The organism is Butyricicoccus faecihominis (genome assembly GCF_024462775.1).
GTDB classification, from domain to species: domain Bacteria; phylum Bacillota; class Clostridia; order Oscillospirales; family Butyricicoccaceae; genus Agathobaculum; species Agathobaculum faecihominis_A.
This window is the reverse complement of the sequence record NZ_JANGCE010000013.1, coordinates 1-57139: the sequence shown is the minus strand read 5'-3', so window position 1 is coordinate 57139 and position 57139 is coordinate 1. Positions and strand designations below refer to the sequence as shown.

Sequence of the window (57139 nt, the reverse complement as noted above, 5' to 3'; positions counted from 1 at the left end):
CCGGCTCGGCTTTTTGCTTCAAATAGTCGATTTCCATTGCCGTCAATTCCTCGGGCGCGCCAAGGCGCAGCCATTCATCGTAGGCGCTGCCGCTCTCCCTTCCGAGACGAACAGTCTCGCAGCGAAAGCCGCCGCCCGCGAGCCCCTCCACCGAGATATGATATTCCACCGGCCCGCCCTGCCGAAACGCGCTGTACCGGTCGCTCGGGTCCTGAAACGCGGAAAGCATGCGGTACATCGTATTATAGTGGCAGTAGTTATACAGCAGAATTTGAACGCCGCCTTTGCCGCGGGTGATATACCAACCGTCCCCGCTCGCAAGCAGCCGGTCTCCCATGCGGCTGAGAAGCTGATAGGCGTAAAATACCGGCTTGGGTATGCCGTTGCAGGTGAACATGCCGTGTCCGCCGTGGAACAGCGTATCCGCCAGCTTCCAGTCGTTGATCAGGTCGCTGACCGTCCAATACGCCTTGCCCGCCGTTCGCCCCATGTTTTCCACCAGATTTTTGACGACGTGCACCGCCTTATAGCAGGTATCGCTGCATAGGTCGCGCTGCCAGATGGTGGCGTTCCATTCATCGATCAGCACCGGCAATTCATCTAAGCAAAGCGCCCGCAGCGTTTTGTCCATGGCGGCGATACAGTCGCCCATGAAGCGCTCGTTCTCGCTCAGCTTGAACGTGGCGCTGCTATCGCTCCGGTGCACCATGCGGTTAAAATCCATCGCGATCTCGCGGAACGAATGCGGGAAAGAATGCATGGTCACAAAATCCGGCAAGCAAGCTTGCCGGCGGCAATCCTCCAAAAAACCGGTCAGGATAGATTCTTCCCCATCCAGCAGCAGGCTGCCTTCGATGCCCGGCCCGCCGAACCGTAAGCCTGCGTCCACCCGCTTGACCGTGCGCTGCGTTTCCCGATACAGCGTACCGTATTCCTCGGCCGACAGAAAACCGTATAATGAGAAACTGATGCTGAACAGGGTAAACCGCCACGTGCATACGGCCGACCGTCCGTAACGGCGGATGCAATGGCGCAGGAATGCTTCAACAAGCCGCGTCCATTTATGCAGATCCGAAGGAAAGCCGATATAGCTTTGGTTTTGATACACCGGCTTTTGCCTGCCCGCCAAAAGCCGGGGCAAAAAACCAAATTCAATATAAGGCTTGAGCCCCATGGCGAGCAGCCGGTCCAGCAGCAAGTCCACGCAGGTGAAGCGCGGCGCGGGGTTGCCGCCGGCGTCCTCCTGATACACATGCATGGTATCGCTGAAGATGCCGTGAAAGCGTACATAGGTAAAGCCAACCGCGCGCTGCAACACGGCAAGCTGCTGCTGCACCTCGGCGGTAAAGCAATCATCCGCATAGCCCGCGTTCACGATCGTGCGCCAATCCTGCACGACCGGCGCGCCCCCGCCGCCCGCCTCCACCATGAGCCGCCGCTTTTGCAGCGGCTTTTCCGTTACGGTCTCCTGCGCGGTCGCGGCCGCGTAGCGCAGCAGCGGCTCGAAGCGTTTTTCCAGCGCGGACTGCGGCACCAGTTTGGGATCGGTGCAGTCGATGTTCTGTAAGCCCTTGCGGAATTTGCCCGGCGTGATCTCATACTTGCGCCGGAAGTGCTCGATAAACGTATCGACCCGGCCAAAGCCGTTGTCAAGCGCGATTTCCGTCACAGTTTTGGATGAACTGCACAGTTCAAAAAAGCAGTGGTCCAACCGAATTTCATTTAAGTATTGGGTAAAGGTGGTGCCCAGCTTATTGCGAAAAAACTGGGAAAGATAGTTTGGGGTCAGGTATTCCCGCTGCGCAAGATCACGAAGCGTTATTTCCTCCGTGTAGTGCGTGTGCAAGTACTGCATGATGCGCGACACGCGCGACTGATCCACGCCGCCTTCGCTGTCGGTATCGCTGCGGAAGCCGGTCAAAAGCAAATGAAACAGCGAATAGGCGTGACTCAGCAGCTCCAGCTCCCGTTCTTCCTGTTCGCTGTAGTAGTGCTGGAACAGCGCGGCAAGCTCGGCGCGAAGCAGCGTGAACTTCGCTTGCTCCCACTTGGTATGCAAGCAAGAAACGCAGTCGAACCGCGCCCCCTTGAGCCGCGACAGCAGCGGCTGCGCAAAGCAAAAGGACAATGCGGCGGAAGAGCCGAGCAGTTCGACATTATGCAGCTCATACGGATTGACCACAAGGAGATCCGCTTCGTGCAGCACGTATTGCCGCCCCCGCAGGACCACACGGGATTTACCCGAAAGCTGATAGACGATCTGTAGCGTATCGTGCCAGTGTATCTTGCGGGAAGGTTCGGTTTCATAGGTTACGCGAACGCCCGCGCAGTATAGTAATTCCTGCATTTCAATTGCCTTCATTTCATTTTATATATATAATATATATTGTAATATATAAAACTCCTTTTTACAAGAGAAACTCCCTATACGACGGCAGGCCGGATCATTTTATCCCGCATTTCTTCGTTTTTTATCGCGTGTTGATCAGGCAGCGTCGGCAGAGCCGTATCACACGCCCATCGTTATGCGGGATAAATCCCGCAGTTATGCGCGAGCGGGCGCTGTTACGATCCGTTATACTGATGATAGCAAAACCGGCAAGGAACACGAAGCGTTCCTGCATCAGACAAAAAAACAACGTAGGAAAGGAACCTGAATGATGAAAAGAAGAATTCTGAACGAACGGCTCGCCGCTATCGTCGCCAGCATCCGCCACGGAGAAATGCTTTTTATTGCCGATTCCGGCAGCGGCACTTGCTCCAAAGCCCTGTACCCGCTCGACCCGAGCGTGGAGTATCTGGATGTGGAGGTCGTGACCGGCTCGCCCACCTTTGAAGACATCGTCCGCACACTTGCCGAGGCCGGCGATTTTGAAGGCGCGATCATCACCGAGGATATGCCCGACCAAAACGCTAAGGATTACGGCACCCTTGTGGAGCTGTTCGGTGAAAACAAGGTGCGCCAGATCAACTACGCCCCGGAATACTACGAGCTGCGCGACCGCTGCAAGGCGGTCATTCAGACAGGCGACACCGGCATCCACGCGCAGGCCGTGCTGATCGCGGGTTATCCGAGCGCGGATATCGAACTTGACGTGGTGCTCGGCAAAAAGAAGTTCACCACCGTGCCGAAAAAGGACCGCGGCTGAGGCCGCCCATTCCCAACATCATACACAGGAAGGAGCGCATGGTGGCGCGGACCCGGCGCCGCCATGCCATCGCGGGATATGAATCCACCCCAGAATAAACTCACCCTGCGCGCACGCGCCGGTTATATGTGCGGCGGTGCGGCGCAGACGACGATCGTTACCCTGATCAACGTAGTCCTTACTTATTTCTACACCAACGTTATGGGCATCAACATTGCCAAGGTTGCCTTGATCATGCTGATCAGCCGTCTTTTCGACGGCGCGAGCGATATTATCGCGGGCGTTATCATCGACCGCACGCATTCTAAGTACGGCAAGGCGCGCCCTTGGCTGCTGCGCATGGCGCTGCCGCATTTTGTCGGCCTGATCGCGATGTTCGCGGTGCCGCCCGTGTCCGAGTTCGCACAGCTGATCTATATCTTTGTCGCCTATAACTTTGCCAATACCATTGTCAACACAATGGCGGGCCTTGCGCTCAGCTCGCTCAACTCTCTGATGACGCGCGATCCCGTGGAACGCAGCCAGCTCAACGCGCTGCGCCAATTCGGCGCGCCGGTCATGGAGCTTGCCATCTCCGCGCTCACCATTCCGGTCGCCAACCGCTTAGGCGGCGACCAAAGAGCGTGGCTCCTCGTCATCCTCTGTTTTTCCGCCATTGCGACGCTGTGCTATCTCCTGTGTTTTTTCTGGGCCAAGGAGACCGCGCCGGAGGAACGCGGCGAAAGCACGGAAGCCGTTCCCGTCGGCAAGGCGTTCCGCGCGCTTTTGCGCAATAAGTACTGGTTCATCTGCCTGATCGTGTGGATCATGGCGACCTTTTACCTGACGATCTCCGGCACCAATCTATCCTACTATTGCCAGTACCTGATGCACAACGTCAACTATATGAGCGTGCTCACCACCGCGGAAAAGCTATCCACCATCGTACTGACCGCAATCGCGGTGCCGTTTATGATCCCCCGGCTTGGCAAGCGCAATATGATGCTGGCCGGCGCGTGCGTCGTCACAGTCGGACATCTGATCACGCTGGCGGCGCCGCTCAACCTGACAGTCGCCACGGTGGCGGCCGTGCTGCGCGGCGCGGGCATCGCCCCCTGCTTTGCCGTGCTGTTCGCCATGATCGCGGATTGTGTGGAATATGGGCATTGGAAAAGCAGCCTGCGCACCGAGGGCGTTATTTTTTGCGCGGCCACGGTCGGGCAGAAATTCGGTCAGGGCGTGGCCAGCGCGATTGTGGGCGGGCTGCTCGACTCCGCGGGCTACGACGGCTTGGCCGCCGTGCAGACCGCAACCGCCAACACCATGATCTCCCGTATTTATCTGCTCACCCCCGCGCTTTGCTTTGGCGTTATCGCTCTTTTAATGCTGTTTTACAAGCTCGATAAAGAAATGCCGCAGATCATGCTTGATCTGGAGGCGCGCAAACAAAAGGAGGCCCTACGATGAATCCTACGTTACCCGTACCGACGCACCGAGACTGGCACGCGCATACCCAGTCCGCCGCGCTGCGCACCGGCATCACCATGCATTACATGGAAGCCGGCGTAAAGGACGCGGAGCCGCTGCTGCTCATTCACGGCTTTACCGATTCCAGCCGCATCTGGCGGCAAACGATCTGCGCGCTGGGCGATCGCTTCCATATCTTCGCGGTAGACCTGCGCGGCTTTGGCCAGACCGACCAGCCGAAAGACTTTCTGTACACCCCCAAGGAGCATGCGGATGATCTCGCCGCGTTTTTGGATGCCGTGGGCGTCCCATCCGCTTACGTGTTGGCGCACTCGATGGGCACCATGATCGCGCAAACGTTCGCATTCCTGCACCCCAGCCGCGTCAAAAAGCTCCTGCTGGCTGCCGCCATGCTGCGCGGACACGATACCGCGGCGTCGCTGGCCGAGCAATACGATCTGTATGCGACCATGGATCTTGCCGCCATGCCGCCCGCCGAGATGCAGGAGCGTTTTCTCCCGTATCCCGAAAACTGCCGCGACGCCGGTTTCCCGATGGGCTACTTCACAACGCTGCGCGGCTTAAGCGCAACGTCGCTGCGCGCCGCTTGGTTCGGCGTTCATCAAGCCGATAACCGCGGCTTCGTGCAGTTTATCAAAGCGCCTCTCCTCATCCTGTGGGGCGATCGGGACGACGTGCTCGCCGCCGACTATCAGGACGAGGTGCGGCAGGCGCTGCCAGATGCCCCCTATGTGGTCCTGCCCGGCATCTCGCACGAGGTGCCAAACGAAATGCCGGAAAAGCTGGCGCAGATCGCCGCGGACTTTTTCCTAGAGGATCTAGTACCGGAAACCGTATAAGCATAAAAGTGGCTGCGACGATTTGCGTTTCGTCGCAGCCACTTTTTTTGTTATTACAGCTCGGGCCAAGTCGGATCGTTTTCCTGTTCCTCCCGCAGCTGCACGGCCTTAATATAGCGCCAAAGCAGCACCAGTATCGCAATCTGGAAGCCAATCGATACAAAGTAATAGAGGAAGGAACCATAGCTTATCTGCTGCACCACAAAGGTTACGCCCACACTGATGATGGCCAGATAAAAGCACCAGCGGATGCGTCCGTCCGGATAATCATAGCCGTTTGCATCCCGCAGTTCGTCCAGCGCCCAATAGAAGTGATACGAGGAAAGCAGGGCGAACACCGCCGACGCGACCAGCACGGCCAGCAGCAGCACGACCCACGCGCCGCTCCCCGTCGTCATCGTTGAAATGCCGAGCAACGCCGCCAGCAGCGTTACGATCATCAGAACCAGACAAATGATCGTATAGGTAAAGGACTTCTGTATGCGTTCATGGAATGGGCGCAGCTTTGCCAGCGCATAGAGCTGTACAACCGAAGCGGCCAGCGAGAAAATCATGAGCACCGTTTGATCGAACAGGCCAAGCACCATGCTTGCCACCATCGCGACCCAGTACCAAAGCAGCCATTTATATAGTTTCATGATACGCCACTCCTTTTCATACGCCTTATAGCAACGGCGGCCGCTGTTCCCATGCTCGCAGTGCGGTGATGTATTGCCACAGCAGCACCAGCGCCGGGATAGCGAACAGCGACGCGATCAGCTCAGTCGGAAACGTCGTCCCGACCAAATTCAACAGGAACGCCGAACCGGCGCCGATGAGCGAAAGATAAAAGCACCAGCGGATGCGTCCATTCGGATAGCCGTACTGTTTTTCATTGTTCAGTGCATCGAGCGCCCAGTAGAGATTGAAGTCATACAGCACATCTAGCACGATCCCGCAGAGCAGCAACATAAACGCGAGCGCTGCCGCGCCCATCGCCTCGCCGCCTACGACCCCAATCACTGCAAGCAGCACCGCAAAGACGGTAACGATCAATTCGGCGATCAAGAAGCCGTATGCCTTGCCCAGCCGCATGTGCGCCCGCCGCATGCGGGATACAGCATTGATCTGCACGATCAGCGCGATCAACACGGCAATGCTTGCGAGTGCACCCTGCGCAATGCCGGTCAGCGCGAGCAGATTGATTACCAGCGAGAAAACACTGGCATACAAAAATAGCGAAAGCGGTTTGGACAGATTTTCATTCATCTGTACCTCCTCCCGGCATTACGCCTCCGGTAGGTCCTGCTCCTCCTGCTGGGTCGGCGCTGTGTCCACGGCCACGATCGTTTCCGCCTCCGGTTTGCTCTCGGTTCCCAGATAGCTCGGCATGTCGAGACCGGCCTGCTTGAACAGTTCATGCAGCGGCGGGATCGAAGCCATCAGGCCGGACACAAAGTTTGCGGTGGACGATTTTCCCTCGCCCTTGCCGCCCGCGCCCGAATCCCAGACCGTGACCTTGTCGATCTTGAGGTTCTTGATCGCTTCGACCTGAATCTTGACCAGTTCTTCCAGCTTGTCGGCGATCATCAGCTGTACCGCGGCCTTCGGGTCGCCCGCGGCCGCTTCGACCAGCGCGCGGATACCTTCCGCCTGCCGCTCCAAGATCTCCTTGGCGCCGCGCGCCTGCGCTTCCATCTTGGCGTAGATCGCGTCCGCTTCGCCGCGCGCCTTACGACGCATGACCTCGGCTTCGGCTTCGGCCTGAATCTCGGCTTGTTCCTTATCGATTTCCGCCTTTACAATAACGTCTGCTTCCTGCGTTGCCTTTTCCAGCTCCGCGCGGGTTTTTTCCGCCAACTGCTGGGCAACGTAGGCTTCCTGCTTGGCCTTGGCCGCCTGCACGGCTTCCGCCGCCGTAGCCAGACGCAGCGATTCCGCTTCCTTTTCGCGGCGGTTGGCTTCCGACTGGGCCACATCGATCTTGGCCGCGTTTTCGCCGTCAATCGCGGTGGCGTTCGCCGCCGCGACCTGCACGCGCTGATCGCGCTGTGCGTTGGCCTGACCGATCTCACCGTCGCGGTTCTTTTCGGCGACCGACTTCTTCGCGTCGTTGATCGCCTTGGCGGCGGCTTCCTTACCAAGCGCGTCGATATAGCCGGATTCATCATTAATATCGGTCACGTTGACGTTGATAAGCCGCAGGCCGATTTTCTTCAGTTCGATCTCCACGTTGTTCGACACGGAGGCGAGGAACTTGTCGCGGTCGGTGTTGATCTCCTCGATGTCCATCGTCGCGACGACCAGACGCAGCTGACCGAAGATGATATCCTTGGCCAGTTCCTGAATTTCAGAAAGCTTTAGGCCGAGGAGTCGCTCGGCCGCGTTCTGCATGATGCCCGGCTCGGTCGAGATACCGACGGTAAAACGGCTGGGCACATCGATACGGATATTCTGCTTGGACAGCGCGTTTTTCAAATCCGCGCTGATCGAGATCGGCGTCAGATCTAAGTACTGATAGGACTGGATGACCGGCACGATGAACGCCGCGCCGCCATGGATACACTTGGCCGTGCGGGCCGTGCCGTCCTTATTGGAGCCCACCTTACCGTAAACCACTAGGATCTTGTCCGCGGGACATTTACGGTAGCGCCCCAGAATGGCGAGCAGCGCCGCAAACAGTACGACCACGATGATGCATACCGTAATGAGCATTTGTAATGGCATATTTTTATCCTCCCTTAAATAAATTGCTTACTGTTCGGGCTCTACGACAAGCGTTTCGCCGCGCAGATCGGTCACCCGCACCATAGAGCCGGTTTTCAGCGTGACCGACCCAAGCGTGACCGCTTCAAATTCGTGCAGCTGCCCCTGTACCTCGAGCATGACCTTGCCCTCGCCCTGACCGTTCGGCGGGATGGGCAAATAGACCTTGCCGCTCTCCCCGATCGCGTTGCGCGGGTTGAGCGTGCCGTTTTCCGCGAGCCTCCGCGATACCTGTACCAGCTTCGCCACCAAAAACATAGCCAGCAGGCCGAGCGCCAGACCGACGATCAGGCTGATCGCCTCGTCCGAACCCGAGCTGATCGCCACGATGGAGGACCAGCCGAACACGGTCAGGAATGCGACGACGGTTTGCAGCGACAACAGCCGCAGCGTTGAAGCATCGTGAACGCCGCTGCCGTCGGTATGGTGCGCGGCGGCCAGATCGTCGAAATCCGCGTCGCTCAGATCGGCAAGATCGGTTCCGCCGTCTCCCCCATCCGGCAAATCAAGCCCGGATGTATCGCTGAAATTGACGCCTTCGCCGCCGTCTCCAAATCCGCCTACGACGGCTAAGATCGTTTGAATGAAAAAAAGCAGCGTTGCAGGCACCGCGATGCAGTACAGCGCGCGCAGCACGCTATCCAGACCGTTCCACCACTCCGCCATGGGTATCCCCTCCCCGGTTATTTATTATGTAAATTATATTTACACCACCATTATAGCATTCTGTTTAAACTTGTCAATCCGTCTATTAAAAATATTTTTCTCCGTACCGTATTGTAATTTCACACAGGGCCTGTTACAATGTAAGTAAATAATATTTACATTCCGGACATCACAACGAGGAAAGAGCAATGGATGCTAGCGAGCTAGGAAAAAAAATAAAAGAGGCGCGCCTTGCCAAGAAAATGACGCAGGCCGAGGTCGTCGGGGATTTTATCACCCGCAATATGCTGAGCCAGATCGAAAGCGGCGCCGCCATGCCCTCGGTAAAGACCTTAAGCTATCTGGCGGGCGTGCTCGGCCTGTCGCCCGACCAGCTCATCGCGCCGGAACCCGTATTAGATGACGCATACCGCGTGCTTTGCGAGGCCAAGGCTGCGTTTCGCGCGGGAAAATATGCGGATGTACCGACCGAGGAAAGCCGTTTCCCCGCCTCGGTGGAGGATGAATTGTATGCGCTTTCCGCGCGCGCCTGCCTTTGTTTGGCCGAAGCCGACGCGGAAAAAGACGGCGCGCCAAACGACGTGACCGCGCTGATCCGCCGCGCGATCGACCACGCCGGCAAGGGACTGTATGCAAACGAAGCGCTGCGCAGCGAAGCGATTTTACTGCTCACCGCGCAAACCGCGCGCCTGAGCGAGTATTATCAGGCGCTGGCCGAGGAATAACGCGAACCCCTTGGCGGCCGGTTGCCATACCGGCCGCCAAGGGGTTTTTATGCCGCTTCATCCGTATCGCTTTGCGGCAGCAGTTGCGTGGGATGTGTCCGCTGAAAAATCAGCATACCGTCCCACGAATCCGCAAGGACCGCCGGATGGCGCGGATACATGCTGTTGGATTGATTCTTATCGGAATCAAGCGCCTTACTGTAAACCGCGCCGATATCCAAAAATGAATACGGCTTTTCCAAATAGGGGGCAAGTCGCGCGTCCGCTTTGGCGCGCGCTATATCAATATACCAGCTATCCCCGGGCAGGCCCTCGAACAGCCGGATGAACGGGTGCTTTTCCTTGACCGAAAACGTCCGTATCACGTTTTGCTCATAGTGCACCGCGGTGAGTGTTCCCTTGCAAAACGCCGTACCGATGGCAAAGTAAGCGTCCCCCAGACGGTCGGACAGGTAACTGCCCATCGTCCCTACCTGCGGTATCCCTTCGGTCTGCTGCACGCGGCGGGCTACATGCATATTATGCGCCGTTAAAAAGACAAGCTGCGCGCCGTCTATTTGGCGGATTGTTTCGACGCGGCCCGCCATAAAGGCGTCGCGCTGCTCACAGCTCGCGACAAGCAGCTTCATTTCATCCCCGGCGTACTCCTGTAGCAGCTGCAGCGACTGCACGTATTCCCGCAGAGCGTTCACGCACTCGCGTGCGATCATAAAATCATACGCCCCGCTAATCGCGGTATACGGCTCCCTTTGCAAATCCATTTCCTCTGCGAGCTGATCAATCGCGCGGACAATGGGTTCCAGCCGTTCCGCCTGCAATTCCGCTTCCGTGTAGTCGTAACCCTGTCCTCTCAGCGGCTTCAGCAGCCGCTCATAGGCCGCGGCTTGCTCAGGCGCCACCGACCTCAGATAGGTCAGCAGACGCTTCCTTGTGCTGTCGCCCTCTTGCATATCTACACCGTAAAAGCGGATCTTCTCCTGCTCCGGCGCGGTCTGGTTATAATCGTGCATCCACTCGAGAAGCTGCTCAAATTCGGCGGTCTGATACACCCAAAATCCCAACTCTTGTAACGCCTCGCCCGCCGTGATATCCGCCTTGCCCAGAATATAATCATTAACCGTTAGGCAGGCGCCGAACGCTGCTTCCAGTATAAACGTGTGACACCCGTATTGCTCCATCAGGTAAGCAAACACGTCCTTTCGCATGGTGTGGTATTCCTTCGTCCCATGCGAGGATTCACCCAGAGAAACCACCTGCACGCCTTCCGGGATCCGCACGCCTCCGATCGCAGACGTGTAGGACAAAAGCGCCGTTTGTTCCTCGCTCGATTCACTGTCACAAGCGGTAAGTAGTATCCCTGCCAAACACAACAGTGCGATAAGCCGTTTTTTCATTCGATCGTCCCTCGTTTTCTTGTCTCTACGCTTCGGGCCCTTTTGACTATTATATTCCATTGGGGAGTAATTGTAAACGCTCCTACCAATAACAAAAACCCCTTGAAACCGATTCGGCTTCAAGGGGTTTTGGCTGTTTCTTACTGGTTGGCTTCGATATACTTGACGATATCGCCGATGGTGCTCATCTGGGTGGCTTCCTCGTCGGAAATGGTGATGCCAAAGCTCTCTTCGAGGTCCATCATCAGTTCCACTACGTCGAGGGAATCGGCGTTCAGATCATCCTTGATCTTGGTGTCCATGGTCATGGTGGAAGCGTCGGCGTCGAACTTATCGGCCAGCAGCTCGCAAATCTTTTCAAACATTGGGGTTACTCTCCTTCGTTATTTTGATTTATTTCTCTGAAAACTCCGATCTTGCGGAATTTTTCATACCGTTTTTGGAGCATGACGTCCATATTGGGCTCGTTTCCGAGCTCGGTCAGCATTTCGCCAATGGTGCGCTTGACGCTCCGGAATATCTGACCGCCCCCCATGCCCTCGGGGATGATGCCTTCGATCATGCCGAAGCTGTAGAGATCCTCGGCGGTGATGCGCAGCTGGTCGGCCGCCTCGGCTTCGCGCGAAGCGTCCTTCCACAGGATGGAGGCGCAGCCGCGCGGTGAAATCACCGAATACAGCGCGTTTTCAAGCATCAGCACGCGGTCGGCCACGGCCAGCGCCAGCGCGCCGCCCGAACCGCCTTCGCCCGTGACAATGGAGATCACCGGGGTTTTCAGCTCAATAAACTCATATAGGCAGCGGGCGATCGCCTCGCCCTGCCCGCGTTCCTCCGCTCCGACGCCGCAGAACGCGCCCGGCGTATCGACAAAGCAGATGACCGGACGGTGGAACTTTTCCGCCTGATGGGCAAGCCGTAGCGCTTTGCGGTAGCCCTCCGGATGGGCCATGCCGAAATTCGCGGCAAGGTTCTCTTCGGTCGTTTTGCCCTTGCGCAGGCCGATCACCGTGACCGGTTTGCCGCAAAACAGGCCGACGCCCGCGCAGACCGCGTGATCCTCGGCGAAGTATCGGTCACCGTGCAGCTCGATAAAATCATCGAACAGCTCGGCGATATAATCGTCGATCACGGGACGCTTGGGATCATGGATAATACGCATTTTTTCCGATGCGGGTTTCACGCTCACTGCTTAAACACCTGCCTTTTCTTTGTTTTGGGCTGGCGGTGCATTTTCAGCAGCTTTTCCAGCGTTCCCTTCAGCATATTGCGCGGAACTATTTTATCACAGAATCCATGCGATAGCAAGAACTCCGACGACTGAAAATCATCGGGCAGGGTCTCGCCGATCGTGCCTTCGATCACGCGGCGTCCGGCAAAGCCGATCGTCGTGCGCGGCTCGGCGAGGATGATATCGCCCAGCATGGCAAACGAAGCGGTCACGCCGCCCGTGGTCGGATCGGTCAGCACGGTGATATACAACAGGCCCTTATCGGAATGCCGCCGGGCCGCGGCGGACACCTTGGCCATCTGCAAAAGGGAGAACATGCCCTCCTGCATACGCGCGCCGCCTGAGCACGTGAACAATACGACGGGCAGCATTTTTTCCGTCGCATACTCGAAAAGGCGCGTCAGCTTCTCGCCGACGACCGAGCCCATTGAAGCCATCAGAAAGTGGCTGTCCATCACGCCAAGGCAGGTCTCTACCCCGCCGATCTTGCAAACGCCGGTGGAAACAGCATCCGGCATGCCCACCTTTTCCGCGAGCACGGCGGTCTTTTCCGCGTAGCCGGGAAAATCGATCGGATCGCCGGGCGCGAGGTCGGCGAAGAGCGGCTGGAACGTATCCTTATCCGCGATCTGACGGATGCGGGTGCGCGCGAGCAGGCGGCCATACCGTCCGCAGTTCGGGCAGACGTACAGATTGCGGCCGTAGGTATAGGCCTTCAGTTCGGCCCCGCAGCCCTTACAAGTGACTACTTTCACGCCGCCCTCGTCCTTGGGCTTCATTTCGAGCGACGCTTCGCGCGTCTTTTGGAACAGATCGATCAGCATGTGCGTCCCCCCTTTTCGTTATCGGTCAAAGTCGCCGTCCGCGATCGAGTTGACGTGAAAAGCCGCGTCCTCGAACGCCTTTGAGCGCAGAATATGCATTTGATAGTCCGTACCGGTCACAACGCCTTCAAACAGCGTTTCGGTCAGCGCGCGGCGCATGCGGGCAATGGCCTGCCGCCGATCCGCGCCGTAAGCGATCAGCTTGCCGATCATCGAATCGTAATAAGGCGGGATGCGGTAGCCCTGATAGGCCGCCGTATCCATCCGCACGCCGGGCCCGCCCGGCAGGTGCATGGAAACGATGGCGCCCGGACAGGGCGCAAAATCGCGCGAGGGGTCCTCCGCGTTGATGCGGCATTCGATCGCGTGGCCGCGCAGGGTCAGCTCCTCCTGTGTGAAGGAAAGCGGCTCGCCCGCCGCGACCCGAATCTGCTCGCACACCAGATCGACCCCGGTCACCTGCTCGGTTACCGGATGCTCTACCTGAATGCGCGTGTTCATTTCGCAGAAGTAGAAATTCTTGTCGTTATCGACCAAGAATTCAATCGTGCCCGCGTTGCGGTAGCCGACGCGTTTGGCCAGATCGACCGCGGCCTTTGTCATGCGCGCGCGCAGCTCGTCGTCCACAAAGGCGGAGGGCGATTCCTCGATCAGCTTTTGGTGGCGGCGCTGTACCGAGCACTCGCGCTCAAACAGGTGCACAACGTTGCCGAACTGGTCGCCCAAGATCTGCACCTCGATATGGCGCGGGTTGTGGATATAGCGTTCCATGTACAGGCGGCCGTCGCCGAAATTGGCTTCCGCCTCGGAGGAGGCGTTATCATACGCCGCCTGCAGCTCGGACGGGTCCATCGCAATGCGAATTCCCTTGCCGCCGCCGCCGGACGCGGCCTTGAGCATGATCGGAAAGCCGATGCGCGCAGCTTCGCGCACGGCTTCGTCAAAATCGGCCACCGTGCCGTCCGTGCCAAGGGCGACGGGCACGCCCGCTTCGATCGCGTTGCGCTTGGCTTCGGCCTTGTCGCCCATCAGGCGGATGGTCGCGGCGGTAGGCCCGATGAAGGCCAGCCCCGCTTCGGTCGTCTTTTCCGCGAAATCCGGGTTTTCGGATAAAAAGCCAAAGCCCGGATGGATCGCCTGACAGCCGGAAGCAATGGCCGCCGATATGATGTTGTCCATATTCAGATAGCTACCCGCCGCGCCGGCCGGGCCAATGCACACGGCTTCGTCCGCGATCTGTGCGTGCAGCGCTTCACGGTCAGCCTCGGAATAGACCGCGACCGATACGATACCCAGATCGCGGCAGGCCTGAATGATGCGAACCGCGATCTCGCCGCGGTTCGCGATTAATACCTTTTGAAACATGTTTCCTCTTTCGCCTCAGTCTAGAATGACCGCGCATTTGATCTCAGCCTCGGCCGCCTTTTGATCGCCGACCCAGACCACGCCTTCGGCCACGGCCATCGGGCCGCGCCGTTTGACGAACTTGATCTCCATGCGCAGCGTATCCCCCGGAACGGCCATCGCGCGGAACTTCGCCTTGTCGATGCCGGTATACACCGCCGTTTTGCCCTTATACTCCGGGATGGAAAGCAACGCCACCGCGCCTACCTGCGCGAGCGCTTCCAGCCGGAAAACGGCGGGCATGATGGGGTTGCCGGGGAAGTGCCCCTGAAAGAAAAACTCTTCCCCCGTTAAATGGAGCGTGCCGGTAGCACCCTCTTCCGAAAGCTCTGTGATCTCATCGACCAGCAGCATCGGCGGGCGGTGCGGGATGATCTCCATAATCTGTTCTCTGTTCAGCATAGTATAAACCCTCTCCTGTCAAAACGCAACCCTTTTTTTGGCTTACTCCTCGATCACGACGACGACCTGCTTGTATTCCACCAAATCGCCGGGCTGCGCGAGGATGCGCACGACCGTGCCGTCGCACGGGGCCTTGATCTCGTTCATGGTCTTCATCGCTTCGATGATAAAGAGCGTGTCGCCCTTCTTCACCTTTTGCCCGACCAGCACGAACGGCGGCGCGTCCGGCGTGGGCGCGGAATAGAACACGCCGACAAGCGGCGCTTCCACCCGGGTGCCCGCGGGCAGGCCGTCGGACGACGCGGGGGCTGCTTCTTCCGTGGGAGCGGCGGTCGAAGCCGCCGGCGCGGAGGCCGCCGCCGCGGGGCCAGACACCGCCATGACCGGCGCGGGCTCCTTGGCGCAGATGCAGACGCGCACATCCTCCGCCTCTATCTCGACTTCGCCGAGGCCGCGCGCCTGCAAGGCGTCCATCAGCTCTACGGCGACGTCCTTCAGTTCCTTGATATCCATGCTTTACACCTTCCTGATCAGTATGCAGGCGTTGTGCCCGCCAAAGCCGAGCGAATTGGAGATCGCGACGTCCACCTTGCCCTCCACCGCCTCATTGGGCGTGATATCGAGGTCGCAATCCGGGTCGGGCTCCTTGTAGCCGATCGTCGGCGGGATGATCCCGTCGCGGATCGCCAAAACGCAGGCGATCGCTTCAATCGCGGCCGCGCCGCCCAGCAGGTGGCCGGTCATCGACTTGGTGGAGGATACCTTGACCTTATACGCCTCGTCGCCGAACGCCTTTTTGATCGCGATCGTTTCATACTTTTCGTTGATCGGGGTGGAGGTGCCGTGCGCGTTGATATAGTCGACATCCGCTGGGGCGAGGCCCGCGTCCGTGATCGCGCCGAGAATGGCGCGGGAAGCCGCTTCGCCCGAGGGGTCGGGGCTGGTGATGTGGTAAGCGTCGCCCGAAGCGCCGTAGCCGGCCACCTCGGCCAAGATCGTGGCGCCGCGCGCCTTGGCGTGCGACAGGCTTTCAAGCACGAGGCACCCCGCGCCCTCGCCCATGACAAAGCCCGAACGGCGCGCGTCAAACGGAACCGAAGCGCACGTCGGGTCTTCGCCCGTGTGCACGGCCTTCATGTTCTGGAAGCCCGCCATGGAGATCGGAATGATGCCGTTTTCCGTGCCGCCGCAAAGGACGATATCCTGATAGCCGTGACGGATGGCGCGCATGGCCTCGCCGATCGCGTGGTTGCCCGTCGCGCAAGCGGAGACCGGGCAGAAATTCTCGCCCTTGAAACCAAACCGCATGGAAATGTGCGCGGCCGCCATGTTGGCGATCATCTGCGGAATGCAGACCGGGGAAACGCGGCCCGGCCCCTTTTCGTTCATCTTGGTCACTTCATCTTCCGCGACCTTAAGACCGCCCACACCCGAGCCGAAGATCACGCCCGTGCGGAAGGGATCAAAGCTACCCTCGGTCAGACCGGCCTGATCGACCGCCTGCTGGGCCGCCGCGATCGCAAAGTGGCAGTTTAAATCCATGCGGCGCGCTTCGCGCTTATCGATATAATCCTCTACCTGAAAGTCCTTGACTTCGGCGGCCAGCTTTACTTTAAAATCAGCCGTATCAAACCGCGTGATCGGCCCAATGCCGCACTTACCGTTTTTAAGCGATTCCCAAAACGTTTCCACATCATTGCCTACGGGCGTGATCGCGCCCATACCAGTAATGACTACTCGTTCCATCCTAACAACTCCTTCACCTCAAATATACTGCGCCAATATCTTGATATGGTGCAGCGGAATGAAAAACCCCCGCGCCGCAGCGCGCAATCAAATGGAAACTTGAAGCGCTGCTTCAAGTTGACCAAAAACCGGGAGCATGTATCTCGGTTTTTGAACAAACCGGCGGCTAAGTGTGCCCGTAGGGCGCGCGCCAGTGCCGGAACGCTCGATCGAAATGGGGCTTTGTTTCGATCGAAATTTTTATATCATGCCGCCGTCCACCACGAGCACCTGACCCGTGACAAAGCTGGCCTTATCGGAAGCGAGGAAAGCCACCGCCTCCGCGATCTCCTCCGGCTTGCCGAAGCGGCCGAGCGAGATCTGCTTTTTCGCGTTTTCCTTGAGTGCGTCGGCCAGCCCCTCGGTCATATCGGTATCGATAAAGCCGGGCGCTACCGCGTTGACGGTCACGCCGCGCGGGCCGAGCTCCTTGGCCGCGGTCTTGGTCATGCCGATCAGACCGGCCTTGGCCGCGCAGTAGTTGATCTGACCCGCGTTGCCCACCATGCCGGAGATCGAAGATATGTTGACGATCCGCCCGGCCTTGGCGCGCATCATCATGGCGCCGCACACCTGCAGCATATTGTAAGCGCCCTTCAGGTTGATGCGGATGACCTCGTCGAACTGGTCTTCCTTCATGCGAACCATCAGGCCGTCGCGGGTGATGCCCGCGTTATTGACGAGGATGGACGGAACGCCAAGCTCCTCCTTGACCTCCTGCACGGCCTTTTCACAGGCCGCGTGGTCGGAAACGTCCCAAACCTTGACAAGGGCTTTTCCCCCATGGGCGCGGCACTTTTCCGCGACCGCCTCGGCTTTCGCCGCGTTTGACGCACAGTTTAGAACCACGTCATGGCCTTCCGCGGCCAGCTTTTCCGCGATCGCCGCGCCGATACCGCGCGACGCGCCGGTTACGATTGCAATTCCCATGCTGTATTCTCCTTATTCAAAGCGCTTGTAAGCGTTTTTGAGCAGTTCTTCCGCCTTAGCGGTCATACCCTTGATCACGTCCTCGCACGGCCGCAGCTCTTTCAGCATGCCCGCGATCTGTCCGGACATAAAGGTGCCCTCTTCATAGTTGCCGTCCTGCACGGCTTTGCGCAGCGAGCCCGCGGTCGCGGCCTCGAGCTCTTCCAGCGACTGCTCTGTATTGATCTTCTCCAGCTCCAAGCATTTGCGCGCCATCGGGGTCTTGAGCGAGCGCACCGGGTGTCCGGACGGGCGCCCGGTCACAACGGTCGAAATATCGGTCGCCTTGAGGACCAGTTCCTTATATTTATCGGAAATCTGGCATTCCGGCGTAGCAAGGAACACCGTGCCACACTGCACGCCTTCCGCGCCCAACAGCAGCAGCGCCGCCATGCCGCGGCCATCCGCAACGCCGCCCGCGCCGATGACCGGAATATCGACCGCGTCGATCACCTGCGGCAGCAGGCTCATCGTTGTGGCCTCGCCGATATGGCCGCCGCCTTCCATGCCTTCCGCGATGACCGCGTCCGCGCCCGCCCGCTCCATGCGCTTGGCCAGCGCCACGGAAGCGACGACCGGCATTACCTTGATGCCCGCGTTCTTCCAGCTTTCCATATACTTGCCCGGATTGCCCGCGCCGGTCGTCAGCACTTCGATCTTTTCGTCGATCGCGAGCTGCGCGAGGTCGTCCGCGTTGGGCGAAAGCAGCATGATGTTCATGCCAAGGGGCTTGTCCGTAATAGCGCGCGCCTTGCGTATCTCATCCCGGATATAGTCCACCGGCGCGGCGCCGCCCGCGATGATGCCAAGGCCGCCGGCCTTTGATACGGCCGCCGCCAGATGATGCTCGGCGATCCACGCCATCGCGCCCTGTACAATCGGATACTCAATGCCGAGCAGTTTTGTGATCTTGGTATTCATAACTATTTGTTCCCCTTTTACAGTTTTATGACAAACGCGCCGTAAGTAAGGCCGCCGCCAAACCCCGTGCACACAATGGTCTGTCCTTCGTGCAGCAGGCCCTTCTGCCGCATCTCGTCCAGCGCCAGCGGAATGCTGGCAGACGAGGTATTGCCGAACCGGTCAAGGTTGACGTAGATTTTTTCCTTCGGCAGGTTGTATTTCTTCGCAATCACGTCGAGGATGCGCAGGTTGGCCTGATGCGGCACCACCCAGTCAATATCCGCCGCGGAAACGCCCGCGCGCGTGAGCGCCTCGTCGATTGCCATTGGAACGGCCCACGCCGTAAAGCGCACAACCGGCGCGCCCGCCATTTTGAGAAAGCGCTTGGACTGATCGTAGCTTCGGTCAGCTTGCAGCGGATCTTCCTCCAGCGGCAGCGCCTCCATATAAAGGTGGTCCGCGCCCGATCCGTCGGATGCGAGGAACGAGGCCTGAATGCCCTTGCCCGCGTCATCGATCGCGCGATAGACGACCGCGCCCGCGCCGTCGCCCAGCAGCACGCACACGCCGCGGTCGGTGTAATCGGTCACGCGCGACAGCGTCTCGGCCGAAATAACCAGAACCGTTTTGGCTTTGCCGCACCTAATAAAACTATCGGCCACATCGGACGCATAGACAAAGCCCGAGCAGCAGGTGTTCAGATCCATGGCCGCGCATTTCGCGCCCAGCTTGTCCTGAATGACGCTTGCCTCGATCGGGGAAAAGAAATCCGGCGAGCAGGTGGTCACGATGATCATATCGAGCTCATCCGCGGTGATGCCGGCGTTTTCCAGCGCGCGCTCGGCGGCTTTCAGGCCGAGTTCCCACGTGCGCATGCCCTTTGCGATGCGGCGTTCACGGATGCCCGTGCGTTTGACGATCCATTCGTCGTTCGTGTCGACGAGCTGCTCCAAGATTTTATTGGTGAGCACAAAATCCGGAACATACGAGCCGGTGCCGATAATTTGACTATTGATGATTTCCACGCTCCTTGTAAAATCGAAATCGCCCTCCCAGATCCGTGGAAAAGCGACAATAGTTTGATTGACAAAGTAATCTCTGTCTATTATAATGAATGGCAGAGTAATTGTCAACCGTTTCCCGCGGAACGGACTAACATGGGAGGAAAAAAGATGGAATACGGCTTTGCATTTTTCCCCGGTCAGGGCGCGCAGGCGCCGGGTATGGGCAAGGATTTATTTGAGAGCAGCGCCGCTGCCAGAGCGGTTTTTGAGGAAGCGAGCGAGGGCGCCGGGCGCGACGTGGCAAAGCTTTGCTTTGACAGCGAAAAGGACGTGCTCTCCCGCACGGAAAACAGCCAGATCGCTATTTTTACGCATTCCATGGCGGCGCTTGCCGCGCTGCGGGAAGCAGGCGTATCTTTTAAGGCCGCCGCCGGTTTTTCGCTCGGCGAATACACCGCGCTGGCCGCGGCGGGCGTGGTATCGCTGGCGGACGGCATCAAGATTGTATCCATGCGCGGCAGGCTGATGCAGCAAGCGGCGGATTCGATCGACGGCGGCATGGCCGCCATCATGGGGCTGGACGATGAAAAGATCGAGCAGGCCTGCAATGCGGTCACCTGCGGTATCGTTCGCCCGGTCAACTACAACTGTCCCGGCCAGCTCGTCATAGCGGGCGAGCGCGGGGCGCTGGAACAGGCGATGGAGAACTGCAAAGCCGCGGGCGCGCGCCGCGCGGTGCCGCTTGCCGTTTCGGGCGCGTTCCACACGCCGCTGATGGCGGAGGCCGCAAAGGAGTTGCGCGCGTTTGTCGCCGATTTTACCTTCCACGCGCCCACAATGGATATCTACTCCAATTTAGACGGCAAGAAGCTTTCTTTAACCGACCTGCCCGCTCACCTAGAGCAGCACATGGTCTCCCCCGTTCGCTGGAAGACATTGGTTGCGAACGGCATGGCGGCGGGCCTGACGACCGCGTGCGAGGTCGGCCCCGGCAAGACCTTGACCGGCTTTGCCGGCAAGATCAGCAAAGAACTCGTCTGCAAGCCGGTCGCCGACATGGCGGGCGTGCAGGACGCAGCGGAATAACTCCCCGCGCCAACGAATAAAGCACATAAAAAGAGGAGGACGAAAAAGTCCTCCTCTTTTTATGCGTTTAGGCCGCCTGATCCAGTATCTGCGTCATCAAACGGTAAACCGTCATAAACGACTGCTGACGTGTATAGGTCTCCTTTGGCGAAAACTGATTGTTGCCGGTGCCCTTCATTACGTCGAGGGCAGCCATAACCTGAATCGCCTCCTTGGCGTAAGCGGAGAAAGCCGCGCCGTCCGCAAACTGTACGTTCGCCGCGGCGATCTTGTCGCCCCAGCCTTCCAGTGCGTCCGCCTTGATCGCGGTCGCCGCGCGCAGCAGCATGGTTGCCGCGTCCTGCCGGCTGATCGTATCGTACGGGCCAAATTTGCCGTCTCCGTAGCCATTTAAAATGCCAAGGGCGTTCGCCGCCACGACGGCCGCGCTGTTCGTATCGGTGAACGGCAGCGCCTTCACCAACGCGTCCAGCTCCTTGCCCGTCGTATCCCTGACCAGCGTTTCGATATCCTTTTCCGTGATCGTGCAGGCGACCTCGGTCAGCAGCAGCGCGAAATCGCCGCGCGTTATGTTCGAGCGGTACTGGTTTTGCAGCTCGTTCGGCACCAACCCCGCTTCGATCGCCTTGCATACCTCGTCGTACGCCCATGAATCCATCGCGTTTTCGTCGGGCAAATCAAGGTGGAAGGTCAACTTGGAGAAGCCCCACTTACCGTTTTCCTTAACCGCGATGATGTCGCCAAGCGTGGTAAGCCTGCCCAGATTATCCGATCCTGCATCGTACTCCGGAAAATACACTTCGCGCGCGAGGTTTTCCGTACCCGTCACTGCGGGCAGCACACCATTCTTGGGCACATTCTGCACGCAATATGCCTGTCCGTTCGCCGCAATGTAGACCGGGGAAATGCCACCGCTCATCAAGGACGCCGCGTCCACGCGGGAAGCTGCGCCGCCCGAAAGCGCGCCTATCGAATACTTTTTGCCTGTCACGTCAATGTAATAGAACGTGCCGTTCTGCTTGACGGCGCACATGCCTTCGCTGAACGAGGACATAAACTCATACTGTAGCGGAATGACGACCTTGCCGTTCCGATCGATCGCGCCGTACTTGCCGCTCGCGTCATTGACGACCATTAGGCCGTCGCAGAAAAACTGTCCCCGCATCATATAGCGGAATCCGTCATACACCGGCTGCACGGCCCAGTTGCCGTTCATATCCATTGCACCCCAGCCGCCGATCCAGTTGCCCTCCTCATCATATCTGCCCTTGGCGGCAACGATCCGATCCTGCTCCGGCGCGTAGACCACGGTGATATTACTTTCACTATAGCGTGGAAATTTGCGTGTAATCTTGCCGTTTTTGTCCATAAAAAACGCCTGACCGCCGCCTTCCACCGCACTGTCCCCATACATTGGAATCACGCCGCCGACACATGGGCCGGTCATCGTATAAAATTCAATATATTGGTCATCCAGCGTGCCGTTGACCTTTATCTCGTTTCCATTCGCGTCAAAGGGCGTGCCGTTGACATTGATCACACCGTTCTGACAAAACCATTCGTAGCCGTCCGACTCGATCGACCCGCCCTCGATTCCGTCGACATAGTACTGCATCGGTGTCGCGCCCTCTCCGAAGGGATCGCTCATCAGCTGCTTGGCCGAGCCGTTTTCACTGAGCAGATACAATTCGTAATAGTCCGCGGTGCTCTCGTAATCGGTACCCGCACCATAGGTTTCCGTAGCGAGCAGGCCAACAACCGCGACGCCTTCGCCGAACGGACCGGCCCAATCATATTTGGGCTGGATCACCATATCGCCGCTTTCATTGATATAGCCCCACTTGCCATTTTGCTTAACCGCAGCCCAACCGTCCGAAAAACTGGATACTTCCTCATACGTAGGTTTGACCAGTGCCTCAATCTCAAAACTGGCCGCAAGAGCCGCCGGCGACGTTGTCACCAGAAGCGCCGCTAAAAAAACGGACAAAAACTTTTTCATACTACCCTTCTCCTTTATATCGTGAATATAAAAGGTTACCGCTATTTATTAGTATAACCGCACATATCTCCCATGTCAATCATGATTTTTTTGTACAAATTTACAAAAAGGAGCTGTATCAAAGGTTTGATACAGCTCCTTGGTTTTACTTTTTTCTTTTAAAACGTGGGAACGACCGCGCCCTGATAGGTGTCCTCGATAAATTTCTTTACCGTATCGGAGTGCAGCGCGTCGGCGAGCGCCTTCATTTTATCCGAATCCTTATCTTCGGAGCGGCAAGCAACAACATTGACGTATACCTTGCCGTAATCCGGGGTTTCGGTAGCGATCGCGTTGTCGTTCGCGTTCAGTCCGGCCTGCAGCGCATAGTTGCCGTTAATGACCGCAATATCAACATCCTGCAGAGAGCGCGGCAACTGTTCGGCGGCGATCTCCGAAATCTTCAAATTCTTCGGATTCTCTACAATAGAAAGTACGGTAGCATCTTTGGAGGTCGGATCAATGCCGTCCTTCAGCTTGATCAGCCCAGCGTCCTGCAACAGCAGCAGCGCGCGCGCTTCGTTTGAGCCGTCGTTGGGAATAGCCACTGTCGCGCCATCCTTTAACTCATCCAGCGAAGCAGTCTTGCCGGGATACACGCCAAACGGCTCATAGTGCATCTCTACCGCCACAGCCAGATCTGCGCTGTTTTCCTGATTAAAGGTATTGAGGTACGGTGTATGCTGGAAGTAGTTCGCATCCAGCTCACCGTCTACCAATGCCGTGTTCGGAATGACGTAATCGGAAAATTCCTTCACGACCAGCGTATACCCCTGTTCGGCCAACACGTCCTTGGCGGCGTTTAGGATCTCCGCATGGGGTGTAGGCGAGGCACCGACGGTGATCGTCTTGTCTTCTTCGCCCTTAGCGTCATTGCCACCGCAGGCGGCAAGGGCCGACAGGCATAGCGTGCATGCCAGCAGGGCTGCAATTTTCTTCTTCATGATAAATCTCTCCTTCTAATGCTTCTATATTATTTTTTTGATATCTTTGTTAACGGTTGCGTTTATCCAGCTTTTTAGCCAGCCACAGTCCGCACTCCTGAAAAATTTGCACCACGATAACAATGATGACAACTGCGACGGTCATGATATCGAACTGATAGCGGTTGTAGCCATAGTTGATAGCAACCGTACCAAGACCGCCGCCCGCAACAAAACCGGCCATGGCGGAATAGCTTAAAATCGTGACGATCGAGATCGCCGCGCCGACCAGCAGCGACGGCTTGGCCTCGGGCACAAGAACTTTGGTTACGATCTGCCACGGGCTTGCTCCCATCGACTGTGCGGCTTCGATCACGCCAAAGCTGACTTCTTTGATCGAACTTTCGACCATACGCCCCACATAGGGAGCCGCGGCGATGACCAACGGCACGATGGTCGCCGTCGAACCTATCGAGGTGCCCACAATCGCGCGGGTCAACGGCTGAACATAAACCAGCAAAATCAAAAACGGTACCGAACGCAAAATATTGACCACAAAGCCCAGCACCTTATTAAACGCCGGCAGCGGGCGAATACCGTCCCGCTCGGTGGCAACGAGCGCAAGGCCGATTGGCAAGCCGATCAAATAGGAAAAAGCGGTAGCCAGAATGACCATATACAGGGTTTCCAGCAGGCTAGTGCCCATTAGGCCCCAGAGTTCAGGCGTAAGCATCGTTGTCCACCTCCTCCACATGCACATTCTGTGTTTCGAGGTACGCCAGCGCGCGCGACGCGGCGCGTTCGTCCTCGGGCAGCTGCAAGATCATTTGGCCGTAGGCCTTGCCGTCAATATCCTTGGTATCCGCAAACATGATATTGACCGCCGCCTTGCATTCGAGCACCATATTGGACACCACCGGCTCAAAGGACGAGTTGCCGTCGAACACGATGCGGCAATAGCGCTTGCCTGTCGCAAGGCGGTCCCGCTCGCCGTTCGGGTAGATCAGCTGCTTGGCCATGGCGGACTTCGGTCGGGTAAACACCTGCTCGACCGTGCCGATCTCCGCGATGCGGCTGGAATCGATAATGGCGACGCGCTGGCAGATTTCTTCAATAACCGCCATTTCGTGCGTGATGATGATCACGGTGATACCCAGATTTTTATTGATTTCTTTCAGCAGCGCGAGGATCGACCGGGTGGTCGTCGGGTCAAGCGCGGAGGTCGCCTCGTCGCAGAGCAGGATTTTGGGGTTCGTCGCAAGCGCTCTGGCGATCGCCACGCGCTGCTGTTGGCCGCCCGACATCTGCGCCGGATACGCCTCCGCCCGTTCGGTCAGACCGACGATCCCCAGCAGCTCTCTCGCCCGTTTTTCCGCTTCATCCTTTTTAACGCCCGCGATCTCCAACGGGAAACAGATGTTTTGCAGCGCCGTGCGCTGCTGCAATAGGTTGAACTGCTGAAAGATCATGCCCATCGAGCGTCTGGCTTCGAGCAGCTCCTTTTTGGAGAGCGCGCCCAACTCGCGCCCGTCCACTTCAACGGTACCGGCCGTCGGCGTTTCCAAAAAATTGATACAGCGCACAAGCGTCGACTTGCCCGCGCCGGAAAGGCCGATAATGCCGAATATTTCACCCCGCGTCACATCGAGGCTGACGCCGTCGAGCGCAACGACGGTGTTTGTTTTCGTCCGGAAGGTCTTGTTTAGATCCCGGATGCGGACGATCGCGTCCTGTTCCAAACCTCATTCCCCCTTGAATTCAAAATAAAAGCGGAAAGCCAATTTGCTTTCCGCTCGTTTTTCTAAGAAAACGCAAAACCGCATGGAAAGCGGCCCGCGTCTGTTACGAAAGGCACATTCGCCCCTTCGCGGCAGAAATACGAGCAAAACCGCTTGCCATGTACATTCGCAGTGCTGTCATAACGGTTTTCCTCCTTTTCCTACGGTTTCAATAGTGATTACTTTCGTGGTTTATAGTTTAGCCCCTTCATGGCCGTTTGTCAAGACTTTATTTTTCGCGTATCAGGGTATTCAGCTCGTCCATAAAGGAGCTGATATCCTTAAACTGACGATAGACCGAGGCAAAGCGCACGTACGCGATCTCGTCCACCAGCCGCAGCTGATCCATCACAAGCTCGCCGATGACCATGCTGGAAATTTCGTTTTCCAGCGAGCTGAACACCTTTTGCTCCACATTGTCTACGATCTGTTCGAGCTGCATCAGCGACACCGGACGCTTTTCGCACGCCTTGATCAGACCATTCAGCAATTTCTGCCGGTCATAAGCCTGACGCGTGCCATCCCGCTTGATGAGCATAAGCGGCATCCGCTCAACGGTCTCATAGGTGGTGAATCGCTTTAAGCATTGCAGACATTCACGGCGGCGGCGGATGCTCGTCCCCTCGTCGGTCGGTCTGGAATCGACCACTTTACTGTCCCCAAACCCGCAAAATGGACACTTCATCGAGGTATTCCCCTCTCTATAACAGCGATTCGATCGAAACCACGCTTTCGAAAGAACCCTTTTGTTTTATGCTATATTATACCACAGCGGCAAACAACCGAAAGGTGTCAGGGTTCCGATAGGCGCCGCTGATGGTATAATTAATTTAATCCGGGTATAATAGCTACTTTATAGCTATTATACCACGTCTCGTGTGCATCTGTCAAACAGCTTTGCTACACGGTGCCGTAACGGGAAAGCACGCGAAGGGATCTTGTGAACTCGGCCGGATCGTGGAAATTCGAGCGGTATACCTCGATCAGCGCGTGCCCATCGTAATGGACCGCGCGCATACGGCTGAAAAAGTCGCCGTAATCCATATTGCCCGCGCCAGGCAGCAGGCAGCTTTCGTTTGCATCAAAGTCGTTGATATGGATATTGACGATCCGCTCGCCCACCGCTTCGATAAATTCGCGCGGGTCGCGCCCCGCGCGCCGGGCCTGCTTGATATCGAGCGTGAAGTGCAATTCGGGCACGGCTTCATACAGATTGCGCAGAAAGGCAGGGTTCTTTGATTTGCACCACGCCACATTCTCCTGCGCAAGCGTCACACCGTGCGACGCGCCGAGCGCGCATAGGCGGCGGTATATCTCCGCCTTATGCGCAAACCGCGCGGGATCGTCCGGACCGCCCATGTCGCGTTCTCCATGAAAGGTGAGAAAGCGCGCGCCCAAGCTCTCGGCAAAGGTAAAATACCGTTCATACTGCCGCATGCCGTCGTCCGTGCGGCGGCTGTAATCGGAAAACAGCAATATCCCCTCCATCAGCGAGGTGAACGGGTGTACGGATACGATATCCAGCCCCAGCGAGCGCGCCTGCGCGCCAAAGCTCTGTGCGAACGCAGGCGAAAATTCGCTTTCTGTGTTGACGAACACCTCGATCGCGTGCACGCCGAGCCCGGCTATCACGGGCAGCGCCTCCTCGATCGGTTCAGGATAAAAGCATGCGGTCGAAATGCCGATGCGAACCATTGAATTCAGCTCCCTTCCGGTAATGGACAAAGGAGGATGCCGCGGCATCCTCCTTTGCAGTATATGCTTTTTACGCCTTCTTCTTGCGCATATGCTTGCGGAAGAAGTTCCACAGAGATGCGGACATGAAGATGGAAGAATAACCGCCCGCGATAATGCCGATGATCAGCGGCAGCGTGAACTGCTTGAGGCTCGGCACGCCGAGGATAAAGATCATACCGACGGTGAACAGCGTGGTCAGCGTGGTGTTGATCGTACGGCCCATTGTCTGCCAGACCGAACGCTCGGCCACGGACTCGAACGGCTCCTTACGCGCGGTGCGCAGATTTTCACGGATACGGTCGAACACGATGATCGACGCGTTGATAGAGTAACCGAGGATGGTGAGCGCCGCCGCGATGAAGTTTACGTTCAGCGGCAGCTGGAACACCACATAACAGGTGAGCATGATCAGCAGATCGTGCACCAGACAGCAGACCGCCGCGAGACCGGAGGTCAGTTCGAACCGGATGGTGATATAGATCATCATCAGAACGATGGCGACGATCGCGCACAGGAACGCGGCCTTTTGCAAATCGCTGCCGACCGAAGGGCTGACGTCGTCGTTCTTGTTGATATCGGTCTTTTCATCGAGGCTGTACTTTTCGAGCATCGCCTTGATCACGGCGGCGCGCTTCTCCGAATCGATGGAGGAGGAACGGATGGAGACCAGCTCGTCCTTATCGCCCGCCGAGGTGACGGAGGAAGCATCCGTGCCGGTGGCTTCCTTGAACAGGGCGGTCACCTCGTTCTGGATATCCTGCGTCACCGTTTGATGCATATTGAACTCCATTTCGGTGCCGCCGGCAAAATCGATGTCCAAATTGAACAGATTCTGTCCGAACGGCAGCGCCAGCAGGCCGACCAGACCGGTCGCGCACAGCAGGATGGAGATAATGCCGAAAATTTTGAAATTCTTTAAAATCGGGAACTTTGCTTTCATAAATTGATCTCCTCCTTTCTTATGCGCCGTAAGCCTTGGGGTTACGGATGTGGAAATCGACCATGCGGTTGAGCAGGAAGTGCGTGATGGTCAGCGCGGTGAACATCGAAACGATAACACCGAGGCCAAGCGTCGTCGCAAAGCCGACGATCGTGCCCGTGCCCAGCCAGAACAGCACCGCCGCCGCGATCAGCGTGGTGACGTTAGAGTCCAAAATTGCCGTAAAGGCGCGCTTAAAGCCGGAATCGATTGCGCTCTTGACCGTCTTGCCCGCGCGCAGTTCTTCCTTGATGCGCTCGAAAATGACGACGTTGGCGTCCACCGCCATGCCGATCGACAGAATAATGCCCGCGATGCCCGGCAGGGACAGGTTGACGCGGATCAGGCCGAAGATAACGGCCTCGATCACAATATAGAAGCCCAGCGCAAGGCACGCGACAAGGCCGGGAATACGGTACATAATCAGCATGAACAGGCACACCAGCGCCACGCCGATCGCACCGGCGAGCAGGCTGGTCTGCATTGCGTCCGCGCCGAGCTGCGGGCCGACCGAGCGAAGCTCGACCTGCTTTAAGCTGAACGGCATCTGACCGACGTTGATCAGGTCGGCCAGTTCCTTGGCGCTTTCCGCCGTAAAGGAACCGGAGATGACGCAGGAATCGCTGTCGATCTTCTGGTTGACGCCGGGGGTGGAAATCGCTTCGCCGTCCATGACAATGCCGAGGTAGTTCTTACCCTCCGCCGCCATACCGGCGATCGTTTCGGTCGCCTCGGCAAACTTCTTCGCGCCGTCCGTGGTGAACTCCACCTGAACGTAGTTGATCGCGATCGGTTCGTTGTTCGGCGTGCCGTACGCGGCGGTCGCCTTTTTGATATCCTGACCGGTCAGCCATTCCTTGCCGTCCATATCGACAAAGGTCAGCTGCGCGGTCGTGCCGAGCGTCTGCACCGCTTCTTCCGGGTTGGTGATCTGCGGGATCTCCACCGTGATGCGGTTGTCGCCCTTCAGCGCGACGGTCGCTTCGGTAAAGCCCTTACGCGTCAGACGTTCCCGGATCATCGTCTGCGCGATCTTCATATCATTTGCCAAATCGCCCGAGTAGCCCTCCGGCAAGATCGCCTCATAGGTGATGGACGAGCCGCCCACCAGATCGAGACCCAGCCGGATCCCGTTTTCCGTGTCGGTCACCTTTGGAATGATCACATGACCGGCAATCGTTAATCCCGATACCGCAAAGACCGCGAGAATCGCGATCACGAGCATGACTGCGATAAAGGAAATCACACTCTTCTTCAATGTTTTACAGCCTCCTTCGTTTCTTTACACAGCATAAAGTACAGTATAACTTTTTTGCCGCAAAAAGTCAAACACGATTGATTTGATCAAAACGCTCTGTTTTGATTTTCGATTCCATACGCGCTGCGGCGCGTGGAAATTATAAGTTGATCTCCGCGCGGATTTCTTCGCCGTCCAGATAGGGCGAGATCGCGGGGCGGACGCACTCAGCAAGGAACTCGTCCACCTGCGAGGGGCAGCGGCCGATATAATTCGCGGGATCGAGCTCGGCTTCAATTTCCTCGCGGGTCATGCCGAACATGGGATCGGCCGCGATCCGGTCAATCAGATCGTTGTCGAGACCTTCCTCCTTGATGCGCTTGCCGGCGGCCATCGAATGCTCGCGGATACGCTCGTGCAGCTCCTGCCGGTCGCCGCCGCGCTTGACCGCGCTCATCATGATGTTTTCGGTGGCCATAAAGGGCAGCTCGTTCATCACGCGTTGGTGAATAACCTTGGGGTAAACGACAAGGCCGGAAACGACGTTCAGCATGATGTTCAGGATCGCGTCGACCGCGAGGAACGCTTCGGGAACGGATACGCGCTTGTTCGCCGAATCGTCCAGCGTGCGCTCGAACCACTGGCCGTACGCGGTAAAGGCGGGGTTCAGGCTGTCGCAGATCACATAGCGCGCCAACGCGCAGATTCGTTCGCTTCTCATGGGGTTGCGCTTGTATGGCATGGCGGAGGAACCGATCTGGTGCGCCTCGAACGGCTCCTCGATCTCCTTCAGGTGCTGCAAAAGGCGCAGGTCGGTGGCAAACTTGCCCGCCGACTGGGCGATGCCCGACATCGTCGCAAGCGCCTGCGCGTCCACCTTGCGGGAATAGGTCTGGCCCGAAACAGGCTGCACGCCCGAAAAGCCGAAATCGTCCGCAATGCGCTTTTCCAGTTCCTTCACCTTGCTCTCATCACCGTCGAACAGCTCCATAAAGGAAGCCTGCGTGCCGGTCGTGCCCTTGGAGCCGAGCATTTTAAGGGTACTCAGGCGGTATTCGACCTCTTCAAGGTCCATCAGCAGTTCGTTCATCCACAGCGTCGCGCGCTTGCCGACAGTCGTCAGCTGCGCGGGCTGGAAGTGGGTGAAGCCCAGCGTCGGCTGCGCCTTATGCGCGTCCGCGAATACGGAAAGCTTGTCCAGTACGGCGGCCAGCTTTTTCCGCACGAGCAGCAGACCCTCGCGGATCTGGATGATATCGGTGTTATCGCCCACATAGGCGCTCGTCGCGCCCAGATGGATGATACCGGCGGCCTTCGGCGCGGCTTTGCCAAAGGTATATACATGGGCCATCACATCGTGCCGCACCTCTTTTTCACGGGCGCGGGCCATGTCGAAATCAATATCGTTTACGTGGGCCTCCATCTCCCGCACCTGTTCCTCGGTGATGGGCAGGCCGAGTGCCATTTCCGCTTTTGCCAGCGAGATCCACAGCCGCCGCCAAGTCGAAAACTTCATATCGGAGGAGAAAATATACAGCATCTCATCCGAGGCGTACCGCGCGGAAAACGGGCTTTCATACACGTTGCTCATGCTCTCTTTCCTTTCGTTTGCCATTTTTTATATCGCTTTTTTCTTTTTTAACGCAATAAGAGCGGACTTCGCAGTCCGCTCTTATTTTATCATTTTAAAACGCTGTTATCAAGGAAAACTTCGCGTTTTCGCCGGTTTCAGGCGTTTTTTATAAACTCTTCCAAACGATCGAGACCTTTGTCGATCTCCTGCATGGAAGTTGCATAACTCCAGCGCACAAAGCCCGGCGCGGCAAACGCGGTGCAGGGCACGGTAGCCACGAGTCCCTTTTCAAGGAAGAGCTGCGCGAAATCCTCCGCGCTTTCGACGCGCTTGCCATACATCGTTTTGCCCAAGAATTGCTTCATGTTCATCATGACGTAGAAGGCGCCCTCCGGTTTGATGCAGGATACGCCCGGCACCTTATTCATACGCTCGACCAGATGATCGCGGCGTTTTTCAAAAGCGCCGCGCATGGCGATCATATCCTCCTGCGGGCCGATCAGCGCCGTGATCGCCGCGTGCTGCGAGATCGTACACGGGGCCGAGGTGGAGTGGCTGAGGTAGTTTGCCATCATACGGGCCAAATAGCGGCTCGACGCGGAGTAACCGATGCGCCAGCCGGTCATGGCGTAAGATTTGGACACGCCGTTCACCAGTATGGTGCGCTCGCGGATATCCTCGGACAGCGAGGCAAAGGAAGTGAATTCGCGGTTGTCGTAAACAAGGTTGCAGTAGATCTCATCCGCGATCACATAAAGATTGCGGCGGGTGCAGACCTCGGCGATGGCGGCCAGTTCATCCTTCGTGTAGACCATGCCGGTCGGGTTGCAGGGCGAATTGAGCATAAAGCATTTGGTCTTATCGGTCACGGCGGCGTCCAGTTGGGCGGCGGTGATCTTAAAATCCTGCTCCTCGCTCGCGGTGACGACGACGGGGACGGCCCCGGCCTGCTGCACCATTTCGCTGTACGAGACCCAGTAGGGCGCGGCGATCACGACCTCGTCGCCCGCGTCGCACAGGGTTTGCAAGGCGATAAAGATCGAGTGCTTGGCGCCGGAGGCGACCACGATCTGGTCGGGCGCGTAATCAAGGCCGAAATCTTGGTCGAGCCGGTCGCTGGCCGCTTTACGCAGATCCATCAGCCCCGCCGCGGGCGTGTAGCGCGTCAGGTTGTTTTCAATCGCATCAATACCGGCCTGCTTGATATGCTCGGGCGTAGGGAAATCAGGCTCGCCCGCGCCGAAGCCGACCACATCCTTGCCCTCTGCTTTCATTTGTTTGAACAGCGCGTCGATCGTCAGCGTGGTAGACGGGTGCACCCCTGCCGCGATCTTGGAAATCGGTTTTAATTCCACTCCATTCACTCCTCACATCTCTCTACGGTTTATTATATGCCCTCGGCAGGCAGTTTGCAAGTCTGCGATTAAAAAATTGCAAAAACACCTTAGTAGAAAAAAGCCGCCAAGGGCGGCGGCCAAGGTGTCGAACTTTCACAAAAACTGGGGCTTAATCATGCGTAAAAACGATCAGCGCGCGACCCCGCGCGATGGTAATGGCGATTTCCGGCCCCAAAGCCTCGTTAGAGATAGTGATCATGCCCGCGCGGCGCACCAGCGCATCGCAAAGCGGATACTTGGCGTTTTCTATCGTCACGCCCCTAAGCGTTTCATCCAGCGGCACGATGGAGAAATAGCGATCCTCCGGCTCAATTTTGAATATCTGCCGCCCGCCTTCATGCAAAACCACACGGTTTTGCTTGTCCTGCACGGTCAGCCTGCCGCCAAGGGCGCGCGCTTCCTCCAAAAGCGAAAGGTTGGCGAGCATATGATCGAGCCGTCCGCCGGTGGCGCAAACGAGATACGCCTCGCGGCAGCCGCGGCGAAACACCTCGCGCAGGCAGGTCTGGGTATCGGTATCGTCCTTCTCCGGCGGCAGGCGGAGCACCTCCGCCCCCTCGGTCTCCGGCATGGAGTCGCAGTCCGATACCATAAAATCCGGCGTGAGCCCCAGCCTGCGCGCATGGCGCAGGCCGCCGTCCGCACAGGCGATCAACGCGTCCGGGTGCGCGCGCAGCAAGCCCTTAACATAACCGTACTCCGTTTCGGGCGCGGCCGCAAGGATCAGCGCGCACCGCCCTTTGAAATCTCCCATTCCTTCAAATCCTTTACGCTTTCATAAAGCCGCACATAGCTTGCGTGACGGCTTTCGGCGATGTGTCCGTCGGCGACGGCCTGCCGCACCGCGCAGCCCTTTTCCTTGACATGCGCGCAGCCTGTGAATTGACACCCGCCCAAATAAGGCTCAAATTCCGGGAAGGCATATTGCAGCTGATCCGCCATGACCAGATCCATCTGCTCGGTTTCAAACGAGGAAAAACCCGGCGTATCCGCGATATAGCCGCCGCCCGGCATGGGCCGCAGCTCGACGTGGCGCGTCGTGTGCCGCCCCCGGCCGATGCGGTCGGATATCTCGCCCACCTCGGCGAAAAAGCCGGGGTCCAGACAGTTGAGCACGCTCGACTTGCCCACGCCCGAATTGCCCGCGAACGCCGCCACCTTGCCCGCAATGCGCGCGCGCAGCAGCTCGATGCCCTCACCGGTCTCCGCGCTGACGCGCAACGTTTCCAGTCCGCTTTTTTTATAGATGCCGTACAGCTCGTCCCCCGGATCAAGGTCGGTCTTATTGATGACCACAAGCGGATCGATCCCCTTGTGCACCGCGATCGCCGTGACCTTGTCGATCAAGAAGGGATCGGTCTGCGGCGGCGCGGCGGAAGCGACCGCGACCAATAGGTCGAGGTTCGCGACCGCCGGCCGCACGAGCGAGTTCCGCCGCTCGCCGATCTCCTGCAGGTAGCCCGTGCCGTCCGGTTGAAGCTCCAGCGTGACGCGGTCGCCGATGATCGGCTTGCCCACGGTTTTGCGGAACCGACCGCGCGCCTTGCATTCAATAATTCCATCGGCGGTGCCCACATAGTAGAATCCGCCGATCCCTTTCAGGATGATTCCTGTTGTCAATGAAGTTTCCCCTGTTCCCGTTTTACGAATTGAACGTGGCTGTGTAGGGCTGGGGCGCTCCCCCGCCTACGCTTACCTGTACCTCGTGCGTGCCGGCCGGGCCGGTGACCGTTACCGCGACCGAGCCGCTTGCCGAGGAGACCGTTTGGTCATACAGCGTCTGACCGTCCAGCGTGATGGTCACCTGCGCGCTTTCGGTATCGGGCGGCATAACGACCGGGATGCGGGCGGTGCCGACAGTCGGCTCCGTGGGTTCCGGCTCAGGCTCGTCGCCGCCGGTCTCGCCGCCGTCCGGCTCGGGTTCATCCGGCGGTTCAGGCTCGTTAGTCTCCGGCGGCTTCACCGTTTTGCCCGAGGAGATCTGAATATCGACCGACTTTCCCTCCTCCAGCTTTTCGCCGGCCTTCGGCGATTGGCTGACCACAGTGCCCTGCGGCTGGTCGCTATCGATTTGGGTAATGCCGCCTAGGGCAAGGTTTACCGCGTTGAGCGTCTTTTCCGCCTTGCTCTGGCTCTGCCCATACAGACTCGGCACGTCGACCTGCTTGACTTCCTTGCCCAGACTGATGAAGACCGTCAGCGTTTCGCCCTCGGCCAGCTTTTGGCCCGCGGCCGGCTGGGTGCGGATGACCAAATCCTTTTCCTGCTCCTCCGAATATTCGGTTTCCGTTTTATAGCTGACGTTGTGCCGGTCCAGCACGGTTTGGACGTATTCCATCGTTTTGCCCTTGAATTCGGAAATCGTATAGCTGTTGTCCGCTTCCGGTCCGCCCGCGGACACGGTAAGCACAATATTGGTGCCGCGCGTCACCTTGCTGTAAGGGTCGACGCTCTGGTCCAGCACCATGCCCACGGGCTGGCTGGATTCCACCCGCTTTTCCGCTTCCTTGATCGTGAAGTTCTCCGTCCATTCGGCGTTCTTCATCACATCTTCATAATAGTAGCCGACAAACGCCGGCACGCTTATCTTTTCCCCCTTGTTGCCGGTCAGGATCAGCGCGCCCGCGACGACCAGCGCGATCACCGCGAACACGACGACCGCCACGGTCGCGGCCAGCGCGGGCCGCTCGCCGAGCCGCTCAAAAAAGGTTTCCGGTTCGCGGGTTTCGACCGCCGTTCGGCGGACCTGTACGGCGCGGTCGCGGTCGGCCGCCACCGGGGTACGGCGCGCGGCCTCCACCACATCGTGCCCAAGCACCTGCGTTTCTCCATCGCCGCAGCCCGCGTCGTAATGGAAGGCAGCATCCACGTCGCTTTTCAGGCGCTCCAAATCGGTATAAAGCTCCTCCGCCGAAGCGTAGCGCTTATTGATGTTCGCGCACATCGCGTGCATAATGATCTCATCAAAGCCGTGCGGCACCTCGGGCGCAAGCTCGCTGGGCGGCAGAGGCACGGCGTTTAAATGCTGCATGACCACCTGAATGGCAGTTTCCCCTTCAAAGGGCAGCTTTCCGGTCACCATCTCGTACATCACGACGCCGAGCGAATAAATATCCGTCCGGTAATCGATGGACGAGCCCTTGGCCTGCTCGGGCGAAATATAGTGCACCGAGCCGATGGCCTCCTGCACGACCTTGGTCTCCTGCGTGGTGGCAAAGGAGGCGATGCCGAAATCCGTCAGCTTGGCCGTCCCGTCCCGGAGGATGATCACATTTTGCGGCTTGATATCCTGATGGATGATGCCGCGCGAATGCGCGTGCACCAGCGCGCGCGCGATCTGCTGCGCGAAAAACAGCGATTCCTGCCAAGACAGGTGGCCCTTTTTCTGCAAATATTCTTTTAGCGTGACGCCCTCCATCAGCTCCATCACGATATAGTCCACGCCGTTGTCGTTGCCAACGTCGTACACGGAAACAATATTGTGATGCGAAAGCTTGGCGACCGCCTGCGATTCAATGGAAAAGCGGCGGCGGATATCGGGGTCCTTCGCGAATTCATCTTTTAAAATTTTAACGGCCACATAGCGGTTGAGCACATGGCAGCGCGCGCGGTATACCATGGCCATACCGCCAACGCCGACGACGTCGATAATCTCATACCGGCCGCCGAGCAGCTTGCCTATGTATTTGTCCATCAGGGTCAAGCCTCCTCTTTTGCCGGTTCCCCGCAGGGGCGGAACAATGCTACGGTAATGTTATCCCTTCCGCCGCCCGCCAGTGCCTGACTCAGCAGCTGATCGCCCATGAGCGGCAGCGATGCGGCACGGCGAAGCGTTTCGGCGATATCGCCGTCCTCCACCATGCCGGTCAGTCCGTCGGTACAGAGCAGCAAGATCTCGCCCGGCTTCAGGTTTACCTCAAACAGGTCGCCCTCCACGTCGATATCGACGCCAACCGCGCGCGTGATCAGGTTTTTTTGCGGATGGGTGCGTGCGTCGGCAGCGGTAATCCTGCCCTGACGGAGCATCTCCTCCACATAGGAGTGATCCTCTGTCACCTGATGCAGGGTCTCCCCGTCGAACAGATAGCCGCGGCTGTCGCCCACGTTCAGCAACGTCGCCTGATCGTTCCATATCAGGGCGGCGACCAGCGTTGTGCCCATGCCGCGAAATTCGGGCTGCCTACCGGCAAGCTCGAATACCGTGTCGTTGGCCCTGACGAGCGCATCTTTTAAAAGCGCCTGCCGTTTTTCAGCGGGCAGCTCGGTTTCAAGGGCGGGCGTTACCGCCTCGGCAAAGGACTGCGCCGCAAAGCGGCTGGCCACGTTGCCGGCGTTCGCGCCGCCCATACCGTCGCACACGACGAGAAGCGCGGTATGCGCGTCCTCCTTCGTATCGATCTTAAAAATATCCTGATTGGTCGGACGCACGCGTCCTTTATCTGTCAAGCCAAACCATTCCATAGGAACCTCCGGATTTATTCGATCACAAGCACGCTTGCGATCGAGGATTCCGCCTACGGCGCGCGCCCTGTGGGCACACTTCTCCGGCGGTTTGTATCAAAAGCACGGGCAAAGCTCGCACTTTTGATGAAAATCACGGCAAGCCGTGCTTTTCTTTTAAAATGCGCGCTGCGGCGCGAGGAGTGCTAAGGCTGCTGCAGCTCGCGGCGGCGGAGCTGGCCGCAGGCCGCGTCGATATCGGGGCCAAGACGGCGGCGCACGGTCGCGGTCACGCCGCCCCGCTCCAAAATCTGCTGAAAGCGCCGCACCGCTTCTTTGGTCGAGGGCTTCAGCGGGCTTTCCGCCACCTCGTTGAGCGGGATCAGGTTGACATGCGCCGGTCTTGCCAACAGCGTGAGCAGCCGCTCCGCCTGCCAAGGGCGGTCGGTCACGCCTTGCGCCATCATATACTCGTAAGAGATACGCCGCCCGGTCGTTTCAAAATACGTGCGGCAGGCGCGCATCAGGCGCTCCACGGGAAACGCGTCGTTCACCGGCATCAGAGAAGTACGCGTTTCGTTATCCGGCGCGTGCAGGGAAATCGAAAGCGTGAGCTGTAATTTCTCCTTTGCAAGCAACTCTATTTTATCAGCAATTCCGCTCGTTGACAAGGAAATATGACGCTGACCTAGGTTCAGTCCCTCCGGGCTGCTCACAAGCTGTAAGAATTTTAGCACATTATCGTAATTATCCAGCGGCTCGCCCGTACCCATCAGCACAAGGCTGTGGATACGCTCGCCCGCGTCCCGCTGCATGAACAAGATCTCGTCCAGTATTTCGCCCGGCGAAAGATGGCGCTTGAGCCCGCCGAGGCCGGAAGCGCAAAATTTGCACCCCATCCGGCAGCCCGCCTGCGTGGATACACAGGCCGAAACGCCGTGCTCATAACGCATCAAAACCGATTCGACCGCTTGGCCGTCCCGCATTTTCCAGAGGTACTTTACCGTGCCGTCCACCTTTGATACCTGCTTGCGCGCCAGCTCGGGCACGGTGAGCACAAATTCGGTTTTCAGCTTTTCGCGCAGGGGCTTTGAAAGGTTTGTCATCTCGTCGAACGAGGTCACGCCTTCGTGCAGCCACTTGTAGATCTGTCCCGCGCGAAAGGGCTTTTCCCCCAAAGCGGCCATGGCCTGCCGCAGCTCTTCGATTGTCAGGCTTTTGATTTCCGTCATGCTTTCTTCCTCATTTTGGCGATGAAAAAGCCGTCCATCCGGTTACGGTGCGGCAGCATCGTCGCCATGCCGTCCGCCTGCTCGCCGCAGGCGGGGTGCTTCCATGGTACCGCCTCGAAGGCGGGGTTTTTCGTCAAAAAGGCGCGAACGATCTGTTCGTTTTCGCGCGCCAAGATCGTGCAGGTGGAGTACACCAGCGTGCCGCCGGGCTTTACGTACTGCGCGCAGTTTTGAAGAATCGCGGCCTGAACGGCGGGCAGCGCTTCGATCGCGCGCTCGTCCTTATAGCGGATCTCCGGCTTTTTCCGAATGATGCCGAGCCCGGAACAGGGCACGTCGCACAGCACGACGTCGGCCTGCCCGAGAAACGCCGCGCGCGGTGCGGCGGCGTCCTGCAAGACCGGCTCGATGATGGAAAGGCCCAGCCGCTTCGCGCCTTCGGCGATTCTCGTAAGCTTATGTTCGTAAATATCGCAGGATACCACGCGGCCCGTATTTTGCATCCGCTCCGCCATGGCAAAGCTTTTGCCGCCCGGCGCGGCGCAGCAGTCCAAAACGGTCTGCCCCGGCTCCGGGTCCGCAACCTCGGCCGCGAGCGCGCTGGCGGCGTCCTGAATGGTCATTCGCCCTTCGTTAAACGCGCTTGTCGCGGCCACATCGCCGCCGGAGCACAGCAAGATCGCCGGAAAAGCCGGGTGCGGCTCCGCCGTGATCCCCGCCGCCGCCAGCTCGCGCAGCGCGTCGGCCGGCGCGGCTTTCAGCAGATTGACGCGCGCGGAAAGCGGCGCGTCCGCGTTGTTCGCCCTCACGATCTGCTCGGTCTCCTTCAGGCCGTATTGCGCCGCGAGCAGCCGCACCAGCCATTCGGGATGGCTGTATCGCAGCGCGTAGTAGCTTTCCTTATCCGGGCAGTCCAGCCGGGGCAAAGTATCGCTTTGCACGGCGTTTGCCGCGTTTCTCAGCACCGCGTTGGCAAAAGCGACCGTGCGGTCGTTCGCGTGACAGTACCGCCGCACGAGCGCGACCGTTTCATCCACGGCGGCGTGCGCGGGGATCTTATCCATCAGCGCGAGCTGATAGATCCCCATGCGCAGGCAGGCCAGCACGCGCGGCGCGATCTTTTTCAGCCGCACGCTGGAAAAGCGGCGCAGATAAAAATCACACAGCATTTGGTTTTGCACCGTACCGTAAACCATGCGCGTGGCAAGGGCGGCGTCCCGCGCAGGCAAGGCCGCCCGGCCCAGATAATGGTGCAGCGCGCCATCCGACCACGCGCCCTCCTCCGCCATGGAAAACAGCGAGAAAGCCGCGGCCTCGCGCGCGGAGGCGGGTCGCTTAGCGATCATCGCGGCCCCTTCCTCCGAAGAGCAGCAGCAGACGCAGCAGCTGCGCGAGCGATACCGCAAGCGCCGCCACATAGGTCATGGCCGCGGCCCAAAGCGTTTTCTTTGCCATGGGGTATTCGTCCGCCGTCAGCAGACCGCCCTGCTCGATCGCGGCCAGCGCGCGGTTCGAGGCGTTCAGCTCAACCGGCAGCGTGACAAGCTGAAACACCGTGGCGAGCGCGAACGCGATAATGCCGATATCGATCAGAATGCCGCTGTTCATAAACAGGCCCAGAAGGATGAGCGGCAGCGCGGCGCCCGAACCGATCTGCGTGATCGGCACGATGGCCGCGCGCAGGCGGATGGGCATATAGCCGGTCGCGTACTGTACCGCGTGACCGGCCTCGTGCGCCGCCACGCCGACCGAAGCGACAGAGATTGAATCATATACCGAATCGGACAGGCGGATCACATTCGCGCGCGGATCGTAATGGTCGGTCAGGTTACCGGCCACGCGCTCGATGCGCACATCCCCCACGCCGTTTTGCCGCAGCACGGCCGCCGCGGCCTGCGCGCCGGTCACGCCGCGCACATTGCGCACGCGCGAATACTGGTTAAACGTACTTTTCACCCGCATCTGCGCCCACATCGCCAAAACGATGCACGGCAGAACCAGCACGATATAATACATATCGATTCCGTAAAATCCGAAATAAGGCATACTATTCTCCTTAAATTCCCAATAATGAACCTTGGGTCACTTGATGGCCCCGTAGAAAATCCTCGCTCTTCATACGCTTGCCGCCGACGAGTTGGATCTCATCCAAATGCACCGCGCCTTCGCCGCAGGCAATGGTCAGCCCGGCCTTGGGGTCTGCCTGCAGCACCGTGCCCGGCGCTCCGCAGCCCGCGCAGGGCGTGACGGAATAAACCTTGAGCCGCTCGCCCGCAAGCAGCGTCAGCGCGACCGGCCACGGATTCAGGCCGCGCACCAGACAGTCGATCTCACGCGCCGATCTGGTCCAATCGATCACGGCCAACTGCTTATCCAGCATCTTGGCATAGCAGCTTTGGCTGTCGTCCTGCGGGCGGGGCACGATGTCGCTTAGGCGGTCAATGGTCTCGGTCAGCAGCGACGCGCCCGCGACGGCAAGCCGGTCAAACAGCTCGCCCGCGGTCTCCCGCTCGCCGATCTTGGTCTCATAGGTGAGCAGCATATCGCCGGTATCCAGTCCCTCGGCCATTTGCATGGTGGTCACGCCCGCGGTTTTGTCCCCAGCGATTACCGCCCACTGGATGGGCGCCGCGCCGCGCCAGCGCGGCAATAGCGAGCCGTGCACATTGATGCAGCCGCGCGGCGGGATATCGAGCACCGCCCCCGGCAAAAGCTTTCCGTACGCGACGACGACGATCAGCTCCGGCGCGATCTCGCGCAGGCGCGCTTGCTCCGCCTCGTCCCGCAGGGTGGCCGGCTGATATACCGGCACGCCGTGCTTCAGCGCCAATTCTTTGACCGGCGGAGCAGTCAGCACCTGCTTGCGGCCCTGCGGTTTATCCGGCTGGGTGTATACGGCGGCTACTTCATGGCCCGCGTCGAGCAGCGCCTGCAAACTTGGTTCGGCAAAGTCCGGCGTGCCCATGAACACGATCTTCATTCGGCGCCGCCCTCCGCTTCCGCCTCGTTCTCCGCGCGCAAAGCTTCTATATCCACATATTCTTCCACCTTTTCCGTGAAAAGATGCCCGTCTAAATGTTCCGTTTCATGGCAAAAGCACTGAGCGACCATGCCCTCGCCTTCGCGCTCCAACCAGTTTCCATCGCGGTCCTGCGCGCGGATTTTAGCCCAAGTGGGCCGGGTGACATAGCCCCAGCGGCCGGGAACAGACAAACAGCCTTCAATTACGCGCTCTTCCCCCCGCGTTTCGATCACCTCGGGGTTGACCAGCTCGACGACCTCCTCGGGCTCCTGATTGACGTCGAGCAATACGACCACGCGGCGCAAGATACCCACCTGCGGCGCGGCCAAGCCTACGCCGCCGGCGTTTTCCAGCGTTTCGCGCATATCGTCTATTAACTGGTGCAGCCGGTCGTCGAACTTTTCCACCTTGCGGCTGCGCTTTTTGAGCTGCTCGTCTTCCTCGGTCAAAATCTTACGAAGTGCCATTTTTATCTCCTTTGTTATCCTTTAAGTTCAGTAGTTGGTTCAATGAATAATTAGTAATTAGTAGTTAGTAGTTAGTAATTGAGGATACGCGCGGCGCGCGACTATTTTAATCATCGGCCTGCGGCCGATACCGCAATTACTCATTACTAATTACTAATTCCTAATTAAAGATCGGGGTTTTGGTCCGCGTAAAGCGAAACGCCCCGGTTTTTTCCGTCCGTCATAAATTCGCGGATCACGCCCGCGATCAGCGTGCGCCAGCGCGCGCTTTGCGCGCCGCGCAGGGTTAAATGGTAACGGTAACGCCCCATCACCCGCACCATGGATGCAGCCGCCGGACCTAAAACAGGGGTCTTTAGATCGGCGTATTGCCCTTCCATCAGGCTGAGCAGCCTAGTTTTGAGCCGCAGCAGACATTGCAGCACCTGTTGCTCCACCTCGCCCGAAGCCGTTAAAACGGTAAGCTCCGCGACCGGCGGGCACTGCAAGGCCTGTCTGGTCTCCATTTCGCTTTCATAAAACTTTTCATAGTCCTGCCGGGCCGCGGAAAGGATCACGGGATGCGTCGGGCTGTAGGTTTGAATGATCGCCCGGCCCGTATCGAACCGGCGGCCCGCACGGCCCACCACCTGCGTGATCAAAGAAAAGGTGCGCTCCCTTGCGCGGTAATCCTGCGCGTAAAGGCTTTGGTCCGCGTCCAACACGCCGACGAGCGTAACGTTTTCAAAATCCAGCCCCTTGGTCACCATTTGGGTGCCGAGCAGGATATCCGCCCCGCCGCCCGCAAATTTGGAAAGCAGCTTTTCATGCGCGCCCTTGGTATGCATGGTATCCGCATCCATGCGCAAAACGCGGGCCGTGGGGAATTTTTCATTCAGCTCCTGTTCGACCCGCTGCGTGCCCGGCGTTTCGGTGAACAGGTCGCTGCCGCCGCAAACGGGGCACGCGCCTGTGATCCGTACGGACGCGCCGCAGTAGTGGCACATCGCCCGGCCGGAAGCGGAATGATAGGTCATCGTCGTCGAACAGGAGGGGCACTCGGGCACCCAGCCGCACAGCGCGCAGCCGATCACGCGGCTATTGCCCCGGCGGTTCAAAAACAGGATGGCCTGCTTGTGCGCTTCCAGCGTTTCCGCGAGCTCGGCTTCCAGCTGCGGGCCGATCACGCCCGCGCGGCCCTCTCGCACAAGCCCGCGTTGGTCGGCGACGACCACCTCGGGCAGCGCCGTGCCGAGGAAACGCTCGGCAAGCCGGAAAATCGGATATTTGCCCTGCGTCGCGCCCCAGTACGTTTCCACCGAGGGCGTGGCCGAACCGAGCACGAGCAGCGCCTTTTCCTTTGCGGCGCGGTACTTGGCCACGTCGCGCGCATGGTAGCGCGGGGTCTGCTCGGAACGGTAGGCGGCGTCCTGCTCCTCATCGATGATCAGTACGCCCAGATCGCGCACGGGCGCAAACACGGCCGACCGCGTGCCGATGACCACGCGCGCGCGGCCCGACTGGATCAGTTTAAAGCTGTCGTACCGCTCGCCCGCCGAAAGAGCCGAGTGCTGCACCGCCACCGTTTCGCCAAAGCGGCCGACGAACTGCCGCAGCACCTGCGGCGTCAGCCCGATCTCAGGCACCAGCACGATCGCGCTTTTGTCCAGCGCCAGCGCATCCTCGATCAGCTTTAAATACACCTGTGTTTTGCCGCTTCCTGTAACGCCGAAAAGCAGGGCGGCGCGCGCCTCGTTTTCACGCAGCAGGGCGGCGAGTCCCTCATACGCCCGCTGCTGCTCGCCCGAAAGGAGCGGGGACGGCACGGGCGGGATCTCGGAAAAATCCGGTGTGCGCAAGGTTTCGGCATAGTCTACGGCGAGAATGCCCTTCTTTACCATATCCCGAACGGTCGCGTCTGATGCGCCCGTCATATAGCAAAGCTCCTTTTGGCTCATCCGCAAGCCGTCCGAAAGGACGGCGACCACATCCTGCCGCACCGGGCTGCGCCCGGCGGCCACGCGGTTTCTCGCCTGTTCGGCCTCCACCGCGAGGTATAGCAGCTTTTCGGTCTTATCGCCCGAACGCCGCGCGGTATTGCTGCGGTACTGGAGCACGCCCTCGCCTGTGAGCGCGTCCAAAACGCCCTGCACCGGTTTACCCGGCAGCGCGCCGCGGATTTCCTCCAGCGCCAGCGTTTGCCCCGGCGCGGAGAATAGAAGCAGCACCTCGCCCGTGAGCCCGGCCCGCCGGTGCAGCTCGTCCAGCGCGGCCGTATGGGAAAGCGTATAGGTCTCGCGCCGTTTGAACCACAGGCCCGCGGGCAGCATGACGCGCACGCAATCGAAAAAAGTGCAGTACAGCCGCTCCCGCATCCACGCGGCGAGCGCAAGCTGCTCGCGCGAAAGGATAGGGCGTTCGTCCAGCACCTCGATCACGGGCTTGAGCTTACGGTCCGGCAGGCCCTCGCGGAAGGCGAGCACCACGCCTTCCGCCCGTTTATTGCCAAAGCCGAACGGCACGAGGACACGGCTACCGATGGCAGCCCTTCCCCGCAGCTCGTCCGGCACACGGTACGAATATAATTTGTCGATCGCAAAGGTGGCCGCGTCCACGGCGACCGCGCAGATCTTATCCCTTAGGTTTTCTTCCATGAACACGCCCCTTTCCAATCATTTTACGCCAGTTCCAGCAGCCGGTCCAGAATCAGATCGGCCAGTTCCTCTTTCCGCATGAGCGGCGCGGTCTCGCGGCTTCCGTCCGCGAACAGCAGGGTCGCCGCGTTGGTATCGTGCTGAAAGCCCGCGCCCGCGTCCCGCAGACTGTTGGCGACCAGCATATCGCAGTTTTTGCGGCGCAACTTATCCTGCGCGTTCTGAATCAAATCCCGCGTTTCCATGGCAAAGCCGCAGAGAAGCTGGCCGGGCTTTTTCCGCCCGCCGAGCGCGGCCAAAATATCCGGGTTACGCGTCAGCGGCAGGGTCATATCGTCCGCCGCCTTTTTGATCTTTTCACTGTGCTCCTCCGCCGGGCGGTAGTCGCCCACGGCCGCCGCTTTGACGATGATATCCTGCGCGTCCGCGCGCGACAGCACCGCGTCGTACATATCCCGCGCGGAGGCGACCGGCACAAAGGCAACGTCCCACGGCGCGGACAGCGCCGTCGGCCCGGAGACCAATGTTACCTCGGCGCCGCGCAACGCGGCGCGGGCCGCCACGGCATAGCCCATTTTGCCGGAGGAATGGTTGGATAGAAAGCGTACCGGATCGAGCGCTTCCTGCGTCGGCCCGGCGGTGACCAGCACGCGCCTGCCCGCAAGGTCCTGCCGCGTCAAAGCGCGTTCGATCACGTGCATGATCTCGGCGGTATCCGCGAGCTTGCCCCGTCCGGTGTCGCCGCAGGCAAGGCGGCCCGCCGCCGGTTCCACCAGCAGAACGCCCCGCGCGCGAAGGGTGGCTAGGTTTTGCTGCGTGACCGGGTTATCGTACATGCCGGTGTTCATCGCGGGCGCGACCACGACCGGCGCGCCCGTGGCCAGCAGCGTGGTCGTGACCATGTCGTCCGCGATCCCGTGCGCGGCCTTGGCGATCACATTGGCCGTGGCCGGTGCGATCACGAACACATCCGCCGCTTTGGCAAGCGAGATATGCTCGACCTCCCACGCGAAATCACGGTCGAACGTGTCAACAATCGCGCGAAAGCCCGAAAGCGTCTCAAATGTGACAGGGGTGATAAATTCAGTCGCCGAAGCCGTCATCAGCACGCGCACCTCGGCGCCCGCGCCGCGCAGCTTGCTTGTCAGATCGGCCGCTTTATAGGCCGCGATACCGCCCGTGACACACAAAACGACCGTTTTACCCGTAAGCCCCATGGTTTATCGATCCTCGGGCGGCACATCGCCGTCGCCAAAGTCGTCCTCCACGCCATGGTATTCGCCGGAAAGGCTGCGGGCATCGTCCTCGTCGTCCGCATCCTCGTCGTCCTCGTCGCGGATCGCGTCCTCGTCAAAGTCCTCGTCGTCCATCACGAGCGCGTCGTCCACATCGACGATCGCGGCGGCCACCGGGTTGTTCTGCGGGATGATTACCTCGGTGCGCGGGCCGGGCCGGTACACGACCGTGCCGGCAGCGATCTCGTCCAGCGCGAGCTTTACCGCCTTATCGTTCAGCGGCTCATCCTTTTCTTCCGCAATATCGGCGATATCGCGGGCGCGCTGCGCGGCCAGATTGACCAGCAGATAGCGGTTGCCCACCCGTTTCATCAGTTCTTGCATGGAAGGTTTCAGCATCTTCTATTTCTCCTTTGATTGTAAGTGGTTTTATGAATATACTAAAATCGAAAAAGCTATGCGTTTTGCCGGTTTTCACGAATAATGCCTTGCAGCTCGCGCACCGCGCGCTCCACCGTATCGTTTACCACGACATGGTCGAACTCGTTCATGCGCGTCAGCTCCTGCCGGGCGGTCTCCAAACGTTTCAGAACCTTTTCCTCGTTTTCCGTGCCTCGGCCGCGCAAGCGGCTTGCCAGCTCATCAAAGCTCGGCGGGGCGATGAACACCATCACGGCGTCCGCCCGCTTGGCCCGCACCTGCATGGCGCCCTGCACCTCGATCTCGAGGATGACGTCCTGGCCGGCATTGAGCCGGTCGTTTACCGGCTGCTCCAGCGTGCCGTAATAGTTATCAACATATTTCGCGTATTCCAAAAAAGCGTTTTGCGCGATATGCTTTTCAAAATCCGCCTTGGAAAGGAAGTAGTAATGCACCCCTTCGACTTCGCCCGGACGCGGCGCGCGCGTCGTCGCGGAGACCGAGAGGAAGAGATTGCCGTCCTCCCCCAGCAGGCGGGATAAAAGCGTGCCCTTGCCCGCCCCGGAAGGGCCGGTGAATACATAAAGCGTTCCCTTAGGCATCGTCCTCGGCCTCCTCTCCGGCGGCGGCGCCCGCCATGCGGGCCGCGACCGTTTCCGGCTGCAAGGCGGACAGCACCACATGGTCGCTGTCCATGATCAGCACGGCGCGGGTGCGGCGGCCATAGGTGCCGTCCACCACCATGCCGCGGTCGCGCGCCTCCTGCACGGTGCGCTTGACGGGCGCGGACTCGGGGCTGACAATCGCGATCAAACGCGTATCCGCCACCATGTTGCCAAAACCAATGTTGATAAGCCGCATTTGTGCTCCCCCGCTTTACTCGATGTTCTGAATCTGTTCGCGGATCTTTTCGATCTCGCTTTTGATGTCGACCACGGTGCGCGCGAGCGCCACGTCGTTTGCCTTGGAGCCAATCGTGTTGGCTTCCCGGTTCATCTCCTGCACCAAAAAGTCCAGTTTGCGGCCCACCGCCGCCGTTTCGCCGAGCATAAGATCGAGCTGGTTGAGATGCGAACGCAAGCGGACGGTCTCCTCATCCACCGCGGTCTTATCGGCATAGATGGCGGCTTCGGTCAGGATGCGCGTCTCGTCGATCGCGGTATCCTTCAAAACTTCCTGCATGCGGGCAAGCAGCTTTTCGCGGTATTCGCGCACGCGCTCCGGCGAGCGCTCTTCGACCACGCCGACCATCTTCTCGATCGCGGCGCAGCGGCTTCGCACATCGCCCGCGAGTTTTTCACCCTCTCTGGCGCGCATCTCATCGAAATGCGCCGCCGCTGTTTCAAACACAGTGAGCGCCGCCGCCGTCAGTTCGGCGGCGTCCTGCTCCACCCGCTCGGCGCCGAGCACCTCGGGCAGGGACGCGAGCCCCATGACCGTGATGTCGTCCGTCAGGTCATACCGCGCGGCCAGACCGCGCAGCGCTGTCAGATAATGCTCCGCCACGGCGTTGTTGACCGTGACCGCAAGATCGGCGGCTTCCTCGACCTCTACGCCGATGTAAACCTCCACCTTGCCGCGGGCAATGCGCGCGGAGGCGGCCTTCTTCACCGCTTCTTCCAGAAAGCCGTACTGGCGCGGCGCTTTTACCGTGCAATCCAGATAGCGGTGATTGACCGCGCGCAGCTCGGCGGTGATGGTGAATTTACCGACCGTTTCCTTGGCCCGCCCGTAGCCGGTCATACTTTTCATGGTTTCATCCCTTCCTCGTTAGAGCGGCATGTTGCGCCGCAGGGTGGCGATCAGCCGAGACAGGCCGATATCGTAAATTTCAAAAACAGCGTTCAGGCCTATCCAAATGACGAGCAGTCGCCACGTTGCCGGAAGCGCCAGCTGCGGGAACAGGCCGGCGGCTACCGCGAATACCGCCGCCGCGAGGATCGCATTGAAATAAAGCAGCTTTAAAATACGCTGCATGCCGCGGGGCGTGTGCGCCTCGATCAGGTATTTCAGGATTGGGTACAGCCCGGCAAAACCGATATACGCGACGACCAGTCCCTTGCGCGGCACGATCAGCGCCGAAAGGATTGAAGCCGCCACGTACATGAGGACCGACCACCTGACCCGTCCGCGCCGAAGCAGCGGCACGGCCGAACACACGCCCGCCGCGATCGCGGCCGCCGCGCCGATCCACGGCGAAACACCGCCGAGGTATAGCAGCGCGACGGCGGCGGCCGTCAGCAGGCCGCCGCGCGCGAGGAACTTCGTATTCATATTCAGCATCCGCCCCCGCAGCACGCGTTCAGGCAGCAGTTAAGACAGGCCATTTGCATGCAGCAGTCGCACATGTTGGCCTCCGCCATCGGGCGGTAGCCGCCGTAGCCGCCCGACATGTTCAAATTATTCAGCGCGGTGCGGTATTCCACATTGGCCGGGTCCATCTGGCAAGCCTGCGTATAGGCGCGGCCCGCTTCATCGTACCAGCCCTTGCGGTAATACACCGTGCCCATCAGGAAAAACCATTCGGCGTCCCGCGCGGAAATACGCTGCAAAAGCGACTCCGCGAGCCCCAGATTACCCTGATTGATCGCCTGACGCACCTGACTGTACAGGCCGGCGTTCGCGCCGGTGTACTGCCGCTGCCCGGCAGGCCCGCTTTGCGCGCCTCCCGCCTGCTGTCCAGCCGGTCCGCCGTTTTTTCCGGCGCGCTCGTTCATGATCATGTCGTAAGCCTCGTTGATCTCCTTCATGCGGGCTTCCGCCAGATCGGACAGCGGGTTATTGATATAATTATCGGGATGGTATTTGCGCGCCAGATCGCGATAGGCGCGCTTGACGTCGTCGTCGCTGGTCTGCGGCGTCACGCCGAGCACTTTATAGGGATCCATGTTTGCCCCATCCTCCGTTCGTTTGGTAGGTTCCGTCCAGCACTTGTCTCGTGACGAGCGGCATACCCAAAAATATAATATTGCGTAAAAGCCCCTCGTCCCGCTCGGGCCGGAGCAAGTCGAAAGCCGAACACACGTCGACAAGCGACCGTTCGAGCGTCGTTTCCAGCGGCTGCTTGATCTCGGACAGGGCCGGGGCCTGCAAGCCATAGCGCCGCACCACGGGATTGTAGTTGCCGCTTACAAGATCCTCCGCCACATCGGCGCAGGCGTCCAGCAGGTAGACCCACCGGCCTACGTGGTAAAACATCTGCGTGAGGATGCGCTCGCGCGCGTCGCCCGTTTGGGGCACGGCGGCGGCGGTCAGCCGCGCGGAAGCGTCGGCCGCGCGGTCCATGGAATCGCAGTTTTGCTGTTCCAGCGTTTGCAGGTCTTCCAGCGCCCGCACCATGCGCCGGTCGGCTTCCGGCAGACGGGCGCGGGCCTGTTCGTAGCCCTTTCGCCCCAAGTGGCACAGCGTTTTTGCCAAAAGCCGCTTTGCGCCCTTTTCATCCGCCAGACTATCGCGCAGCTTATGGTAGGTGAGCAGCACGCTCACATCGGCCGCCCGCTCCAAAAATTCGTCCGGCGCGGCGCAGGCCTTTTTGCGAAACGGGCTCGCGTCGCACCGCTTGCCGCAGGGCGGCGGGGTCTCCGTACTGCCGCAGCCGATTACCAGCGCGTAAAAGGTCATATCATAGCTCAAAAAAAGCGTATAAAACCGGCCGTATCGGCCGCGTATCGCATGACACAGCCCACAATAGACCTGCTGAAACCGATCGACCTCCCGAACGCGCAGCTCAGGGCGCACCGGGCGGATAAAGCCGAACATCGCACCGTTCCTCTCGCGCCGCGCCTGTTACGCGGCAGTTTACCGTATTCATTTTATTCTACCGGATTTTCCGCTGTAAGACAAGAGAAAACCGATCAAACAGGGCAAAAATTCACAAAAAGTTTAGACCAGACCGGTAATGCGGAAGGTAACGGCGCTTTCCGCCTTCAAACGGCGGCTATACCACACGGCGAGCAGCACGCCGATGACAAAACCGGCCGCGCCGCCAAGCGCAGATACCGCGCCGCCAAGCTTTGGCAGCGCCGCCAGCGCGTAGCCAATGAAAAACAAAACGAGCGGCAGCGCGTATACCAGCGCCGCGTAGCCCAAAACCTTGCGGCTCTCGCCTTCGATCGTGACGCGGTCGCCCACGGCGGCGCCCGCCACGTTGCGCGCGGTGACGACGATGGTCTGGTTCGCCATGCCGTCGCACCCGCCGCATTTGGCGCAGTCATGCGCGCACGCGCCCCGTCGAACGACCTCCACCTCGGCCATCTGGCCCGAGAGCAGACGCTTTACTGTTGCAACTTGAGTCAATGAGAAACCTCCTTTGGAAAATTAGAAATTAGTAATGAGTAGTTAGTAATTGCGGTATCGGCCGCAGGCCGATTAAATTTAATTGCGCGCTACGCGCGCCACGGCCAATTCCTAACTCTTATCTAAAACTCGTTACGCCCCGTTCACCCGGACGCCATAATTACTAATTTCTAATTACTAACTACTAATTATCACTTACCTCCGTTTTATGGATTCGCTAAACGAAAGGCTGAAATTCTTCCATAATCTTGTTCGCCGCTTTGATGCCGTCCACCGCGGCGGACATGATGCCGCCCGCGTACCCCGCGCCTTCCCCGCACGGGATAAGCCCCGCGCCGGAAAGGCTGAACAGGTCGTCCCCGCGTTTCATGCGCACGGGGGAAGAGGTGCGGGTCTCCGGCCCGGTGAGCAGCGCGTCCGCGCTGTCAAAGCCTTTGATCTTTTTCCCGAAAAACGGCAGGCTGTCCCGCAGCATTTGCCGCGCCGCGGGCGGCAGGCTGGCCGCCGCTTGTCCGAACGAAACGCCGATCGGGTAGCTCGGAGCGACCTGCCCCGGGCCCGCGCTTGGCTCGTCCCTCAGGAAATCGCCGACGCGCTGGCACGGCGCGCGGTAGCCGCCGGTCTGCGCGAACGCGGCGCGTTCGATCTGTCGCTGCAAGTGAATACCGCCAAAGGGCGTGCCATCCGCAAAATCAGCCGGATCGACCGATACAGCCAGCGCCGCGTTGGCATTTTTCCCGGCCCGCGCGTGATAACTCATGCCGTTCGTCACAACGGTGTTTTCCTCGCTCTGCGCGGCGACGACCACGCCGCCCGGACACATACAGAAGGAATAGCAGGCCCGTCCCCCCTCGCGGCGGGAAAGGCTGTATTCCGCGGGCGGCAGCGCCGGATGCCCGGCGTGCTTACCGTACAGCGCGCGGTCAATCTCGCTTTGCAGGTGCTCGATGCGCACGCCGACGGAAAAGGGCTTCGGCTCCAAGTATACCCCATTTTCATGCAGCGCAAAAAACGTATCGCGCGCCGAATGACCGATCGCAAGAACCGCCCGCTCGCAGGCAAGCTCGTCCCCTTCGGCGGCGACCGCGCGAAGCGCGCCGTTTCGCAGGGTCACGCCCGTCAGCCTCGCGCCAAAGCGCACCTCGCCGCCGGCGGCTATGATACTCCGCCGCATTTCCCGTACGACTTTTTTCAGTATATCGGTGCCGATATGCGGCTTTGCCTGCCGCAGGATCTCCGCGGGCGCGCCGCACAAATGCAGCGTTTGCAGCACGGTATCGCACAGCGAATCGCCGATGCGGGTGGTCAGCTTGCCGTCCGAATAAGCGCCCGCGCCGCCCTCGCCAAATTGAATATTGCATTCGGTATCCAGCGCGCCGCCCGCCCAAAAATTCTTGACCGCGCGGTCGCGCGCGTCCAGATCGCCGCCGCGCTCCAACACGATGGGCGCGTAGCCGTTCCCGGCGAGCGTATAAGCCGCAAACAGCCCGGCGGGGCCAAAACCGACCACCACGGGCCGGTGTTCCAGCTTCTTGTTCCCGCGTTTTATCGCGGGCGGCGTATCCTCTTTAAAACGAACGAATGGCATTTGCAGGTTTTCTGCAAATGCCCTTTCGTCTTGCATACCGTCTATCCGCACCGAATAAACCCGGCTGAGGCCGCCGCGCCGCGCGTCGATGCTGGCGCGGCACACCGCCGCCTGAACCGAACCTTCCGCAATGCCGGTCAAGCGCAGCGCCTCGCGCACCGCTTGCTGCTCGGGGCAATCAAAGGGCAGGCGCACATTGCTTACGATGATGCTCACGTGCCGTCCCCCTGTTCCGCGTCCGGCGCTTGCGGGTCCGTCGACGTGTTCGGTTCGGCCGACGTGTCGGCGTCTGCCGGCGGCTCGGTCGCATCGGGCGTATCCGTACCGGCCGGCGGGGTTGTGGGCGGCGTAGGCGTTGCGGACTCCTTGCGTTTAACGGCGATCGTCACCTGTACATCCTCGTCCACCAGTGTGACGCCGCTCGGCAAGCCGGTTGCGGCGACAACGCCCTTGACCTCATGCGTGCCCTCGCCCAGCGAAGCGGAATCGACCGTCAGTCCGATGGAAAAGTTGCTTACATCGATCTTATCCAGCGCCGATTTGTTGCCGCGCAGCTCGATCTCCACGTTTTCCGTCTGTGTGGTTACCGTATAGTTTGCCTTTTCATCCGACGTATCGGTCACGACAAAGTCGGTCACCTTCACCTTGCGGGTGTCCACGCCGTCGATCGCAACGGTCACGGTAGCGGTTTTCGGTTGCCCATCCGCCAAATGCACCCCTTCGGGCAGGTCGATGGTCTTTACAATGGCCGTGCCCGTCTTGGCGCTGCTCAGGTCGATCTCGCCAAGGTTGATTTCTTTCATCTCCGAAATGATGTTCTGATCGCCGTAGACCTGCACCTCGGTCGGGTCGATCGTGACCGTGGCGCGGTTTGCGGTGGACGTGCCGCCGTCCTTCAGCGTCACGGTGAGCGGCACGGTGCCGCGCTGATAAACCGCCAGCTTCACGCGAACGGATTGGGTCTTGCTCGATACATACGGGGAATCGATCGGCTCGCCCGCTTCGTTGCACAGCGTGATGGCGCAGTTCTCCTGCAGCGCGCTGTCCTTCCCATCCACCGAGATGGTGGCGTAAGCATAGGCGACCTCTTCCAGATCGGCGGACGGACCTTCCACGGTCACCTGCTCGGTCAGCGATTTCGGCGTGCCCGCGAGGCAGCCTTCCGCGGGCGTTCCGGTAACGCCCAAACGGACCGGCACCTGCTTGGTCGTGATCTTATCGATGCGCAGATGCACGGTGGACGGCTTGATCGACTGCACATCGACGCCGACCTTGCTGATCGCCGCGTCGAGCGGCAAATCATACTCGCCTGCCTCGGGCAGGGCGGAAACGTCCACCTTAATCGATATCTGATTCTTCTTAACGTCGGTCACATCGGTGGACTTACCCACCGCGCGCACCGTGATCGTGGTATTCTTGCCCTCGATGATGGAGAGGCCGGTCTTTTCCGCCAGCGCGCTCTCTCCCTCAAAAACAATGGGGATCTCGTTATAATCGTAATGCCGCTCCGGGTTATCAATACCCATGACGACCGCCCAAATAACAACCGCGAGCCCGAGGGACAGCAGGCGCAGCAATACGTCGTGCTCTTTCAAAAAGTGTTTCACTTGCCGAACCCTCCCTTCCATTTATCGCGAAGGGCGGCAACCCGGTTTTTATCCGGTTTTTCTTCTTCCAGCAGTTCGCTCTCCAACACCTTTTGCAGGGTTTCCGTGGAAAGGTGCCGCTTGAGCATGCCGCCGATCGCGACCGAAATCGCGCCCGTTTCCTCGGACACGACGACGAGCACGCAGTCCGCCGATTCACTCATGCCGACGGCGGCGCGGTGGCGGGTGCCCAGATCGCGGGACAGGTTTTGGCTGCCCGAAAGCGGCAGCACGCAGCCGGCCGCATAAACGCGGCCGTCGCGCACGATCATCGCGCCGTCATGCAGCGGGCTGTTTTTGAAAAACACATTCTTCAGCAGCTCCGGCGAAGGCGCCGCGTCCACCAGCGTGCCGGTCGCGACGATCTCGCCCAGACGCTCCGTGCGCTCAAAGACGATCAGCACGCCGGTCTTGGTCTTGGACATGTCGCCGCAAGCGGCGACCGTCGCGTCGATCGCCTTGGCGGTCGCGTCCGGGTCGCTCGTGGTGAGAAATAAACGGCTGACGTTTCCCTTGCCCAGCTGTTCGATGATACGGCGCAGCTCGGGCTGAAAGATCAGCACAAGCATAAACGGCGCGATGGTAAAGACACTTTTCAGCAAATAGCTGATCGTATTCAGATGCGCCTGCGTGGCGATCAGCAGGGCGACCGCCAGCACCAGAATGCCCTTGACCAGCCGCTCCGCGCTCGTATCCTTTAAAAGCTTCATCACGCGGTACAGAATATATGCGACCAGCAGGATGTCGATCACATCGACAAAGGAAATGGTACGAAGATAGCCAAAATCAATCAGCTTGCGCCAATCAAAATTCCCCGTCTCAAAAATTTTTTGCAGTGTATCCATAAAATGCAACCTATCCAATCTATGATAGACTTATCGGTACGCCCGCTGTGCGCGTGCACGCCGTTCTTTAGCATTTTAATAGTACCACATTTCGGCCCTTCTGTATAGCATTGCTGTGAGTTTTCACAGATTTTTCACAGTTTGGCGTAGAATCTCAGTTGCGCGCTCGATCTGCCTGCCGTTGGTATAAAAGGAAACCGAAAAACGGATGGTGCCGGTATCCTCCGTGCCCGCCGTACGGTGCGCGAGCGGCGCGCAGTGCAGGCCCGCGCGCACGGCGACGCCGCGTTCGGCCAATTTTTCCGCCACGGTCTCGCTTGCCGCGCCCTCGACGCGTACCGAAAGCACCCCCGCCTGCGCGTCGCCGCCCGCAAAGCACGCAACCCGCGGCTCGTTTTCCAACAGGCGGGCCATTTCCTGCACCAGCGGGCGCTCATGCGCCAGCATTTGCATGGGGCCGATCGATCTTACAAATTGCAGCCCCGCCGCGAGGCCCGCGATGCCGGTCACGTTGGGCGTGCCGCTTTCCAGCGCGTCCGGCAGAAAGTCCGGCTGCTCCATTTGTTCCGAAACGCTGCCCGTGCCGCCCGCAAGCAGCGGCCTTTTTGCGATTTCGTCGCTTATGGCGAGCAAAATGCCGGTGCCCGGCGGTCCGTAAAGCGCCTTATGGCCCGGCATGCACACCGCCGCAAGGCAGGGATAGCGCCGCACATCAAGCGGAATGACGCCCGCGGACTGGGAAGCGTCCAGTATAAGCGGTACGCCCCGCTCTGTGAGCAGCGCCGCGATCTCATCCAGCGGCGCGATATAGCCAAACACATTGGATACGTGATTCAAGATTACAAGCGCCGCGCCCTCGTCCAGCGCGCGGCGCACGGCGCTTACCATGCCGGCGCCGTCCCACAGGGGACTGGCGGCCACGATCGGCTCGATGCCGCGCAATGCGAGCGGCCGCATCACCGCGTTGTGTTCATACCCGCCCACGGCTACCCGCATGCCGGGCCGCGCCAGCGCGTGAATGGCAAGGTTCAGGGCGTGGGTGGCGTTCAGCGTGAAAACCACACGCGCCGGGTCGCCCAGCCCAAACAGATCGGCGGCGGCCTCGCGGCAGGCATAAACGGTCTCCCCCGCCCGTTCGGCCGCCGCATAGCCGCCGCGGGCATAGCCCGCCGTTTGTTGCAGCGCGCGCTGCACCGCATCGCTCACCGCGCGCGGTTTATACAGCGTGGTGGCCGCGTTATCCAAATAGATCATTCGTTCAGCCCCCCTCCATCATCACGCGGCAGGGTGTGATACCAAGCAGGCGCAGGCGGTACAGCGCGTCGTCCGTCTGCGAGCCGGGCACCCGCACCGCATACGAGCAGGATTCCGTGCGTTCGTGACGGGGCGGGCGCGTGACCTCGCCCGGGATGCCCGCCTGGCCCAAGTGCCGCCGCAGGCCGATCGCTTCGGTCTGATTGCGGCATATTAAAAGAGCGTAGCTCATGAGTCGTCCTCTCCTCCCAAATTGGTTCTACCCATACTATGTTGAAAATAGGGCCAAAGTGTGTTATGATGATTTCGTTTCAAACCACGGCTTCAAACCGTTATGAAGGCCTCCGCGCCAAATATGATAAAACAGGAGATGACTCTTTCCATGGAGCTTTCCGCACTTTCCCTTCGGATTCACGCGCTGTCCGTGCTGCGCCATTTGAACGACGGCCCGCTCGTAGGCGCATACCGCGCGGTACTGGACGCCTTGACCGAGAGCGCCCCCGCCTTTGCCGACCACTACGGCGCGCTTTGCCAGCAGCGCTTTGCCGCGGGCGATGTGCACCGCGCGTTTTTAAACGCGGTGCAGTTCGATACCAATACGCTGACCGATTCGCTCTCCGCGCCCGACCCCACGCAGCTTTCCGCCGCCACGCACGACCTAAACGTGCTGAACGCCTTGCTTGCGCTCACCGGCGCGCAGCTGAAAGAAGCGGCCGTGAACGCCTTCAGCCGCCCCGCGCTGCGCGAGCTGCCCGATTTCCCCGCGAGCGCCCCCCTGCCCTTCCCGGACGGCGCAGCGCTCGCCAGCTATTACCGCGCGCAGGGCTATGGCTTTTTCGCGCAGTCCTCGGCCTTTTCGGTCGGCGACGGCGGCGTGATTTCGCCCATTCCGAACCCGGACAGCGTGCGCCTATCCGACCTGCCGGGGTATGAACGGCAGAAATCCGCCATTCTTAAAAACACCCTTGCCTTCCTTGACGGACGGGACGCGAACAACATTCTGCTTTACGGCGACAAGGGCACGGGCAAATCCTCCACGGTCAAGGCCGTGGTCAACGAATATGCCGACCGCGGACTCAAGATCATCGAAATGTCGCCCCGGCACATCACGGTGTTCCGCGATATTTTCACCGCCGCGCTGCGCTCGCCCTTCCGCTTCATCGTCTTTCTGGACGACCTTTCCTTTAGCCGGGAGGACGACAACTTTGCCGCGCTCAAGGCGTTCATCGAGGGCGGACTCGCGGGCAAGCCGGACAATCTGGTGCTTTACGCGACCTCGAACCGCCGCCACCTGATCCGTGAAACCTTTGCCGACCGGCAGGGCGACGAGGTTTCCACGCGCGACGCGCTGGAGACCGTGACCTCCCTTTCCGACCGCTTCGGTCTGGAAATTACCTTCTCCGTGCCCGATCGGGACGAATATCTGTACATCGTGGACCAGCTTGCGGCGGAAAACAAGCTTGATTTGGACAGGGAACAGCTTCACCTGCTGGCCGAGCGCTTTGCGATACGCCGCAGCGGCCGTTCGCCCCGCGCCGCCCGCCAATTCATCAGCCAGCAGCTGGCTGAAAAGTACGAAAAGACATAAGCCGCGTTTCCACATCCACAATTTAAACAGCAAGGCCGCCGGATTACATATCCAGCGGCCTTCAGCGTGTCATTTGATTAAGAGTGAGCAAGTACCAACTGTGTGGCAAGCGCCCTTTGGGCTTCCCCCCACGAGGGCAAATGCGTAAACTTAAGCAACGCGCGCACAGAGCGCCCTTTGGGCTTCCCCCGACGAGGGGAAGCTGGGCCGCGCGAAGCGCG

The 57139-nt window shown here is 59.4% G+C and carries 56 protein-coding genes (1 of these 56 cut by a window edge); 6 read left to right on the top strand and 50 right to left on the bottom strand.

From position 1 onward, the window contains the following. Positions 1–2347: the 5' portion of a GH39 family glycosyl hydrolase gene (locus NE562_RS08595; protein ID WP_280961997.1), read on the bottom strand. Its footprint begins 98 nt before the window's first position; only the first 2347 of its 2445 coding nucleotides appear in the window; the start codon lies at positions 2345–2347; its stop codon lies off the left edge, out of view. Positions 2348–2657: 310 nt separating this feature from the next. Here NE562_RS08595 and NE562_RS08590 point away from each other — a divergent pair, with 310 nt between their 5' ends. From NE562_RS08590 to NE562_RS08580, 3 genes are all read left to right on the top strand, one after another. Further along, positions 2658–3149 (top strand): RbsD/FucU domain-containing protein, encoded by a 492-nt coding sequence (locus tag NE562_RS08590; protein WP_280961996.1) that lies wholly within the window; start codon positions 2658–2660, stop codon positions 3147–3149. A 78-nt stretch (positions 3150–3227) separates the two neighbouring features. Further along, a complete protein-coding gene (locus NE562_RS08585) occupies positions 3228–4595 on the top strand; it encodes an MFS transporter (RefSeq protein WP_280961995.1) in 1368 nt (455 codons plus the stop codon). After that, positions 4592–5455 carry an alpha/beta fold hydrolase gene (locus NE562_RS08580; protein WP_280961994.1) on the top strand — a complete coding sequence of 288 codons (864 nt, stop codon included), beginning with the start codon at positions 4592–4594 and terminating at the stop codon, positions 5453–5455. The genes NE562_RS08585 and NE562_RS08580 overlap by 4 nt, the downstream gene beginning before the upstream one ends. Positions 5456–5508: 53 nt before the next feature. On the opposite strand, the gene NE562_RS08575 is transcribed toward NE562_RS08580, so the two are convergent. From NE562_RS08575 to NE562_RS08560, 4 genes are read right to left on the bottom strand one after another with little or no spacing between them, the layout of a single operon-like run. Beyond that, positions 5509–6093 carry a hypothetical protein gene (locus tag NE562_RS08575; RefSeq protein WP_280961993.1) on the bottom strand — a complete coding sequence of 195 codons (585 nt, stop codon included), beginning with the start codon at positions 6091–6093 and terminating at the stop codon, positions 5509–5511. Between the two features lie 25 nt (positions 6094–6118). Continuing rightward, positions 6119–6703 carry a hypothetical protein gene (locus tag NE562_RS08570; protein WP_280961992.1) on the bottom strand — a complete coding sequence of 195 codons (585 nt, stop codon included), beginning with the start codon at positions 6701–6703 and terminating at the stop codon, positions 6119–6121. A gap of 18 nt (positions 6704–6721) precedes the next feature. Further along, the gene (locus NE562_RS08565; protein ID WP_280961991.1) at positions 6722–8161 is read right to left on the bottom strand and encodes a flotillin family protein; all 1440 of its coding nucleotides are present in this window, start codon (positions 8159–8161) and stop codon (positions 6722–6724) included. Between the two features lie 27 nt (positions 8162–8188). Continuing rightward, entirely contained in the window at positions 8189–8866 is a 678-nt protein-coding gene (locus NE562_RS08560; RefSeq protein WP_280961990.1) for an NfeD family protein, read from the bottom strand. 188 nt (positions 8867–9054) lie between these two features. Between NE562_RS08560 and NE562_RS08555 the strand changes: the two genes are divergently transcribed. Further along, the gene (locus tag NE562_RS08555) at positions 9055–9591 is read left to right on the top strand and encodes a helix-turn-helix domain-containing protein (protein WP_280961989.1); all 537 of its coding nucleotides are present in this window, start codon (positions 9055–9057) and stop codon (positions 9589–9591) included. Positions 9592–9638: 47 nt separating this feature from the next. On the opposite strand, the gene NE562_RS08550 is transcribed toward NE562_RS08555, so the two are convergent. The 11 genes from NE562_RS08550 to NE562_RS08500 all read right to left on the bottom strand — a co-directional run bounded on the left by NE562_RS08550 (position 9639) and on the right by NE562_RS08500 (position 19525). Next, positions 9639–10985 carry an erythromycin esterase family protein gene (locus NE562_RS08550; protein ID WP_280961988.1) on the bottom strand — a complete coding sequence of 449 codons (1347 nt, stop codon included), beginning with the start codon at positions 10983–10985 and terminating at the stop codon, positions 9639–9641. 140 nt (positions 10986–11125) lie between these two features. Then, entirely contained in the window at positions 11126–11350 is a 225-nt protein-coding gene (acpP, locus tag NE562_RS08545; RefSeq protein ID WP_280961987.1) for an acyl carrier protein, read from the bottom strand. A 5-nt stretch (positions 11351–11355) separates the two neighbouring features. Further along, the gene (gene accA, locus NE562_RS08540) at positions 11356–12144 is read right to left on the bottom strand and encodes an acetyl-CoA carboxylase carboxyl transferase subunit alpha (protein WP_280961986.1); all 789 of its coding nucleotides are present in this window, start codon (positions 12142–12144) and stop codon (positions 11356–11358) included. A 23-nt stretch (positions 12145–12167) separates the two neighbouring features. Then, entirely contained in the window at positions 12168–13037 is an 870-nt protein-coding gene (gene accD, locus NE562_RS08535; RefSeq protein WP_280961985.1) for an acetyl-CoA carboxylase, carboxyltransferase subunit beta, read from the bottom strand. Positions 13038–13055: 18 nt separating this feature from the next. Then, positions 13056–14402 carry an acetyl-CoA carboxylase biotin carboxylase subunit gene (gene accC, locus NE562_RS08530; RefSeq protein WP_280961984.1) on the bottom strand — a complete coding sequence of 449 codons (1347 nt, stop codon included), beginning with the start codon at positions 14400–14402 and terminating at the stop codon, positions 13056–13058. A 15-nt stretch (positions 14403–14417) separates the two neighbouring features. Then, positions 14418–14843, bottom strand: coding sequence for a 3-hydroxyacyl-ACP dehydratase FabZ (gene fabZ / locus NE562_RS08525; protein ID WP_280961983.1), 426 nt, complete (start codon positions 14841–14843; stop codon positions 14418–14420). A 42-nt stretch (positions 14844–14885) separates the two neighbouring features. Continuing rightward, on the bottom strand, positions 14886–15356 hold the full coding sequence (gene accB, locus NE562_RS08520; RefSeq protein WP_280961982.1) for an acetyl-CoA carboxylase biotin carboxyl carrier protein: 471 nt from the start codon (positions 15354–15356) through the stop codon (positions 14886–14888). A 3-nt stretch (positions 15357–15359) separates the two neighbouring features. Further along, positions 15360–16589 carry a beta-ketoacyl-ACP synthase II gene (fabF, locus tag NE562_RS08515; protein WP_280961981.1) on the bottom strand — a complete coding sequence of 410 codons (1230 nt, stop codon included), beginning with the start codon at positions 16587–16589 and terminating at the stop codon, positions 15360–15362. A 240-nt stretch (positions 16590–16829) separates the two neighbouring features. Further along, a complete protein-coding gene (gene fabG / locus NE562_RS08510) occupies positions 16830–17558 on the bottom strand; it encodes a 3-oxoacyl-[acyl-carrier-protein] reductase (protein ID WP_280961980.1) in 729 nt (242 codons plus the stop codon). Between the two features lie 12 nt (positions 17559–17570). Beyond that, positions 17571–18518, bottom strand: a complete 948-nt coding sequence (locus NE562_RS08505) for a nitronate monooxygenase (protein WP_280961979.1) — start codon at positions 18516–18518, stop codon at positions 17571–17573. Between the two features lie 17 nt (positions 18519–18535). Beyond that, positions 18536–19525 (bottom strand): beta-ketoacyl-ACP synthase III, encoded by a 990-nt coding sequence (locus NE562_RS08500; RefSeq protein ID WP_280961978.1) that lies wholly within the window; start codon positions 19523–19525, stop codon positions 18536–18538. Between the two features lie 147 nt (positions 19526–19672). On the opposite strand from NE562_RS08500, the gene fabD reads away from it, so the two are divergent. Beyond that, positions 19673–20590, top strand: coding sequence for an ACP S-malonyltransferase (fabD, locus tag NE562_RS08495; RefSeq protein ID WP_280961977.1), 918 nt, complete (start codon positions 19673–19675; stop codon positions 20588–20590). Positions 20591–20657: 67 nt separating this feature from the next. Here fabD and NE562_RS08490 read toward each other — a convergent pair whose 3' ends face one another. The 34 genes from NE562_RS08490 to NE562_RS08325 all read right to left on the bottom strand — a co-directional run bounded on the left by NE562_RS08490 (position 20658) and on the right by NE562_RS08325 (position 55562). Then, the gene (locus tag NE562_RS08490; RefSeq protein ID WP_280961976.1) at positions 20658–22589 is read right to left on the bottom strand and encodes a WG repeat-containing protein; all 1932 of its coding nucleotides are present in this window, start codon (positions 22587–22589) and stop codon (positions 20658–20660) included. Positions 22590–22747: 158 nt separating this feature from the next. Further along, entirely contained in the window at positions 22748–23572 is an 825-nt protein-coding gene (locus NE562_RS08485; RefSeq protein WP_280961975.1) for a MetQ/NlpA family ABC transporter substrate-binding protein, read from the bottom strand. Between the two features lie 49 nt (positions 23573–23621). Further along, positions 23622–24284, bottom strand: a complete 663-nt coding sequence (locus NE562_RS08480; RefSeq protein ID WP_280961974.1) for a methionine ABC transporter permease — start codon at positions 24282–24284, stop codon at positions 23622–23624. Continuing rightward, positions 24271–25290 (bottom strand): methionine ABC transporter ATP-binding protein, encoded by a 1020-nt coding sequence (locus NE562_RS08475; protein WP_280961973.1) that lies wholly within the window; start codon positions 25288–25290, stop codon positions 24271–24273. The genes NE562_RS08480 and NE562_RS08475 overlap by 14 nt, the downstream gene beginning before the upstream one ends. 268 nt (positions 25291–25558) lie before the next feature. After that, the gene (gene nrdR / locus NE562_RS08470; RefSeq protein WP_280961972.1) at positions 25559–26014 is read right to left on the bottom strand and encodes a transcriptional regulator NrdR; all 456 of its coding nucleotides are present in this window, start codon (positions 26012–26014) and stop codon (positions 25559–25561) included. Positions 26015–26229: 215 nt separating this feature from the next. Next, a complete protein-coding gene (locus NE562_RS08465; protein ID WP_280961971.1) occupies positions 26230–27024 on the bottom strand; it encodes a sugar phosphate isomerase/epimerase family protein in 795 nt (264 codons plus the stop codon). A 70-nt stretch (positions 27025–27094) separates the two neighbouring features. Beyond that, positions 27095–28006, bottom strand: a complete 912-nt coding sequence (gene secF / locus NE562_RS08460; protein WP_280961970.1) for a protein translocase subunit SecF — start codon at positions 28004–28006, stop codon at positions 27095–27097. A 19-nt stretch (positions 28007–28025) separates the two neighbouring features. Beyond that, entirely contained in the window at positions 28026–29303 is a 1278-nt protein-coding gene (gene secD / locus NE562_RS08455; protein WP_280961969.1) for a protein translocase subunit SecD, read from the bottom strand. A gap of 139 nt (positions 29304–29442) precedes the next feature. After that, positions 29443–30873, bottom strand: coding sequence for an adenylosuccinate lyase (gene purB, locus NE562_RS08450; protein ID WP_280962024.1), 1431 nt, complete (start codon positions 30871–30873; stop codon positions 29443–29445). A 137-nt stretch (positions 30874–31010) separates the two neighbouring features. Then, a complete protein-coding gene (locus NE562_RS08445; RefSeq protein WP_280961968.1) occupies positions 31011–32210 on the bottom strand; it encodes a pyridoxal phosphate-dependent aminotransferase in 1200 nt (399 codons plus the stop codon). 151 nt (positions 32211–32361) lie between these two features. Beyond that, positions 32362–33006, bottom strand: a complete 645-nt coding sequence (locus NE562_RS08440) for a thiamine diphosphokinase (RefSeq protein WP_280961967.1) — start codon at positions 33004–33006, stop codon at positions 32362–32364. After that, complete coding sequence (gene rsgA, locus NE562_RS08435; protein WP_280961966.1) at positions 32976–33872, bottom strand: ribosome small subunit-dependent GTPase A; 897 nt, start codon at positions 33870–33872, stop codon at positions 32976–32978. Before rsgA ends, NE562_RS08440 begins: the two co-directional genes overlap by 31 nt. A gap of 22 nt (positions 33873–33894) precedes the next feature. Further along, positions 33895–35946, bottom strand: a complete 2052-nt coding sequence (gene pknB / locus NE562_RS08430) for a Stk1 family PASTA domain-containing Ser/Thr kinase (RefSeq protein ID WP_280961965.1) — start codon at positions 35944–35946, stop codon at positions 33895–33897. A gap of 5 nt (positions 35947–35951) precedes the next feature. Continuing rightward, positions 35952–36713, bottom strand: coding sequence for a Stp1/IreP family PP2C-type Ser/Thr phosphatase (locus tag NE562_RS08425; RefSeq protein WP_280961964.1), 762 nt, complete (start codon positions 36711–36713; stop codon positions 35952–35954). Between the two features lie 185 nt (positions 36714–36898). Then, positions 36899–37924: a 23S rRNA (adenine(2503)-C(2))-methyltransferase RlmN gene (rlmN, locus tag NE562_RS08420; RefSeq protein WP_280961963.1), complete on the bottom strand. Its 1026-nt coding sequence runs from the start codon at positions 37922–37924 to the stop codon at positions 36899–36901. Next, entirely contained in the window at positions 37921–39270 is a 1350-nt protein-coding gene (gene rsmB, locus NE562_RS08415) for a 16S rRNA (cytosine(967)-C(5))-methyltransferase RsmB (protein ID WP_280961962.1), read from the bottom strand. Before rsmB ends, rlmN begins: the two co-directional genes overlap by 4 nt. Then, positions 39260–39970, bottom strand: a complete 711-nt coding sequence (locus NE562_RS08410) for a zinc metallopeptidase (protein ID WP_280961961.1) — start codon at positions 39968–39970, stop codon at positions 39260–39262. Before NE562_RS08410 ends, rsmB begins: the two co-directional genes overlap by 11 nt. 10 nt (positions 39971–39980) lie before the next feature. Then, a complete protein-coding gene (gene fmt, locus NE562_RS08405; RefSeq protein ID WP_280961960.1) occupies positions 39981–40904 on the bottom strand; it encodes a methionyl-tRNA formyltransferase in 924 nt (307 codons plus the stop codon). Next, positions 40901–41413, bottom strand: coding sequence for a peptide deformylase (def, locus tag NE562_RS08400; RefSeq protein WP_280961959.1), 513 nt, complete (start codon positions 41411–41413; stop codon positions 40901–40903). The genes fmt and def overlap by 4 nt, the downstream gene beginning before the upstream one ends. Positions 41414–41577: 164 nt before the next feature. Beyond that, positions 41578–44046 (bottom strand): replication restart helicase PriA, encoded by a 2469-nt coding sequence (priA, locus tag NE562_RS08395; RefSeq protein WP_280961958.1) that lies wholly within the window; start codon positions 44044–44046, stop codon positions 41578–41580. A 23-nt stretch (positions 44047–44069) separates the two neighbouring features. Next, positions 44070–45263 carry a bifunctional phosphopantothenoylcysteine decarboxylase/phosphopantothenate--cysteine ligase CoaBC gene (gene coaBC / locus NE562_RS08390; protein WP_280961957.1) on the bottom strand — a complete coding sequence of 398 codons (1194 nt, stop codon included), beginning with the start codon at positions 45261–45263 and terminating at the stop codon, positions 44070–44072. A 3-nt stretch (positions 45264–45266) separates the two neighbouring features. Next, the gene (gene rpoZ, locus NE562_RS08385; protein WP_280961956.1) at positions 45267–45680 is read right to left on the bottom strand and encodes a DNA-directed RNA polymerase subunit omega; all 414 of its coding nucleotides are present in this window, start codon (positions 45678–45680) and stop codon (positions 45267–45269) included. 56 nt (positions 45681–45736) lie between these two features. Further along, the gene (gmk, locus tag NE562_RS08380) at positions 45737–46303 is read right to left on the bottom strand and encodes a guanylate kinase (RefSeq protein ID WP_280961955.1); all 567 of its coding nucleotides are present in this window, start codon (positions 46301–46303) and stop codon (positions 45737–45739) included. Then, on the bottom strand, positions 46296–46562 hold the full coding sequence (locus NE562_RS08375; RefSeq protein WP_280961954.1) for a DUF370 domain-containing protein: 267 nt from the start codon (positions 46560–46562) through the stop codon (positions 46296–46298). The genes gmk and NE562_RS08375 overlap by 8 nt, the downstream gene beginning before the upstream one ends. Positions 46563–46577: 15 nt before the next feature. Beyond that, a complete protein-coding gene (locus NE562_RS08370; protein ID WP_280961953.1) occupies positions 46578–47453 on the bottom strand; it encodes a YicC/YloC family endoribonuclease in 876 nt (291 codons plus the stop codon). 18 nt (positions 47454–47471) lie between these two features. Next, positions 47472–47975 (bottom strand): hypothetical protein, encoded by a 504-nt coding sequence (locus NE562_RS08365; RefSeq protein ID WP_280961952.1) that lies wholly within the window; start codon positions 47973–47975, stop codon positions 47472–47474. 2 nt (positions 47976–47977) lie between these two features. After that, positions 47978–48589: a J domain-containing protein gene (locus tag NE562_RS08360; RefSeq protein WP_280961951.1), complete on the bottom strand. Its 612-nt coding sequence runs from the start codon at positions 48587–48589 to the stop codon at positions 47978–47980. After that, complete coding sequence (locus NE562_RS08355) at positions 48576–49460, bottom strand: DUF5685 family protein (protein WP_280961950.1); 885 nt, start codon at positions 49458–49460, stop codon at positions 48576–48578. The genes NE562_RS08360 and NE562_RS08355 overlap by 14 nt, the downstream gene beginning before the upstream one ends. 123 nt (positions 49461–49583) lie before the next feature. Beyond that, the gene (locus NE562_RS08350) at positions 49584–49997 is read right to left on the bottom strand and encodes a SoxR reducing system RseC family protein (protein WP_280961949.1); all 414 of its coding nucleotides are present in this window, start codon (positions 49995–49997) and stop codon (positions 49584–49586) included. 217 nt (positions 49998–50214) lie between these two features. Beyond that, positions 50215–51801: an NAD(P)/FAD-dependent oxidoreductase gene (locus tag NE562_RS08345; protein ID WP_280961948.1), complete on the bottom strand. Its 1587-nt coding sequence runs from the start codon at positions 51799–51801 to the stop codon at positions 50215–50217. Beyond that, positions 51798–53192, bottom strand: coding sequence for a YbbR-like domain-containing protein (locus NE562_RS08340; protein WP_280961947.1), 1395 nt, complete (start codon positions 53190–53192; stop codon positions 51798–51800). The genes NE562_RS08345 and NE562_RS08340 overlap by 4 nt, the downstream gene beginning before the upstream one ends. Next, positions 53189–54076: a diadenylate cyclase CdaA gene (cdaA, locus tag NE562_RS08335; protein WP_280961946.1), complete on the bottom strand. Its 888-nt coding sequence runs from the start codon at positions 54074–54076 to the stop codon at positions 53189–53191. The genes NE562_RS08340 and cdaA overlap by 4 nt, the downstream gene beginning before the upstream one ends. Before the next feature lie 123 nt (positions 54077–54199). Beyond that, the gene (locus NE562_RS08330; RefSeq protein WP_280961945.1) at positions 54200–55330 is read right to left on the bottom strand and encodes an aminotransferase class V-fold PLP-dependent enzyme; all 1131 of its coding nucleotides are present in this window, start codon (positions 55328–55330) and stop codon (positions 54200–54202) included. A gap of 4 nt (positions 55331–55334) precedes the next feature. Beyond that, positions 55335–55562, bottom strand: a complete 228-nt coding sequence (locus tag NE562_RS08325) for a DUF3343 domain-containing protein (RefSeq protein ID WP_280961944.1) — start codon at positions 55560–55562, stop codon at positions 55335–55337. Between the two features lie 123 nt (positions 55563–55685). On the opposite strand from NE562_RS08325, the gene NE562_RS08320 reads away from it, so the two are divergent. Then, positions 55686–56918 (top strand): ATP-binding protein, encoded by a 1233-nt coding sequence (locus NE562_RS08320; RefSeq protein WP_280961943.1) that lies wholly within the window; start codon positions 55686–55688, stop codon positions 56916–56918. The last annotated feature ends 221 nt before the right edge of the window (positions 56919–57139 follow it).

Coding starts and splice junctions, on each gene's coding strand:
- NE562_RS08590 (WP_280961996.1), top strand. CDS start 2,658: ATGATGAAAAGAAGAATTCTGAACGAACGGCTCGCCGCTATCGTCGCC.
- NE562_RS08585 (WP_280961995.1), top strand. CDS start 3,228: ATGAATCCACCCCAGAATAAACTCACCCTGCGCGCACGCGCCGGTTAT.
- NE562_RS08580 (WP_280961994.1), top strand. CDS start 4,592: ATGAATCCTACGTTACCCGTACCGACGCACCGAGACTGGCACGCGCAT.
- NE562_RS08575 (WP_280961993.1), bottom strand. CDS start 6,093: ATGAAACTATATAAATGGCTGCTTTGGTACTGGGTCGCGATGGTGGCA.
- NE562_RS08570 (WP_280961992.1), bottom strand. CDS start 6,703: ATGAATGAAAATCTGTCCAAACCGCTTTCGCTATTTTTGTATGCCAGT.
- NE562_RS08565 (WP_280961991.1), bottom strand. CDS start 8,161: ATGCCATTACAAATGCTCATTACGGTATGCATCATCGTGGTCGTACTG.
- NE562_RS08560 (WP_280961990.1), bottom strand. CDS start 8,866: ATGGCGGAGTGGTGGAACGGTCTGGATAGCGTGCTGCGCGCGCTGTAC.
- NE562_RS08555 (WP_280961989.1), top strand. CDS start 9,055: ATGGATGCTAGCGAGCTAGGAAAAAAAATAAAAGAGGCGCGCCTTGCC.
- NE562_RS08550 (WP_280961988.1), bottom strand. CDS start 10,985: ATGAAAAAACGGCTTATCGCACTGTTGTGTTTGGCAGGGATACTACTT.
- acpP (WP_280961987.1), bottom strand. CDS start 11,350: ATGTTTGAAAAGATTTGCGAGCTGCTGGCCGATAAGTTCGACGCCGAC.
- accA (WP_280961986.1), bottom strand. CDS start 12,144: ATGCGTATTATCCATGATCCCAAGCGTCCCGTGATCGACGATTATATC.
- accD (WP_280961985.1), bottom strand. CDS start 13,037: ATGCTGATCGATCTGTTCCAAAAGACGCGCGAAGCGTCGCTCGAAATG.
- accC (WP_280961984.1), bottom strand. CDS start 14,402: ATGTTTCAAAAGGTATTAATCGCGAACCGCGGCGAGATCGCGGTTCGC.
- fabZ (WP_280961983.1), bottom strand. CDS start 14,843: ATGCTGAACAGAGAACAGATTATGGAGATCATCCCGCACCGCCCGCCG.
- accB (WP_280961982.1), bottom strand. CDS start 15,356: ATGGATATCAAGGAACTGAAGGACGTCGCCGTAGAGCTGATGGACGCC.
- fabF (WP_280961981.1), bottom strand. CDS start 16,589: ATGGAACGAGTAGTCATTACTGGTATGGGCGCGATCACGCCCGTAGGC.
- fabG (WP_280961980.1), bottom strand. CDS start 17,558: ATGGGAATTGCAATCGTAACCGGCGCGTCGCGCGGTATCGGCGCGGCG.
- NE562_RS08505 (WP_280961979.1), bottom strand. CDS start 18,518: ATGAATACCAAGATCACAAAACTGCTCGGCATTGAGTATCCGATTGTA.
- fabD (WP_280961977.1), top strand. CDS start 19,673: ATGGAATACGGCTTTGCATTTTTCCCCGGTCAGGGCGCGCAGGCGCCG.
- NE562_RS08490 (WP_280961976.1), bottom strand. CDS start 22,589: ATGAAAAAGTTTTTGTCCGTTTTTTTAGCGGCGCTTCTGGTGACAACG.
- NE562_RS08485 (WP_280961975.1), bottom strand. CDS start 23,572: ATGAAGAAGAAAATTGCAGCCCTGCTGGCATGCACGCTATGCCTGTCG.
- NE562_RS08480 (WP_280961974.1), bottom strand. CDS start 24,284: ATGCTTACGCCTGAACTCTGGGGCCTAATGGGCACTAGCCTGCTGGAA.
- nrdR (WP_280961972.1), bottom strand. CDS start 26,014: ATGAAGTGTCCATTTTGCGGGTTTGGGGACAGTAAAGTGGTCGATTCC.
- NE562_RS08465 (WP_280961971.1), bottom strand. CDS start 27,024: ATGGTTCGCATCGGCATTTCGACCGCATGCTTTTATCCTGAACCGATC.
- secF (WP_280961970.1), bottom strand. CDS start 28,006: ATGAAAGCAAAGTTCCCGATTTTAAAGAATTTCAAAATTTTCGGCATT.
- purB (WP_280962024.1), bottom strand. CDS start 30,873: ATGAGCAACGTGTATGAAAGCCCGTTTTCCGCGCGGTACGCCTCGGAT.
- NE562_RS08440 (WP_280961967.1), bottom strand. CDS start 33,006: ATGGGAGATTTCAAAGGGCGGTGCGCGCTGATCCTTGCGGCCGCGCCC.
- pknB (WP_280961965.1), bottom strand. CDS start 35,946: ATGGACAAATACATAGGCAAGCTGCTCGGCGGCCGGTATGAGATTATC.
- NE562_RS08425 (WP_280961964.1), bottom strand. CDS start 36,713: ATGGAATGGTTTGGCTTGACAGATAAAGGACGCGTGCGTCCGACCAAT.
- rlmN (WP_280961963.1), bottom strand. CDS start 37,924: ATGACGGAAATCAAAAGCCTGACAATCGAAGAGCTGCGGCAGGCCATG.
- rsmB (WP_280961962.1), bottom strand. CDS start 39,270: ATGATCGCTAAGCGACCCGCCTCCGCGCGCGAGGCCGCGGCTTTCTCG.
- NE562_RS08410 (WP_280961961.1), bottom strand. CDS start 39,970: ATGCCTTATTTCGGATTTTACGGAATCGATATGTATTATATCGTGCTG.
- fmt (WP_280961960.1), bottom strand. CDS start 40,904: ATGAAGATCGTGTTCATGGGCACGCCGGACTTTGCCGAACCAAGTTTG.
- def (WP_280961959.1), bottom strand. CDS start 41,413: ATGGCACTTCGTAAGATTTTGACCGAGGAAGACGAGCAGCTCAAAAAG.
- priA (WP_280961958.1), bottom strand. CDS start 44,046: ATGGAAGAAAACCTAAGGGATAAGATCTGCGCGGTCGCCGTGGACGCG.
- coaBC (WP_280961957.1), bottom strand. CDS start 45,263: ATGGGGCTTACGGGTAAAACGGTCGTTTTGTGTGTCACGGGCGGTATC.
- rpoZ (WP_280961956.1), bottom strand. CDS start 45,680: ATGCTGAAACCTTCCATGCAAGAACTGATGAAACGGGTGGGCAACCGC.
- gmk (WP_280961955.1), bottom strand. CDS start 46,303: ATGCCTAAGGGAACGCTTTATGTATTCACCGGCCCTTCCGGGGCGGGC.
- NE562_RS08375 (WP_280961954.1), bottom strand. CDS start 46,562: ATGCGGCTTATCAACATTGGTTTTGGCAACATGGTGGCGGATACGCGT.
- NE562_RS08370 (WP_280961953.1), bottom strand. CDS start 47,453: ATGAAAAGTATGACCGGCTACGGGCGGGCCAAGGAAACGGTCGGTAAA.
- NE562_RS08365 (WP_280961952.1), bottom strand. CDS start 47,975: ATGAATACGAAGTTCCTCGCGCGCGGCGGCCTGCTGACGGCCGCCGCC.
- NE562_RS08360 (WP_280961951.1), bottom strand. CDS start 48,589: ATGGATCCCTATAAAGTGCTCGGCGTGACGCCGCAGACCAGCGACGAC.
- NE562_RS08355 (WP_280961950.1), bottom strand. CDS start 49,460: ATGTTCGGCTTTATCCGCCCGGTGCGCCCTGAGCTGCGCGTTCGGGAG.
- cdaA (WP_280961946.1), bottom strand. CDS start 54,076: ATGGATACACTGCAAAAAATTTTTGAGACGGGGAATTTTGATTGGCGC.
- NE562_RS08330 (WP_280961945.1), bottom strand. CDS start 55,330: ATGATCTATTTGGATAACGCGGCCACCACGCTGTATAAACCGCGCGCG.
- NE562_RS08325 (WP_280961944.1), bottom strand. CDS start 55,562: ATGAGCTACGCTCTTTTAATATGCCGCAATCAGACCGAAGCGATCGGC.
- NE562_RS08320 (WP_280961943.1), top strand. CDS start 55,686: ATGATAAAACAGGAGATGACTCTTTCCATGGAGCTTTCCGCACTTTCC.